51 protein-coding genes, 2 tRNA genes and 1 pseudogene (1 of these 54 only partly in view) are annotated in these 56319 nt (G+C 73.9%); 37 read left to right on the top strand and 17 right to left on the bottom strand.

The genetic code is table 11. The features are described from left to right. The 4 genes from ACL02R_RS12055 to ACL02R_RS12070 all read left to right on the top strand — a co-directional run. Positions 1-2240, top strand: partial view of an ATP-dependent DNA helicase UvrD2 gene (locus tag ACL02R_RS12055; RefSeq protein ID WP_412796864.1) — the 3' portion only. It extends 61 nt beyond the left edge of the window; only the last 2240 of its 2301 coding nucleotides appear in the window; its start codon lies off the left edge, out of view; it ends in the stop codon at positions 2238-2240. 140 nt (positions 2241-2380) lie between these two features. After that, positions 2381-2698, top strand: coding sequence for a hypothetical protein (locus tag ACL02R_RS12060; protein WP_412796865.1), 318 nt, complete (start codon positions 2381-2383; stop codon positions 2696-2698). Positions 2699-2815: 117 nt separating this feature from the next. Beyond that, positions 2816-3172, top strand: a complete 357-nt coding sequence (locus tag ACL02R_RS12065) for a WhiB family transcriptional regulator (RefSeq protein ID WP_412796984.1) — start codon at positions 2816-2818, stop codon at positions 3170-3172. Further along, entirely contained in the window at positions 3169-3504 is a 336-nt protein-coding gene (locus ACL02R_RS12070; protein WP_412796866.1) for a hypothetical protein, read from the top strand. Before ACL02R_RS12065 ends, ACL02R_RS12070 begins: the two co-directional genes overlap by 4 nt. Positions 3505-3740: 236 nt before the next feature. Here the strand turns inward: ACL02R_RS12070 and ACL02R_RS12075 are convergent, their stop codons facing one another. Then, positions 3741-5114, bottom strand: a complete 1374-nt coding sequence (locus tag ACL02R_RS12075) for an ABC1 kinase family protein (RefSeq protein ID WP_412796867.1) — start codon at positions 5112-5114, stop codon at positions 3741-3743. 87 nt (positions 5115-5201) lie between these two features. Further along, the gene (locus ACL02R_RS12080) at positions 5202-6509 is read right to left on the bottom strand and encodes a ThiF family adenylyltransferase (protein ID WP_412796868.1); all 1308 of its coding nucleotides are present in this window, start codon (positions 6507-6509) and stop codon (positions 5202-5204) included. A 201-nt stretch (positions 6510-6710) separates the two neighbouring features. Here ACL02R_RS12080 and ACL02R_RS12085 point away from each other — a divergent pair, with 201 nt between their 5' ends. The 5 genes and pseudogenes from ACL02R_RS12085 to ACL02R_RS12105 all read left to right on the top strand — a co-directional run bounded on the left by ACL02R_RS12085 (position 6711) and on the right by ACL02R_RS12105 (position 10545). Next, positions 6711-7349 carry a M48 family metallopeptidase gene (locus ACL02R_RS12085; protein WP_412796869.1) on the top strand — a complete coding sequence of 213 codons (639 nt, stop codon included), beginning with the start codon at positions 6711-6713 and terminating at the stop codon, positions 7347-7349. Positions 7350-7448: 99 nt separating this feature from the next. After that, positions 7449-7897: pseudogene (locus ACL02R_RS12090) on the top strand (TerD family protein); the annotation flags it as partial. 150 nt (positions 7898-8047) lie between these two features. Then, positions 8048-9067, top strand: coding sequence for an AIM24 family protein (locus tag ACL02R_RS12095; RefSeq protein ID WP_412796985.1), 1020 nt, complete (start codon positions 8048-8050; stop codon positions 9065-9067). A gap of 13 nt (positions 9068-9080) precedes the next feature. Continuing rightward, entirely contained in the window at positions 9081-9767 is a 687-nt protein-coding gene (locus ACL02R_RS12100) for an AIM24 family protein (protein ID WP_412796870.1), read from the top strand. A gap of 19 nt (positions 9768-9786) precedes the next feature. After that, positions 9787-10545, top strand: coding sequence for an AIM24 family protein (locus tag ACL02R_RS12105; protein ID WP_412796871.1), 759 nt, complete (start codon positions 9787-9789; stop codon positions 10543-10545). Between the two features lie 175 nt (positions 10546-10720). On the opposite strand, the gene ACL02R_RS12110 is transcribed toward ACL02R_RS12105, so the two are convergent. The 3 genes from ACL02R_RS12110 to ACL02R_RS12120 are packed head-to-tail and all read right to left on the bottom strand — an operon-like array spanning position 10721 to position 13337. Continuing rightward, complete coding sequence (locus ACL02R_RS12110) at positions 10721-11287, bottom strand: GNAT family N-acetyltransferase (protein ID WP_412796872.1); 567 nt, start codon at positions 11285-11287, stop codon at positions 10721-10723. Positions 11288-11313: 26 nt separating this feature from the next. After that, positions 11314-11880 (bottom strand): NUDIX hydrolase, encoded by a 567-nt coding sequence (locus ACL02R_RS12115; RefSeq protein WP_412796873.1) that lies wholly within the window; start codon positions 11878-11880, stop codon positions 11314-11316. Then, a complete protein-coding gene (locus ACL02R_RS12120) occupies positions 11877-13337 on the bottom strand; it encodes a zinc-dependent metalloprotease (RefSeq protein ID WP_412796874.1) in 1461 nt (486 codons plus the stop codon). The genes ACL02R_RS12115 and ACL02R_RS12120 overlap by 4 nt, the downstream gene beginning before the upstream one ends. A 135-nt stretch (positions 13338-13472) precedes the next feature. Here ACL02R_RS12120 and ACL02R_RS12125 point away from each other — a divergent pair, with 135 nt between their 5' ends. The 4 genes from ACL02R_RS12125 (at position 13473) to ACL02R_RS12140 (ending at position 16571) form a co-directional block, all read left to right on the top strand. Continuing rightward, positions 13473-14645 (top strand): SDR family oxidoreductase, encoded by a 1173-nt coding sequence (locus tag ACL02R_RS12125; protein WP_412796875.1) that lies wholly within the window; start codon positions 13473-13475, stop codon positions 14643-14645. Positions 14646-14716: 71 nt separating this feature from the next. After that, positions 14717-15184 (top strand): molybdenum cofactor biosynthesis protein MoaE, encoded by a 468-nt coding sequence (locus ACL02R_RS12130; protein ID WP_412796876.1) that lies wholly within the window; start codon positions 14717-14719, stop codon positions 15182-15184. A 93-nt stretch (positions 15185-15277) separates the two neighbouring features. After that, positions 15278-15451 carry a hypothetical protein gene (locus ACL02R_RS12135; protein WP_362966010.1) on the top strand — a complete coding sequence of 58 codons (174 nt, stop codon included), beginning with the start codon at positions 15278-15280 and terminating at the stop codon, positions 15449-15451. Positions 15452-15476: 25 nt separating this feature from the next. Then, positions 15477-16571 carry a PDZ domain-containing protein gene (locus ACL02R_RS12140; RefSeq protein ID WP_412796877.1) on the top strand — a complete coding sequence of 365 codons (1095 nt, stop codon included), beginning with the start codon at positions 15477-15479 and terminating at the stop codon, positions 16569-16571. A gap of 69 nt (positions 16572-16640) precedes the next feature. Here the strand turns inward: ACL02R_RS12140 and ACL02R_RS12145 are convergent, their stop codons facing one another. Further along, entirely contained in the window at positions 16641-17222 is a 582-nt protein-coding gene (locus ACL02R_RS12145) for a PPA1309 family protein (protein WP_412796878.1), read from the bottom strand. Positions 17223-17357: 135 nt separating this feature from the next. On the opposite strand from ACL02R_RS12145, the gene ACL02R_RS12150 reads away from it, so the two are divergent. Further along, positions 17358-20399, top strand: coding sequence for a UPF0182 family protein (locus ACL02R_RS12150; protein WP_412796986.1), 3042 nt, complete (start codon positions 17358-17360; stop codon positions 20397-20399). Positions 20400-20713: 314 nt separating this feature from the next. Continuing rightward, complete coding sequence (locus ACL02R_RS12155; RefSeq protein WP_412796879.1) at positions 20714-22339, top strand: tetratricopeptide repeat protein; 1626 nt, start codon at positions 20714-20716, stop codon at positions 22337-22339. A gap of 142 nt (positions 22340-22481) precedes the next feature. On the opposite strand, the gene ACL02R_RS12160 is transcribed toward ACL02R_RS12155, so the two are convergent. After that, entirely contained in the window at positions 22482-23084 is a 603-nt protein-coding gene (locus ACL02R_RS12160) for a TetR/AcrR family transcriptional regulator (protein ID WP_412796880.1), read from the bottom strand. Between the two features lie 46 nt (positions 23085-23130). Here ACL02R_RS12160 and ACL02R_RS12165 point away from each other — a divergent pair, with 46 nt between their 5' ends. From ACL02R_RS12165 to ACL02R_RS12180, 4 genes are read left to right on the top strand one after another with little or no spacing between them, the layout of a single operon-like run. Beyond that, positions 23131-24738: a carboxyl transferase domain-containing protein gene (locus tag ACL02R_RS12165; RefSeq protein WP_412796881.1), complete on the top strand. Its 1608-nt coding sequence runs from the start codon at positions 23131-23133 to the stop codon at positions 24736-24738. A 34-nt stretch (positions 24739-24772) separates the two neighbouring features. Beyond that, positions 24773-26755 carry a biotin carboxylase N-terminal domain-containing protein gene (locus tag ACL02R_RS12170; protein ID WP_412796987.1) on the top strand — a complete coding sequence of 661 codons (1983 nt, stop codon included), beginning with the start codon at positions 24773-24775 and terminating at the stop codon, positions 26753-26755. Further along, positions 26752-27717, top strand: coding sequence for a hydroxymethylglutaryl-CoA lyase (locus tag ACL02R_RS12175; protein ID WP_412796882.1), 966 nt, complete (start codon positions 26752-26754; stop codon positions 27715-27717). The genes ACL02R_RS12170 and ACL02R_RS12175 overlap by 4 nt, the downstream gene beginning before the upstream one ends. A gap of 2 nt (positions 27718-27719) precedes the next feature. Beyond that, complete coding sequence (locus ACL02R_RS12180; RefSeq protein WP_412796883.1) at positions 27720-28892, top strand: acyl-CoA dehydrogenase family protein; 1173 nt, start codon at positions 27720-27722, stop codon at positions 28890-28892. Between the two features lie 105 nt (positions 28893-28997). Here ACL02R_RS12180 and ACL02R_RS12185 read toward each other — a convergent pair whose 3' ends face one another. Together ACL02R_RS12185 and ACL02R_RS12190 are read right to left on the bottom strand one after the other, a co-directional pair. Beyond that, the gene (locus ACL02R_RS12185) at positions 28998-29648 is read right to left on the bottom strand and encodes a hypothetical protein (RefSeq protein ID WP_412796884.1); all 651 of its coding nucleotides are present in this window, start codon (positions 29646-29648) and stop codon (positions 28998-29000) included. Positions 29649-29655: 7 nt separating this feature from the next. Beyond that, positions 29656-30417: a LysR family transcriptional regulator gene (locus ACL02R_RS12190; RefSeq protein ID WP_412796885.1), complete on the bottom strand. Its 762-nt coding sequence runs from the start codon at positions 30415-30417 to the stop codon at positions 29656-29658. On the opposite strand from ACL02R_RS12190, the gene ACL02R_RS12195 reads away from it, so the two are divergent. From ACL02R_RS12195 to glmS, 3 genes are all read left to right on the top strand, one after another. Continuing rightward, on the top strand, positions 30395-30658 hold the full coding sequence (locus ACL02R_RS12195; protein WP_412796886.1) for a hypothetical protein: 264 nt from the start codon (positions 30395-30397) through the stop codon (positions 30656-30658). The genes ACL02R_RS12190 and ACL02R_RS12195 overlap by 23 nt on opposite strands. 70 nt (positions 30659-30728) lie before the next feature. Next, positions 30729-31007 (top strand): hypothetical protein, encoded by a 279-nt coding sequence (locus ACL02R_RS12200; RefSeq protein ID WP_362965984.1) that lies wholly within the window; start codon positions 30729-30731, stop codon positions 31005-31007. Between the two features lie 40 nt (positions 31008-31047). Beyond that, positions 31048-32868 carry a glutamine--fructose-6-phosphate transaminase (isomerizing) gene (gene glmS, locus ACL02R_RS12205; RefSeq protein ID WP_412796887.1) on the top strand — a complete coding sequence of 607 codons (1821 nt, stop codon included), beginning with the start codon at positions 31048-31050 and terminating at the stop codon, positions 32866-32868. A 441-nt stretch (positions 32869-33309) separates the two neighbouring features. Here the strand turns inward: glmS and ACL02R_RS12210 are convergent, their stop codons facing one another. Beyond that, positions 33310-33831 (bottom strand): universal stress protein, encoded by a 522-nt coding sequence (locus ACL02R_RS12210; RefSeq protein ID WP_362965980.1) that lies wholly within the window; start codon positions 33829-33831, stop codon positions 33310-33312. Between the two features lie 821 nt (positions 33832-34652). Between ACL02R_RS12210 and ACL02R_RS12215 the strand changes: the two genes are divergently transcribed. The 3 genes from ACL02R_RS12215 (at position 34653) to ACL02R_RS12225 (ending at position 36598) form a co-directional block, all read left to right on the top strand. After that, positions 34653-35762 carry a GlxA family transcriptional regulator gene (locus ACL02R_RS12215; RefSeq protein ID WP_362965978.1) on the top strand — a complete coding sequence of 370 codons (1110 nt, stop codon included), beginning with the start codon at positions 34653-34655 and terminating at the stop codon, positions 35760-35762. A 75-nt stretch (positions 35763-35837) separates the two neighbouring features. Further along, positions 35838-36434, top strand: a complete 597-nt coding sequence (gene orn, locus ACL02R_RS12220) for an oligoribonuclease (protein ID WP_412796888.1) — start codon at positions 35838-35840, stop codon at positions 36432-36434. Between the two features lie 88 nt (positions 36435-36522). Next, a tRNA-His gene (locus ACL02R_RS12225) sits at positions 36523-36598 on the top strand. Between the two features lie 165 nt (positions 36599-36763). On the opposite strand, the gene ACL02R_RS12230 is transcribed toward ACL02R_RS12225, so the two are convergent. Continuing rightward, positions 36764-37432, bottom strand: a complete 669-nt coding sequence (locus ACL02R_RS12230; RefSeq protein WP_412796889.1) for a hypothetical protein — start codon at positions 37430-37432, stop codon at positions 36764-36766. A 179-nt stretch (positions 37433-37611) separates the two neighbouring features. Between ACL02R_RS12230 and ACL02R_RS12235 the strand changes: the two genes are divergently transcribed. The 5 genes from ACL02R_RS12235 to hisN all read left to right on the top strand — a co-directional run bounded on the left by ACL02R_RS12235 (position 37612) and on the right by hisN (position 43834). After that, positions 37612-39288: a sigma-70 family RNA polymerase sigma factor gene (locus ACL02R_RS12235; RefSeq protein ID WP_412796890.1), complete on the top strand. Its 1677-nt coding sequence runs from the start codon at positions 37612-37614 to the stop codon at positions 39286-39288. Between the two features lie 523 nt (positions 39289-39811). Continuing rightward, positions 39812-40525, top strand: coding sequence for a M50 family metallopeptidase (locus ACL02R_RS12240; RefSeq protein ID WP_412796891.1), 714 nt, complete (start codon positions 39812-39814; stop codon positions 40523-40525). Positions 40526-40575: 50 nt separating this feature from the next. After that, complete coding sequence (gene aroA / locus ACL02R_RS12245; RefSeq protein ID WP_412796892.1) at positions 40576-41928, top strand: 3-phosphoshikimate 1-carboxyvinyltransferase; 1353 nt, start codon at positions 40576-40578, stop codon at positions 41926-41928. A 16-nt stretch (positions 41929-41944) separates the two neighbouring features. Continuing rightward, positions 41945-42964: a ribosome small subunit-dependent GTPase A gene (gene rsgA, locus ACL02R_RS12250; protein WP_412796893.1), complete on the top strand. Its 1020-nt coding sequence runs from the start codon at positions 41945-41947 to the stop codon at positions 42962-42964. A gap of 75 nt (positions 42965-43039) precedes the next feature. After that, complete coding sequence (hisN, locus tag ACL02R_RS12255) at positions 43040-43834, top strand: histidinol-phosphatase (RefSeq protein WP_362964769.1); 795 nt, start codon at positions 43040-43042, stop codon at positions 43832-43834. An 89-nt stretch (positions 43835-43923) separates the two neighbouring features. On the opposite strand, the gene ACL02R_RS12260 is transcribed toward hisN, so the two are convergent. Further along, entirely contained in the window at positions 43924-45375 is a 1452-nt protein-coding gene (locus ACL02R_RS12260; RefSeq protein ID WP_412796988.1) for a catalase, read from the bottom strand. Positions 45376-45545: 170 nt separating this feature from the next. On the opposite strand from ACL02R_RS12260, the gene ACL02R_RS12265 reads away from it, so the two are divergent. The 3 genes from ACL02R_RS12265 to ACL02R_RS12275 all read left to right on the top strand — a co-directional run bounded on the left by ACL02R_RS12265 (position 45546) and on the right by ACL02R_RS12275 (position 47059). Then, positions 45546-45968: a Fur family transcriptional regulator gene (locus ACL02R_RS12265; RefSeq protein ID WP_362964767.1), complete on the top strand. Its 423-nt coding sequence runs from the start codon at positions 45546-45548 to the stop codon at positions 45966-45968. 51 nt (positions 45969-46019) lie between these two features. Continuing rightward, positions 46020-46093, top strand: a tRNA-Met gene (locus ACL02R_RS12270). 75 nt (positions 46094-46168) lie between these two features. Next, the gene (locus ACL02R_RS12275) at positions 46169-47059 is read left to right on the top strand and encodes an acyl-CoA thioesterase (protein ID WP_412796894.1); all 891 of its coding nucleotides are present in this window, start codon (positions 46169-46171) and stop codon (positions 47057-47059) included. Here the strand turns inward: ACL02R_RS12275 and ACL02R_RS12280 are convergent. The 5 genes from ACL02R_RS12280 to ACL02R_RS12300 form a co-directional block, all read right to left on the bottom strand. Further along, the gene (locus ACL02R_RS12280) at positions 46986-47924 is read right to left on the bottom strand and encodes a GNAT family N-acetyltransferase (protein ID WP_412796895.1); all 939 of its coding nucleotides are present in this window, start codon (positions 47922-47924) and stop codon (positions 46986-46988) included. The genes ACL02R_RS12275 and ACL02R_RS12280 overlap by 74 nt on opposite strands. Further along, on the bottom strand, positions 47921-48709 hold the full coding sequence (locus ACL02R_RS12285) for a phosphatase (protein WP_412796896.1): 789 nt from the start codon (positions 48707-48709) through the stop codon (positions 47921-47923). Before ACL02R_RS12285 ends, ACL02R_RS12280 begins: the two co-directional genes overlap by 4 nt. Positions 48710-48733: 24 nt before the next feature. Then, positions 48734-49960 carry a low temperature requirement protein A gene (locus ACL02R_RS12290; RefSeq protein WP_412796897.1) on the bottom strand — a complete coding sequence of 409 codons (1227 nt, stop codon included), beginning with the start codon at positions 49958-49960 and terminating at the stop codon, positions 48734-48736. A 155-nt stretch (positions 49961-50115) separates the two neighbouring features. Further along, positions 50116-50310, bottom strand: coding sequence for a DUF3618 domain-containing protein (locus ACL02R_RS12295; protein ID WP_412796898.1), 195 nt, complete (start codon positions 50308-50310; stop codon positions 50116-50118). Beyond that, positions 50286-50681 (bottom strand): phage holin family protein, encoded by a 396-nt coding sequence (locus tag ACL02R_RS12300; RefSeq protein WP_412796899.1) that lies wholly within the window; start codon positions 50679-50681, stop codon positions 50286-50288. The genes ACL02R_RS12295 and ACL02R_RS12300 overlap by 25 nt, the downstream gene beginning before the upstream one ends. A gap of 228 nt (positions 50682-50909) precedes the next feature. On the opposite strand from ACL02R_RS12300, the gene ACL02R_RS12305 reads away from it, so the two are divergent. From ACL02R_RS12305 to ACL02R_RS12320, 4 genes are all read left to right on the top strand, one after another. After that, entirely contained in the window at positions 50910-52997 is a 2088-nt protein-coding gene (locus tag ACL02R_RS12305; RefSeq protein WP_412796900.1) for a lectin-like domain-containing protein, read from the top strand. Positions 52998-53212: 215 nt separating this feature from the next. Continuing rightward, a complete protein-coding gene (locus tag ACL02R_RS12310; RefSeq protein WP_412796901.1) occupies positions 53213-53746 on the top strand; it encodes a hypothetical protein in 534 nt (177 codons plus the stop codon). A 249-nt stretch (positions 53747-53995) separates the two neighbouring features. Continuing rightward, on the top strand, positions 53996-55189 hold the full coding sequence (locus ACL02R_RS12315) for a methyltransferase domain-containing protein (protein WP_412796902.1): 1194 nt from the start codon (positions 53996-53998) through the stop codon (positions 55187-55189). Between the two features lie 17 nt (positions 55190-55206). Then, the gene (locus ACL02R_RS12320) at positions 55207-56310 is read left to right on the top strand and encodes a methyltransferase domain-containing protein (RefSeq protein ID WP_412796903.1); all 1104 of its coding nucleotides are present in this window, start codon (positions 55207-55209) and stop codon (positions 56308-56310) included. Positions 56311-56319: the final 9 nt, after the last annotated feature.

Below are 56319 nucleotides of genomic sequence, written 5' to 3' on the forward strand. Positions count from 1 at the left end.
CCGCCTTCCCCCCCACCCCCGACTCCGCCGACGCCGTGCTCGAAGGACTCGACCCCGAGCAGCGCGCCGTCGCGACCACCCTGCGGGGACCCATGTGCGTCCTGGCGGGCGCCGGCACGGGCAAGACCCGCGCCATCACCCACCGCATCGCCTACGGCGTACGGTCCGGCGTCTTCCAGCCCACCACCGTCCTCGCCGTCACCTTCACCGTCCGGGCCGCGGGCGAGATGCGCGGACGGCTCCGCCAGCTCGGCGTCGGCGGCGTCCAGACCCGCACCTTCCACGCCGCCGCCCTCCGCCAGCTCCAGTACTTCTGGCCCCGGGCCGTCGGCGGCGAGATGCCCCGCCTCCTCGACCGCAAGATCTCCCTCGTCGCCGAGGCGGCCAGCCGCTGCCGCCTCCGCCTCGAACGGCTGGAGCTGAGCGACCTCACCCGCGAGATCGACTGGGCCAAGGTCACCCAGACCACCCCCGACGACTACGCAGCCGCCGTCCTCAAGACCGGCCGCGAGGTCCCCCGCGACCCCGCCCAGACCAGCCAGGTCTACGCCACCTACGAACGGCTCAAGAGCGAACGCGGTGTGATCGACTTCGAGGACGTCCTGCTGCTCACCGTCGGCATCCTCGGCGACCGCCCCGACATCGCCGAGACCGTCCGCCGCCAGTACCAGCACTTCGTCGTGGACGAGTACCAGGACGTCAGCCCCCTCCAGCAGCGGCTCCTCCAGATGTGGCTCGGCGACCGCGACAGCCTCTGCGTCGTCGGCGACGCCAGCCAGACCATCTACTCCTTCGCCGGGGCGACCCCCGAGTACCTCCTCCACTTCCGCTCACGCCACCCGGGCGCCACACTTGTCAAACTCGTCCGCGACTACCGTTCCAGCCCCCAGGTCGTGCACCTGGCCAACGGCCTGCTCGCCCAGGCGAGCGGCGCCGCCGCCGAACACCGCCTCGAACTCGTCTCCCAGCGCCCCACGGGCCCCGACCCCGTCTTCACCGAACACGCGGACGAGCCCGCCGAGGCCGAAGCCGTCGCCCGCCGCGTCCGCGAACTGACCACCCCCGCCGCCGAGGGCGGTCCGGGAGTCCCCGCCAGCGAGATCGCCATCCTCTACCGGGCCAACTCCCAGTCCGAGGTCTACGAGCAGGCCCTCGCCGACGCGGGTGTCCCCTACCAGCTCCGCGGCGCCGAGCGCTTCTTCGAGCGGCCCGAGATCCGCCAGGCGGGCACCACCCTGCGCGGCGCCGCACGCGCGGGGGACAACGACCCGGCCCTCCACGGCGCCGACAGCCTCGCCGGACAGGTCGGCGCCGTCCTCGCCGGCATGGGCTGGACCCCCGAGCCGCCCGCCGGATCAGGCGCCGTCCGCGACCGCTGGGAGTCCCTGCGCTCCCTCGTACGGCTCGCGGAGGACTTCGCCCGCTCCAGGCCGGACGCCGGCCTCACCGATTTCATGGCCGAGCTGGACGAGCGCGCCGCCGCCCAGCACGCCCCCACCGTCGAGGGCGTCACCCTCGCCTCGCTCCACGCCGCGAAGGGCCTGGAGTGGGACGCCGTGTTCCTCGTCGGCCTCACCGACGGCATGCTGCCCATCACCCACGCCAAGACGCCCGAGCAGGTCGAGGAGGAGCGCCGGCTCCTCTACGTCGGCGTGACGCGCGCCCGCCTGCACCTCGCCATGTCCTGGGCACTCGCCCGCTCACCCGGCGGCCGTGCGGGACGCCGCCCCAGCCGCTTCCTGGACGGCCTGCGCCCCGGCGCCCCGGCGGGCGGCCGCGGCAGCGGCGGGAGCGTGGAGCGGGGCACGGGTGCACGGGGGCGCAAGCCCCGCGGCCCCGTGAAGTGCCGCGTCTGCGACCGCACCCTCACCGAGGCCGCCGAGATCAAGCTCCGCCGTTGCGCCGAGTGTCCGTCCACGATGGACGAGGAGCTGTTCGAGCGGCTCCGCGCATGGCGTCTCGACCAGGCGAGGGAGCTCAAGCGGCCGCCCTACGCCGTGTTCACCGACGTCACGCTGATGGCCATCGCGGAGAACGTGCCGGGCACCGAGCGTGAGCTCGCGCGCATCTCGGGCGTCGGCCCGCACAAGCTCCGGCAGTTCGGCGCGGACGTGCTCGCCCTGTGCGCGGGGGAGGAGCCGCCGGGGGCGCGGGAGGCCGCGGACGCGCCCGCGGAGAAGGCCACCGGGCCCTCCGAGGCGATGGTTGAAGAAGTGACTTCAGAAGTCACGGAAAAATAGTTTGCGCCCGCCGGAGAAATCCGCATAGCGTGCCTCTCATGGCGAAGGGGAGGCTTCCTCTCACCCCTCGACCATGCTCTACTGAAGTGCACGCATGAGCGGGACCCCCGCTCACCGAGACGCCGAAGGAGGCGAGTCCCTTGATTAATCAGCTGATCACCAAACTGGCCGGTCGGCCGCTCGCCGCCCCCGTCGTGTCCGGTGGCGTAGTCCGTGTCACGGGCACCGGTGTGCCCGCTGCCGCACGTGCACAGCTGTCGGTTCTCGCATTCGGCGAGTCCGTCAGCGAGCGACCGACCCCGGCGCCCGCGACCGCGGTGATCACGGCCGGCAGCGACCTGCCCGCCTATGTCACCACCGTTGTCGGCGCCGGACACCAGATCTTCGGACAGCAGAAGACGCAGCTTCACACGATGTGGGCCCTCCGCGGGCTCGATCCCTGGAGTGATCCAGCCTGATCGGCGAGATCAGGTCGGCACCTTCCAGGGCCGCGGAACCCACACCGGGATCCGCGGCCCTTCTGTTTTTCCGCGCCAGATCCGGCCACAAGCCGGGACCGACAACCGACACGAGGACTGACCGTGCCACTCGCGCCGTACCCGCGCCCCGACCTGACGCCACCACCCACTCCGGAGACCGCTGTGACCCCGCTGTACTCGCTGACCGAGCTCGACGAAGCCATCGAGCGCCTCGACGCCGCCGTGCCCTGCCGGGCCTACGACCCGGAGGTCTTCTTCGCCGAGACCCCCGAGGACGTCGAATACGCCAAGTCCCTCTGCGGCACCTGCCCGCTCCGTGAGGCCTGCCTCGCCGGGGCGAAGGACCGCCGCGAGCCCTGGGGCGTCTGGGGCGGCGAGCTGTTCGTCCAGGGCGTCGTCGTCCCCCGCAAGCGCCCGCGCGGCCGCCCCCGGAAGAACCCGGTCGTCGCGTGAACGCGCCCGGCACCATCGGACGGCCCGCCCCCCACGGCCCGCGGAGAGAACCCCACATGACCCTCGTCACCACCGAGCCGGGCACCGCGCCCCGCGCGGCTGGCCCACGCACCGAAGACAAGCTGAACAGGACAAGCAAGTTGCAGCTCATCCAAGAAGCCATGGCCCGCTCTCATATGAGCGAGCGCATCAGGGAAGCGGAATCTCAACGGACCGCTCACCACATGACGGTGGCCCGCCGGCTTGAGCGCCGATCCGCACGCCTCCGGCGCAAGGCGGAGCGCGCCTCACACCGCGCCCGCCGCGCACTGGCCCGGACCGTCATGCACTGACCCGGAAAGACACCGCCCACCTCTGCTCCACCCACCGTCCGGGCGGCCCGGCACACGACCCGGGCCGCCCGGACCGGCGACCGGCCAGACCCCCTGCCCCTGACAGGCAGGCCCCGACCACGGCCCGGGACCGAGGCAACTCGGCCCCGGGCCGCTTCCTTCCCTCCCCGCCCCAACCTGGCCGGCCCTGTCCGTCCGGCGGACCGCTGCCCCGGCCCGCCGCTCCGAGAGGACCGCTACTCGCCCCCGGCCTCCACCGCGGTCCCCACCCCGTCGTCGTCCTCGGCGAAACCGGGAAGCCCCGCCACCAGCTCGTCCCTGACCCGCACCCGGGCCCCGAGCTGGCACAGCACCCCGATCGTGCTCAGCGTCACCCGGTGGATCAGCAGATACGACGGCGGCAGATTCATCCGCCGCCCCAACTGCTGCGCGGGCGACCGCGGATCGGCCAGCCGGCCCGCCTGCTCACGCAGCCACTGCCTGCTGAACGCGAACTCCGGCACCGACGCGGGCTCGATGAACGGCAGCAGCCACTCCAGCACCGCCTCCGGCTCCAGCTCCACCGACGGCTTCACGAACCCCTCGGCCGCCAGATGCCCGTACACCTCGTCCGCCCGCCCGTCCAGCGTCATCCGCAGCGTGCGCCCGATCACCGGCGGCAGACCACCCGGCAGCCGGTTCACCGCACCGAAATCCAGCACACCGAGCCGGGCGGCCCCACACTCCCCGTCCCCGGCCGGCACCAACCGGAAGTTCCCCGGATGCGCGTCCGCGTGCAGCAGCCCCGCCCTCGCCGCACCCGCGAACAGGAACCGCGTCAGCAACTGCCCCGCCCGGTCACGCTCCTCCTGACCACCCTCCGCGATCACCTCGGACAGCGGCACCCCCGGCAGCCACTCGCTGACCAGCACCTCCTTCCCCTGCCACACCACCTCGGGGACCACCACGTCCGGATCGCCCCGGAACGCCTCCGCACACGCCCGCTGCGACTCGGCCTCCAACTCGTAGTCCAGCTCCTCGGCCGCCCGCTCCCGCAACTCCTCGATCAGCGGCTTGACGTCCATCCCCGGTATCAGCGGCCCGAGTATCCGCGCGAACCTGCCCAACTGCGTCAGATCCGCGAGCAGTGCCTCACCCGCCCCCGGGTACTGGAGCTTGACGGCGACCTCCCGTCCGTCGTGCCACACCGCCCGGTGCACCTGACCGATCGACGCCGCCGCGGCCGGCCGCTCGTCGAACTCCAGGAACAGCGCCCCCCACTCCTCGCCGAGCCGCTCCTCCAGCGCCCCCCGCACCGTGGCCGCCGGCATCGGCGGAGCCGCCTCCTGAAGCTTCGTCAGCGCCGCGCGGTACGGCCCGGCGACCGCCTCGGGCAGCGCCGACTCGAAGACGGACAGCGCCTGGCCCAGCTTCATCGCCCCGCCCTTGAGCTGCCCCAGCACGCTGAACAACTGCTCGGCCGTCCGCTGCTGTAGCTCATTGCCCACCAGCTCAGCGGAACGCCCCCCGATACGCTTGCCGAGACCCCAGGTCGCACGGCCCGCGAAACCCAGCGGCAAGGCCGCCAGCTTCGCCGTCCTGGTCACCGCCTTACGGGGTAGATCAGACATGTCGTCCCCTCCAACTCCCATGGCCTGCACCGCCCCAGGAGAACTCCCGACGGCACGGGCTGCCGGGCCGGACGTACTCCGCCCCGCCTAACCGTCATTGTGGACCCGCCTCCCACCGACCGGACCGGCCGGGCCATCCCCCTGCCCGCCACGCGCCGCACCACAAGGGCACTCCTCGTGCGGCTCCACCGCATGCGACACCGGCACCAGATCCGGCAGCGCCAGTTCCAGCCGCCCACCCCCGCCCGGCGGCGGCCCCCCGTCCAGGAACGCCAGCGCCGCACACGCCGCGAGCCCCGCCACAGCCATCGCCAGCGGACCGTCACAGGCCGCCACACCACGAGCCCGCCCGTTCCGCCACTGCGCGACCAGCAGCGGCCAGGCCGGCTCCCGCCGCGCCCGCGCCCGCACGAGACAGCCCGCACACCCCGTCCTCCCCGGCAGCACCAACGGCCCGACGAACCCGGTCGCCTCCACCACCCCCGCGTACAGATGCGGCGTCCCCGCGGCCAGCACCGGCTCGGAAAGCGCCGGATCAGGGGCATAGGCGGCCAGCCCGTCACGCGGCGCGAAGACCACCAGCCGCGCACCCTCCGCACGCACCGCCCCCGCCCCCCTGCGCCAGGGCACAACCGCCCGGACCAGGCTCCGCGCCGCCATCGCGCGCCGCTGCCCCACATGCTCCCTCCGCAGCCCCCCAGGACCCGTGTCCGCCACCTCCACCTGACCGCCGTCCACCACCTCGACCTCGCCCACCCCCGCCTGTGCCAGCGCGGCGGCCACCGCCGACCCCACCCGCCCCGCACCCCGTACCTGCACACGCGCCGCCCTCCGGGCCATGAGCCGCCGCGCCCCCTCACCCGGAGCCGGATGCACCAGGGACAGCGAGGCGAGATCGGGCCGCAGACCGTCCCCCACACCGGCCGCCGCCGCACGCTCCGCCGAGGCGTCCGCCAGCACACCGGCCGCCCGCAGCCGCCCCGTGATCCGCTCGGCCGCCCGCGGCCTCAGGCCCAGCGCTCTGGCGTCCTCCCGCAGCGCCCGCAGCGACCGCGTCCCGTCCAGCAGGCTCAGAAAGGTCTCCGTCGCCCCGTCCAGCGGACCGAACAGCACCGAATGCGCGGGCGTCACCCCGTAGCGCACCGTCTGCCGGTCGCACCAGCTCCGGCGCAGCGAGGACTTGATCATCGGATGCACCCGGTCCGGATCGACCCCCGCTTCGCCCGCCTCCTCCGCGACCGTCCCGGCTTCCCTGGCAGCCCCGTCCACGGCAGCCTCGGCCGACGGCGCGTCGGCCGTACGGTCCGTGCCGACCGCCGTCCCGTACGCGCCGCCCCCGTACGCACCACCCCCGTACGCACCGTCCCGGTACGTGTCCGTCCTGTCCGTCCCCATCCCGGCCTCCCCGGTCCTCGCCGCGGTGGTCCGCGGTCGATTCATGATCGAGGAGGAGGAAGGGGGCGTGTGTGACGTTTTCCACAGGAAGGCGAGAAAATCCTATAAATAGGGCGGTGAAGGCGGGGTGTGCTCGCGGTCCGTGAGCACCCGGTGCCTCGCTCACGCACATATCCGGGTCCTACCGGGTAACGTCGAAGTGTGCCCGCCGATCCGCTGAAGAGCGCCGGCCCGCCGCAGACCACCCCTCCGGCGGGCGGGGCGACCCTGGCCGGAAACCCTTCCGGCGCCTTCCCCGCCCCTCCCGCCGGGCCACGGCCCGAGCAGGTCGAGGTCCGGCGCAGCTCCCGGCGCAGAAGAACCGTCTCCGCCTACCGCGAGGGCGACCGCACCATCGTCATGATCCCCGCCCGCATGACCGCGGACGAGGAACGGCGCTGGGTCTCGGTCATGCTCGACAAGCTCGCCGCCCAGGAAGACCGCCGGATGCTCGGTGACGACGCGCTCGCCGCGCGGGCCGCCGAGCTGTCCGAGCGCTACCTCCAGGGCCGCGCCCGCCCCGCCAGCGTCCGCTGGGTCACCAACCAGAACGCGCGCTGGGGCTCCTGCACCCCCGCCCTCGGCAGCATCCGCCTCTCCCACCGCCTCCAGGGCATGCCCGAGTACGTCATCGACTACGTGCTCCTCCACGAGCTGGCCCACCTCCTGGTGCCAGGACACGGCCCCGGCTTCTGGAAGCTCCTCGACCGCTACCCCCGCACCGAACGGGCCCGCGGCTTCCTCGAAGGCGTCGTCGGCGCCGAACGCCTGCCGTACGTCCCCTGGCCGCGCTCCGACTGAGCCGGGCGGCCGCCCCCGACCGCCCCGCCCCCCTGTCAGCGGTACGGACTAGTCTGTCGCCGCAAGGTATCCATGTCGGACGGGGGACGGTCGTAACGGATGGCGACGCACTTCCAGCGGGGACAGAAGTCCCGCCTCAGTGACCTGACGCTCGGTACGGACCTGTACGTCGGCGTGCAGATATCGGCCCCCGGGCTGGTCTTCGACATCAGCTGCTTCGGGCTCGACGCCGACGAACGGCTCTCCGACGACCGCTACTTCATCTTCTACAACCAGCCGAAGTCGCCCGAGGAATCCCTCCAGCTGCTCGGCGCCCAGGCCGGGGACACGGAATCCTTCCGCGTGACCCTCGACCGCGTGCCGAGTGGCATCCACCGGCTCGCCTTCACCGCCACCATCGACGGCGAGGGCACCATGGCCCAGGCTGCCCCGGTTACCTGCGCATCGTCGCGGGCGGCGAGGAAGTGGCGCGGTACGCCTTCGACGGCTCCGCCTTCACGACCGAACGCGCCGTCATGCTCGGCGACTTCTACCGCAAGGACGGCTGGCGCTTCGCCGCCGTCGGCCAGGGCTTCGACGGCGGACTCGCCGCACTGCTCCGCCACTTCGGCGGCGAGGTCGAGGACGAGGAACCGGAGGAAACCACCGCCCCCGCAACGGGCACGGGCCCCGCGACCGGCGGCGTGCCCGGCTTCGCCGTGCCGGGCGCCGCAGCCCCGCCCGCCGCCCCCGGCTTCGCCCCGCCCGGCGCAGCAGCGCCCGCGCCCGCCGCCCCGGCTCCAGCCCCGGCACCCCCCGCTCCCGCCCAGGCCGCGCCCCCGCCGCCCGCCATCACCCAGCCACTGCCCGCCCAGCCCCCCGCACACCTCGGGCACCAGCCCCCGCCGCCCGCCCCCACCCAGCCGCTGCCCGTCCAGCACCCGCCCTACGGCCAGCAGCCCCCGCCGTCGCCTGCCCCCTACGGCGCACCACCGCCCCAGGCCCCGTACCCGGGCGGACCCCACCAGCCGGCCCCACTCGCCCCGACACCCGGCGCACCCGGGGCTGCCGGTCCCGCCGGGCTCCAGGGCGCGTTCCTCAAATACAGCGGCAACCGCGAACACCGCCGCTGGGCCGCCCAGAACCCCCAGCTCGTCCGCGCCGACCTCGGCATCGACGGACAGCCCGTCCTCGCACGCCAGGGCAGCATGGTCGTCTACCAGGGCGACGTGGACTTCGGCTACAAGGGCGCCGGGATGCGCGGCCGCATGACACGCTGGGCCACCGGCGAAGGCATGCCGGCGCTGATGCGCTGCACCGGCACCGGCCAGGTCTTCTTCGCCGAGGACGCAGCCGAACTGCACCCCGTCGAGCTCCAGGGCGACGCCCTCGTCGTCGCCTCCCAGCACGTCCTCGCCTTCGACGAGTCGCTCGACGTCGAGGTCCGCCGCATCGACGGGCACGGCATACCCGGCGGCTCACTGTTCGCCCTCCAGTTCCAGGGCCACGGCACCCTCGTCCTCATGACGCACGGCCAGCCCCTCGTCCTGCCCGTCACCAACGCCACCTTCGCCGACGCCAACGCCATCGTGGCCTGGTCCGCCGCCGCGCAGGTCCTCGTCGCCAACCAGGTGCGGCTGCGCAGGCACGCCTACCCCGGCCACACCGGCGAGAGCACCCAGCTCCAGTTCCGCGGCGCCCCCGGCAACTTCGCCATCGTCCAGCCCTACGAGATCTGAGGGAGCCCCCGTCATGGACCAGCGCATGATCGCGGGCTACACACCCGTCGCCCCCGCCGCCCGGATGGACAACCACGGCCCGTCCATCGCCCGCGTCGCCCTGCGCACAGGACAGGACCTGTACGCCCGCACCGGCTCGATGATCGGCTACGAGGGCTTCATCCAGTACGAGGCCAACCCCTCCGGACTCGGCCGCGCCGCCGCCGGACGCCTCAGCGGCGAGAACGTGCCCCTGATGCGGTGCCACGGCGACGGCCTGCTCTACCTCGCCGACTACGGCGCCCACGTCGTCTGCCTCGAACTCGCCGACGACAACCTCTCGGTCAACGCGGCCAACGTCCTCGCGTTCGACGCCCACCTCCAGTGGGGCGTCCAGCGCGTCAAGGGCGTCGCCAAATTCGCCGGCCAGGGCCTGTTCAACCTCGGCATATCCGGCACCGGCTGGGTCGCCGTCACCAGCCGCGGCATGCCCGTCGTCGTGGACTGCGCCCAGGCCGGGGAGACCTGCGTCGACCCCGACGCGCTCGTCGCCTGGTCGACCGGCCTGCGCGTCGAGGGCAAACGCAGCTTCAAGGCGTCGTCACTCATCGGACGCGGCAGCGGCGAGGCGTTCCAGCTCGCCTTCTCCGGCCAGGGATTCGTCGTCGTGCAGCCCAGCGAGGACAGCACCGAACGGCTCACGCAGCCGCAGCAGCAGTAGCCGACGGGGGAGAGACACCGTGCAGAGCCCGATCTTCAACAACACCGTGAACCAGACCCAGGAACGGTTCGCCGCCCAGGGCGCCCAGATGCTGCGCGTCGCCCTCGGCCACGGTGAGGACGTCCTCGCCCGCACCGGCAGCATGGTCGCGTTCGAGGGCATGGCCGAATTCGACGGCGAGTACCAGACGCCCGGCCGCCAGCACCAGCAGTGGGCCGCCGGCGAGGCCCTGCCCCTGATGCGCTGCCACGGCCAGGGCGCCGTCTACCTCGCCCACCTCGCCCAGCACGTCCACGTCCTCGACGTCGACCACGAGGGCCTCACCGTGGACAGTTCCTACGTCCTCGCCCTCGACCCCCACCTGCACTGGGATGTCGTCGCCGTCGAGAGCCAGTACGGCATCGCGGGCGCCGGCGCGTACAACCTCGTGATCAGCGGACGCGGCAAGGTCGCCCTCACCACCTCGGGCCGCCCCCTCGTGATGCGCGTCAGCCCCGAGGGCTACTGCGGCGCCGACGCGGACGCCGTCGTCGCCTGGTCGTCGTCCCTCCGCGTCCAGATGCAGGCCCAGACCAGCACCTCGTCCGTCTGGCGCCGCCGCGGCAACACCGGCGAGGGCTGGGAACTCAACTTCATGGGCCAGGGCCACGTCGTCGTCCAGCCCAGCGAACTGCTGCCCCCCACCCACACGTCCTTCGGCCAGCAGATCGCCGGACAGTTCCGCCCCCAGCAGCCCGCCCCCGGCGCCCCTCACGGCGGCAGCGCCTGGGGACGCTAGGCCGTGTCGCTCGGATAGTGCCTGGCGCGCGCCGCCGGTCACCGCACTTCGCTGCGTTACCGCGTCACCCGGGTACGCCTGGTACGGGTGGCGATCCGGTGCCTTGCGAGGCACGGCGTCCGACGACGCGGACCGATCCGCCACGATCCGAACGACACGACCTGGACCCCGGCGGTCAGCCCGTCCACTCCCGCGCCAGCACCGCGTACACGTACTCGCTGCCCCAACGGTCACCGTCGCGGTCGTTGTCGACCAGATGCGCCTCACGCCGCATCCCCAGCCGCTCGCACACCCGCGCCGACGCGCTGTTGAGGACATCGAGACGGGCGAACACCCGGTGCACCCCCAACTCGGCGAACGCCAGCGAACACAGCGCACGCGCCGCCTCCGTGGCATACCCACGCCCCGCGTACCGCGGGTCGAAGATCCAGCCGATCTCCGCCTGTGCCGCGTGCGCATTGCGCAGCGTCAGCACCACCTCGCCCACCACCCCCGGCTCACCGGCCCGGCACACCGCGAGCAGCAGCGCATCGCCGTCCGCCTCCCACGCCGTCCCACCGGCCCGCGCGGCGATGGACTCGGCGCAGGACTCACGCGTGAGCGGCGCGCGGTACAGGTGACGGGCGACCTCCGGCAGGGACTGGTACGCGTAACGGTCCCCGACATCGGCCGCCGTGAACAACCGCAGGACCAGCCGCTCCGTGCCCACCCCCGCCCGCACACGCGACGCGCCGTCCCCCATCGAGCCTCCCCTGCCGTACCGTCCCGTCAGAGCGAACGGGCCTGCCCGGCGGCCGTCACCAGCCGCCGCGTGCGGCCGACCAGCGTACGCACCGATACGTCCGTGCCCTCCGGCAGCGCGTCCCACCCGAACCACCGCAGATCCAGCGACTCCGCACTGCGCACCGCCGCCGCACCCGCCGGAGCCATCGCCGCGTACTGCACGTCCATGTGCACCGCGCAGGGCGTCACATGCCGGTCCAGCACCACCGGGCCGGGCAGCAGCCGCAACTCCCCGATGCCCGACTCCTCCCGCGCCTCACGCATCGCGGCATCCGCGAGCGTCGCGTCCCCCCGCTCGCAGTGCCCGCCCGTCTGAAGCCACCGGCCGATCTTCGGATGCAGCGTCAGCAGCACCCGGCCGCCCACCGGATCGACGACCAGCGCGCTCGCCGTCACATGCCCGGCCCCGCAGGACCGCCACATGCCGTCAGGACGCGCCGCCAGATGCTCCGCGTACGCCCGCCGCAGCGCGTCCTGCGCCGCGTCCGGCGCGGCCCACTCCCGCAGGACGCGTACGGCGTCCTCCCGCAGCTCCGGAGACCCCGCGGTCACCGGCCGCCCTCGCCCTGCCCGTCACCCTCCGCCGAACCGTCCCCGTCCCCGTCACTGCTGCCGCTGCCGCTGCCGCTGCCGCCGTCACCGTCCTTGTCCAGCCGCGGACCGTCCTCACCGGCCGCGTCGCCCAGCATCCGGTCCAGCTCCGAGAAGTCCAGCTGCTCCCGGTGCACGAAGCCGTCCGGGTCGTCCAGGTCCTGCGCCGTCGGCAGCATGTCCGGGTGCGCCCACAGCGCGTCCCGGCCCTGCGCGCCCCGCGCGTCCGTCAGCGACGCCCACAGCCGCGCCGCGTCCCGCAGCCGCCGCGGCCGCAGCTCAAGCCCGATCAGCGTCGCGAACGTCTGCTCCGCCGGACCACCCGACGCCCGGCGCCGCCGCAGCGTCTCCCGCAGCGCGGACGCCGACGGCAGGTGCGGCTCCGCCGCCGCGTGCACCACCGCGTCCACCCAGCCCTCCACGAGCGCCAGCGCCGTCTCCAGACGCGCCAGCGCCGCCTTCTGCTGCGGCGTGTCCTCCGGCTGGAACAGCCCCTGCTGCAACTTCTCCTGCAACTCCTCAGGGCGCGTCGGGTCGAGCTGCCCGACCAGGTCCTCCAGCTTCCCCGTGTCCACCTGGATGCCCCGCGCGTACCCGTCCACCGTGCCGAACAGGTGCGACCGCAGCCACGGCACATGCGTGAACAACCGCTGGTGCGCCGCCTCACGCAGCGCCAGGTACAACCGCACCTCGCGCTCCTCCACGCCAAGACCCGCCCCCAGCGCCGCGATGTTCTGCGGCAGCAGTGCCGCCTTCCCCGCCGGCCCCAGCGGCAGGCCCACGTCCGTCGAGCCGACGACCTCACCGGCCAGCGCGCCCACGGCCTGCCCGATCTGCGTGCCGAACATGGCACCGCCCATCGAACGCATCATGCCGAGCAGCGGCCCGGCCATGGCCTGCATCTCCTCCGGCAGCACCTGCCCCATGGCGGCACCCACCCGCTCGGCCACCGGGTCCACCAGCTCACGCCACACCGGCAGCGTCGCCTCGACCCACTCCGCCCTGCTCCACGCCACCGCCGTGCCCGCCCCCGACGGCAGCGACGTCACCCCGTCCAGCCACAGGTCCGCCAGCCGCAGCGCCTCGTCCACCTGCGCCCGCTCGCTCGCCGCGACACTGCGGTCCTTCGACCCGTCCGGCGCGCCCTGCGCGACCGTCTGCCGCGCCACACTGCGCGCGAGGTCCCAGTTCACGGGCCCGCCCTCGTACGACAGCATCTGCCCGAGCTGCTGGAACGCGGCGCCGAGGTCCTGCGGACCCAGTTGCCCGCCCATGGAGCCGAACAGGGCCGCCAGCGGATTGTCGGCGGGGTTCTGCCCCCCACCGCCCTGTCCGCCCGGCCCGCCGCCCCGCTTCTTGTCGGGGTCGCCGTCCTCCGGATCGTTCGGCAGCCCGAATCCGAATGGGAAGTCACTCACGGGAATCCTCGGCTCTATGGGGTCGGACGGAACCGACGTGCCTGTGAATCGCTGGTGCGCGCCCCCAGCCTAGACACCTCTCAGGCAGGATGGGCGTGCGCACGTCGTACCAGAATCAACCGCTGGAGAGGTCCTGTGAGTTCCCCGGAACCAGCCGTTCGCGCAGCGCGAAACGGTCCCGCCGCCCCGCTGACCGTCGCGGTCACCGGTGCCGCAGGCGGGGTCGGCGCCCTGCTCATCGAGCGGCTGCTCGCCGCACCGGACATCCGGCGGGTCCTCGCGCTCGACGAGCGCATCGGCGACGCGAAGGGCGCCGAATGGCACACCATCGACGTCCGCGACCCCGCCATTGCCGACCTCCTGCGCACCTCGGGCGCCGCCCGCAGCCCCGCCCAGGCCACGGCCGCCCGCGACCGCGACCCCCAGGCGCCCACCGGCCCCGTGGACGCCGTCGTCCACCTCGCGCTCGACCTCGACCTGGAGGCCGACCCCGCCGCCCGCACCGCCTACAACGTGCGCGGCGCCCAGACCGTCCTCACCGCCGCGGCCGCGGCCGGGGTCAAGCGCGTCGTCCTGTGCACCTCCGCCATGGTGTACGGCGCGCTGCCCGACAACGACGTGCCCCTCGCCGAGGACGCCGAACTGCGCGCCACCGCCGACGCCACCTGCGTCGGCGACCTCCTGGAGATCGAACGCCTGGCCGAACGCGCCCCCCGCGCCCACCCCGGCCTCAACGTCACCGTCCTGCGCCCCGCCGTCCTCGTCGGCGGCACCGACACCGCCCTCACCCGCTACTTCGAGTCGCCCCGCCTCCTCGTCGTCGCCGGCTCCCGGCCCCGCTGGCAGTTCTGCCACGTCGAGGACCTCGTCAGCGCCCTGGAGTACGCCGTGCTCGACAAGGTCGAAGGGGAACTCGCCGTCGGCTGCGACGGCTGGCTGGAGCAGGAGGAGATCGAGGAACTGTCCGGCATCCGCCGCATGGAACTGCCGCCCACCGTCGCCCTCGGCGCAGCCGCCCGCCTCCACCGGCTCGGCCTCACCCCCTCGCCCGCGGGAGACCTCGCCTACACCATGCACCCCTGGGTCGTCAGCGGCAGCAAGCTGTACGAAGCCGGCTGGCGCCCCGCCTGGACCAACGAGCGCGTACTCGCCGAGCTGCTCGCCGAGGTCTCCGGCCGCCACACCGTCGCCGGACGCCGCCTCGGCCGCAAGGACGCAGCCACCACCCTCGGCGCCGCCGGGGCCACCGTCGCCCTCGTCGGCACCGCAGCTCTCGTCCGCCGCGCCCGCCGGGCACGCCGCCGCTGACCTCGGCCCGCTGCCCGCTGCCCGCCGCCGTCCACGCCCCGCACGCAGACCCCGCCGAAGGAGCCCCGTCCATGACCGCCGCCCCCGGCCCCGGCCCCATCCGCCTGCTCGCCCTCCGCGACACGCCCCTGTCGGCGGACGAGGTACTGGCCGCCGTCGGGGACGACACGGCGGGCGGCACCGTCCTGTTCTCCGGCACCGTCCGCGACCACGACGGCCCGCCAGGCGGCGCCCCCGTCACCTCATTGGCCTACTCGGCGCACCCCACCGCCGACGTCGCCCTCCGGCGTGTCGCCGAACAGGTCGCCGCCGCCTTCCCGGTGACCGCGCTCGCCGCCGTCCACCGCGTCGGCGACCTGCGGGTCGGCGACACCGCCGTGCTCGTCGCCGTCGCCTGCGCCCACCGCGCCGAGGCGTTCGACGCCTGCCGCCGCCTCATCGACGACCTCAAGCGCGAGGTGCCCATCTGGAAGCGGCAGCGCTTCGCCGACGGCCGCGAGGAGTGGGTGGGGGCGGGCGCCTGCGCGGCGGCCGGGTGAGCGGGCGTAGCGTACACGGGTCCGGTTGCGTAACCCGCCCTCACCGCCGAGCGTTGGGAGTATGTCGCCGATCGCCGAGGTGGGAGGTAGGTCATGGCGGTTCTCGTATGGCTGCTGATCCCCGTCGCCGGGGCTGTCCTGGCCGGTCTGTGGAGCGCGTGGGCCACACGGCGCAGTACCAACGCGCGCGGTGTGCGCGACCACGCGGGCGTGCGCGGCTACGAGGCGTTCCGCGCCGCCATGGAACGGGCCCCGGCCGACGGCTGACAGTGCCGTCACGTACTGTCAAGACATGCCACGCCGCACCGCGACGCTGCTGACGTCCACCCTGCTGCTCATAGGGCTGCTCTGCGCCGGACTGCTCATCCACGTGCCGTACGCGGAGATGTCCCCGGGACCCACGGTCAACACGCTGGGCCAGCACGACGGCGAGCCGGTCCTCAACATCGACGGCCACGAGACGTACGACGCGTCGGGGCACCTCAACATGACCACGGTGCGCGTCACCGGCATCGACTACCGGATGAACCTCCTGGAGGCCGTCGCCGGCTGGCTCTCCGACGACCGGGCCGTCGTCCCGTACCGCACGCTCTACCCGGACGACGTCTCCGCCGACCAGGTCGAGCAGCAGAACGCCGAGGAGTTCACCGCCTCGCAGGAGAGCGCCAAGGTCGCGGCCCTGGAGGAACTCGGCTACGACATACCCGCCCAGACGATCGTCGGCGCGGTCGTCAAGGACAGCCCCTCGGAGGGCCGCCTCCACGCGGGCGACGCGATCCTCGCCGTGGACGGCACGCCCGTCGCCGAGCCCGGCGAGGTCGCCGGACTGGTCACGGAGCACGAGCCGGGCGAACCCGTCGTCTTCACCGTCGTGCCCGCCGCCGAGGCGGAGGAGGCGCTGGACGCGGGGGAGCGCGTCTCGCCGGACGACGCCGAGGAGGTCACCATCACGACCGAGGCCGCCGAGGACGACGGGCGGGCCCTCGTCGGCATCCAGGCCGGGACGGCGCACATCTTCCCGTTCGACATCGACATCGAGCTCGCCGACGTCGGCGGTCCCAGCGCCGGGCTGATGTTCGCGCTCGGCATCGTGGACCGGCTCGACCCCGGCGACCTGACCGGCGGCGAGTTCGTCGCGGGCACCGGCACGATCGACGACGAGGGGCAGGTCGGGCCGATCGGCGGCGTCTCGATGAAGATCATCGCCGCACGCGAAGCCGGCGCCGAGTACTTCCTCACCCCCGCCGACAACTGCGCCACGGCCGCCGCCGACACCCCGGACGGGCTCACCCTGGTCGAGGTCCACACGCTGGACGACGCCCTCGACGCCCTCACCGCCATCCGCGACGGACACACCGACGACCTCACCCGCTGCACCCGCGACTGAGACCGCCGGGCACCCGCCTCCGTGCCCGACAGCCCCGCCGCCGGTCCCGTCAGTCCGCGTCAGTCCCCGTCAGTCTGCGAATGTCGCCCGCAGCGCCTCCGCGAGCCCCGGCACGAGCCCCGCGCCGGTGAGCACCTCCGTCGTACTGTCCTTCTCCCGCAGCCGGATCGCCGATTCCCGGCGCCCGTCCCGCAGCACACCCACCGTCATCCGCACCTCGCGGCGCTCGGGATGCCGCGCGACCCAGTCCGACAGGTCGCGCTCGGAGAGCCCCTCGGGGATCGCCTTCTCGGCGGACGGCGGCAGCATCAGCCGCTCCACGGTCAGGGCGCAGCCGGTCACCGCGTCCGGCCAGGCGATGGTCGCGAGGAACTCGTCGAGCGGCACACCGGCCGGCAACTCGTCCTGCTCCACGGGCGTCAGATCACCCGTCTCCGGCGCCTCGCCGTCGCCGTCCTCGCCGGCGTCCAGCCGCTCGGCGAGCCCCGGCTCCTCCTCCCGCAGCCTGGCCGTGTCCACCAGCGCGAACAGCAGGGCGGGCCGGTCCCAGCCGAGTCCGGCCACGTACTCGTCGATTTCCAGAACCGCCCTGGTCAGCGCACCGGAAGCGGACGGCGGCGTGGCGGTTCCCTCAGGGGATGTGTTGTCCATGGGCATATCGTGCCGTCTCACACCCCGGAAACGGGAACCGAGTAAAGCTTGAGTAAGTTAGTCGAGTGGGCCGTCTCACGGCCGGCCCGGCTTCAACCACTGCGAATCTTTGAGGTGCGCACCTTGGCTTTCCAGATGCCGGACCGGGGGTCGGGCCGCGGCTCCAACGGTCCCAACGGGCCCAGAGGTCCCGGCGGTCCCGGCGGCCCAGGCGGTCCCCGGTTCAGCGTCGGGCGTCCGTCCAGAGGCGCGAAGACCCTGCTGATCACCGCGGCGATCCTGGCCGCGCTGGCCATCGGCTTCGCCATGTTCGCACAGTTCTGGACGGACTGGCTCTGGTACCGCTCGGTGGACTACACCAGCGTCTACCGCACGCAACTGCTCACCCGCTCCGTCATGTTCGCCGTCTTCGGCGTGGTGATGGCGCTGGCCGTCGGGTTCAACATCTGGCTGGCGCACCGGCTGCGGCCGCCGCTGAGCGCGATGTCCATGGAACAGCAGAACCTCGACCGCTACCGCATGAGCATCGCGCCCTACAAGCGCTGGGTCGTCATCGGCATCGCCCTCGTCATCGGGCTGATCGCCGGCGGTTCCGCGTCCGGCCAGTGGCGCACCTGGCTCCAGTGGGTGAACGGCACCTCGTTCGGCGTGGAGGACCCGCAGTTCCACCGGGACGTCTCCTTCTACGCGTTCGACTACCCGTTCTACCGGTTCCTGATCGGCTTCGGCTTCGCGGTCGTCGTGCTCTCCACGATCGCCGCCGCGCTGACGCACTACCTGTACGGCGGCGTGCGGGTCACCACGCCCGGCAGCCGCATCACCCCTGCCGCGACCAAACACCTGTCCGTGCTCGTCGGCCTCTTCGTCGCGCTGAAGTCGGTGGCGTACTGGTTCGACCGCTACGGGCTCGCGCTCAAGGGCGGCGACTTCCGCAACGCGGAGGGCTGGACCGGCCTGCGCTACGTCGACGCCAACGCCTACCTGCCCGCCAAGACGATCCTCACGATCATCGCGGCGATCTGCGCGGTGCTGTTCTTCGCCGCCCTGTGGCGGCGCGGCTGGCAGCTGCCCGTCATCGGTCTCGGCCTGATGGTCCTGTCCGCCGTGCTGATCGGCGGCGTCTACCCGGCGCTCGTGCAGCAGTTCCAGGTGCGGCCGAACGAGCAGGCCAAGGAGACGCCGTACATCCAGAAGCACATGGACTCCACGATGGCGGCCTACGGTATCGAGGACGCGGAGATCCAGGACTACTCGGGCGTCAGCGACGCGCAGCCCGACACCCTGCGCGACGCGGTGGGCGACACGGTCAGCATCCGGCAGCTCGACCCCAGCGTCGTGTCCCCGGCGTTCCAGCAGATCCAGCAGGTCCGCGGCTACTACAAGTTCCCCGACACGCTGGACGTGGACCGCTACACGATCGACGGCGGCGAGCAGGACACCGTCATCGGCCTGCGCGAGATGGACGTCAACGAGATCCCCGAGCGCAACTGGATCAACGAGCACTTCCGCTACACCCACGGCTTCGGCGTCGTCGCGGCCAGCGGCACGACGGTGCAGGACAACGGGCAGCCGGACTTCACCGAGTTCGACCTGCCGTCCGAGGGCGAGCTGGGCGAGTACCAGCAGCGCGTCTACTTCGGTGAGTACACCACGCAGTACTCCATCGTCGGCGGCCCGCAGCGGGAGATCGACTACGCGGGCGAGGACGGCGAGGTCGAGTACAGCTACACCGGCGACTCCGGCATCAACCTCGACAACTACCTCAACCGCGCCGCGTACGCCCTCACCATGGGCGAGCCGCAGATCCTCTACTCCGGAGCCATCGGCGAGGGATCGCGCATCCTCTACAACCGCACGCCGAAGGAGCGCGTCGAGGCGGTCGCCCCCTGGCTGACCATCGACGGCGACCCGTACCCGGCGGTGGTGGACGGCCAGATCCAGTGGATCGTGGACGCCTACACCACCACCAACGGCTATCCGTACGCGTCGCGCACCACGCTCGGCGACGTCACCGAGACCTCCCTGACCGAGACCCAGGGCGACGTCATCGCCCAGGAGAACCAGGTCAACTACATCAGGAACTCGGTCAAGGCCACCGTCGACGCCTACTCGGGCGACGTGGTGCTCTACCAGTGGGACGAGCAGGACCCGGTCCTCAAGACCTGGATGAACGCCTTCCCCGGCACGGTCGAGCCGCGCGACCAGATCAGCGACGAGCTGCTCGACCACCTGCGCTACCCGCAGGACCTGTTCAAGGTGCAGCGCGACCTGCTCCAGCGCTACCACGTGGACGACGCCGACCAGTTCTACAGCGGCTCGGAGCGCTGGGAGGTGCCGGACGACCCGACGCACCAGGGCCAGTCCGTCCCGCCGTACTACCTGAGCATGCGGATGCCGGGCCAGGACCAGCGGGTCTTCTCGCTGACGACGACGTTCACCCCGCTCAACCGCGACACCCTGGCCGCCTACATGGCGGTCGAGGCGGACGCGAGATCCGACGACTACGGCACGATGCGCGTCCTCACCCTCCCGTCGAACACGACGGTCTGGGGTCCGCAGCAGGTGCAGAGCCGGTTCAACTCCGATCCGGACATCGCGACCGAGATCAACCTGCTCCAACGGGGTGATTCCGAGGTCGAGTACGGCAACCTGCTGACCGTGCCACTGGAAGGCGGCCTGCTCTACGTCGAGCCGGTCTACGTGCGTGGAGCGAGCACCAACTACCCGCTGCTGCGCAAGGTCTTGGTCACCTACGGTGAGGAGACCGCCTTCGAGGACAGCCTGTCGGAGGCCCTGGACGTGGTCTTCGGGGTCACTGAATCGGGTGAGGAACCGCCACCTGAGGAACCGGGCGGGGGCGAGGAGCCGCCGGAGGGCGGCGACGAACTCCAGGACGCCATCCAGGAGGCCCAGGAAGCCCTGGAGGACGCCCAGCAGTCGTGGGACGAGGCGCAGGAACGGCTCTCCGACGCCCTCGACCGCCTCGCCGAGGCCCAGGGCGGCGACGCCGGGGACAGCGGTGACGGCGGCGCCGACACCGGTGGCGACACGGGTGACACCGGCGCCGACGGTGGCGGCGGCGAAGGCGACCAGGGCAACGACGGGAACGGCGACACCGCCGGCACCGGCGAGCCCGGCCAGGAGGAACAGGACGCCGGCGGAGGCGGCAGCGCCTGACGCCTGACACCGGCACCTGACACCGGTGCCTGACACACAGTGAAGGACCCGGGGCCCCGCCGGCCCCGGGTCCTTCGTCATGTCACCTGCATGGAGACGTCAACTTTGGGCATCTGTTCGGCGGTTGCCCCGCGCCCGCGCTGACCTGCGTTGTCAGTGGCGGGCGGCATACTGCGTGACGACTCCGGGAAACCCCCGCCGGAAACGGCGTTTGGGTGTTTCCATATCGGGAAGTCGATAAACCGCTGAAGTGACTTCACTGGCTGCGGTATACCAGGTGTACGCAGGTTTCAGGTGGTGCGACTATGGACCTTATGGGGGACAAGGTTAGGTTCGAGAGCAGCCGCATGGCCGCGCTCGAGGGTGCACGGTTGTTGCGCCTGGGCGACCTCGACCACGCGGAGGCGCCCTTGCGCGCCGCCGCGGTGGACGGTGAGCGGTCCGCGGCCAACAACCTGGGGGTCCTGCTGCACGGCTGCGGCCGGGTGGACGAGGCGGCCGAGTGGTGGCGTATCGCCGCCGTCGCCGGCTCCGCCCCGGCCGCCTACGCCCTGGGCCGCCACCACCGCGAGCGCGGCGACGAGGCCGCGGCCGAGTACTGGCTGCGGCAGGCCGCCGAGTCCGGCCACGCCTCCGGCGCCTACGCCCTCGCCGACCTGCTGGAGCACCGCGGCGCCCCCGACGCCCGCGACTGGTTCCGCGCCGCGGCCGAGGGCGGCCACCGCGAGGCGGCGTACCGGTACGGGACGCTCCTCGCGCGCCGTGACGCCGCCGCGGCCGAGCCGTGGTTCCGGCAGGCCGCGGCGCGCGGCCACCGCCGCGCCGCGCTGCGCCTCGGCGGGCTGCTGGAGGAGCGCGGCGAGGCCACCGAGGCCGGCCGCTGGTACCTGGAGGCCGCCGAGGCGGGCGAGGTCCGCGCGGCCAGCGCCCTGGGCTTCCTGCTGCGCGACGCGGGCGACGAGGTGTCCGCCGAACGCTGGTGGTGGCGCGCCGCCCGCGACGGCGACGGCCCCGCGGCCAACGCCCTGGGCGCCCTGCACGCCGAGCGCGGCGAGCGCCAGGAGGCGCACCGCTGGTACCGGGCCGCGCTCGACGCGGGCGACATGAACGGCGCGTTCAACCTGGCGCTGCTCTGCGCCGGGCAGGGCCGCACGGCCCAGGCCGAGCAGTGGTACCGGCGCGCGGCCTACGCCGGGCACCGCGAGGCGGCCAACGCCCTCGCCGTCCTGCTGCTCCAGCGGGGCGACGCGGACGGCGCCGAGCCGTGGTTCTCGAAGGCGGCCGAGGCGGGCAGCGTGGACGCCGCCTTCAACCTCGGCATCCTGCACGCGGGCCGGGGCGAGACCGAGCGCGCGCGGCACTGGTACGAGCAGGCCGCCACCGCCGGGCACGCCGAGGCGGCGCTCCAGGTCGCCGTCGGGCTGCTGCGCGACGGCGGCGACGCGGACTCCGGGCGCGCCGAGACGCACCTGCGGCAGGCGGCCGAGGGCGACAGCGTGGAGGGCGCCTTCCGGCTGGCCGTGCTGCTGGAGCGGCGCGGCGAGCCGGAGTCGGGCCGCTGGTACGAACGGGCCGCCGAGCAGGGGCACCGCCGCGCGCAGGTCAAGGTCGGCATGCGGGCCGCGGCGCGGGACGACATCGTCGAGGCCGCGCGGTGGTACCGCTCGGCCGCCGAGGCGGGCAGCCCCAACGGCGCCTTCAACCTCGGGCTGCTCCTCGCCCGCGAGGGCAGCGAGCCGGAGGCCGCGCTGTGGTGGCGCCGGGCGGCGGAGGCCGGGCACGGCCGCGCCGCGCTGCGCCTGGCGCTGCTCGCCTCCCACCGGGGCGACCTGGCGGAGGGCGGCACGTGGTGCACGCGCGCCATGGAGCTGGGCCCCGCCGAGGTCACCGAGCGCGCGGCCCGGCTGCGCGACGCGCTGCGCCAGGAACTGACGGCCTGACGCGCTGACGCCCTGGCGCCCGGCGGCACGTGAGGGCCCCGGCGGATCGTCCGCCGGGGCCCTCACGTGTCGCGCTCGTGCCGGGGAGCCCGCCGCCCACGCCCGACGAGTTCGCCCGGCGCCGGCGCGACGCCCCAGGCGCTCAGTCCCCCTCGGCCGCCGCCCGCAGTGCCCCGTGCGCCATCCGTCGCAGCAGCGCCGCCGTCTCCTCGCGGGACGGCAGCGCGCTCGGCCGCGACAGGCGCGGCGTCGAGTTGAGCAGCCCGAAGACCGCGTGCACCGCCGCCCGCGCCACCGGCTCGGCCAGCCCCCCGTACGCCCGCTGCACCACGCCCACCCACAGCTCCACGTACTGCCGCTGGAGCTGCCGCACCCGCCTGCGCTCCGCCTCCGGCAGCCGGTCCAGCTCCCGGTCGTGCAGCGTGATCAGCGCCCGGTCGTCGAGCGCGAAGTCGATGTGCCCCCCGATCAGCGCGTCCAGCGCCTCCGCCGCCGGGCGGCCCGCCTCCTCCGCCTCCCGTACGCGCTGCTCGCCGCCGTCCCGCAGGCGGCTGCTGATCCCGACGAGCAGCTCGGTCAGCATCGCGTCCTTGCCGGGGAAGTGCCGGTAGAGCGCGGGCCCGCTGATGCCGACGGCGGCCCCTATCTCGTCCACGCCGACACCGTGGAAGCCCCGCTCGGCGAAGAGGCGGGAGGCCTCGCGCAGGATCTGGCGGCGGCGGGGGCTGGGGGCGTGGGTGGTCATGTCCCGCATTGTAGACAGGCCGGTTAGCGAGCGTTAACCTGGCGGCATGCGGCAGGCAGCACCGGTGCTGAGCAGTACCGCCGACCCGGCGGCCGACACGTACGCGGCGAACGCCGCGGCCCATCGCGAACTGGCCGCGCGGCTGCGGGAGAGACTGGCGGCCGCCCGCCTCGGCGGCGGCGAACGCGCCCGCGCCCGCCACCTCGCGCGCGGCAAGCTCCTCCCGCGCGACCGGGTGGACGCCCTCCTCGACCCCGGCTCCCCGTTCCTGGAGATCGCCCCCCTGGCCGCCGACGGCCTCTACGAGGGCCAGGCGCCCGCCGCCGGGGTGATCGCGGGCATCGGGCGGGTCAGCGGCCGGGAGACCGTCGTCATCGCCAACGACGCGACGGTCAAGGGCGGAACGTACTTCCCGATGACCGTCAAGAAGCACCTGCGCGCCCAGGAGATCGCCCTCGACAACCGCCTGCCCTGCGTCTACCTCGTCGACTCGGGCGGCGCCTACCTGCCGCTCCAGGACGAGGTGTTCCCCGACCGCGACCACTTCGGCCGCATCTTCTACCACCAGGCCCGCATGTCCGCCGCCGGCATCCCGCAGATCGCCGCCGTCCTCGGCTCCTGCACGGCGGGCGGCGCGTACGTCCCCGCGATGAGCGACGAGGCCGTCATCGTGCGCGGCCAGGGCACGATCTTCCTCGGCGGCCCGCCGCTGGTGAAGGCCGCCACCGGCGAGGTCGTCACCGCCGAGGAACTGGGCGGCGGCGAGGTCCACGCGAAGGTCTCCGGCGTCACCGACCACCTCGCCGAGGACGACGCGCACGCGCTGCGCACCGTACGCGGCATCGTCGCGACCCTGCCCGCGCGCGGCCCGCTGCCGTGGTCCGTCGAGCCGGTGGAGGAGCCCGCCGCCGACCCGGCCGGGTTGTACGGGGTGGTGCCCGCCGACCCGCGTACGCCGTACGACGTCCGCGAGGTGATCGCGCGGCTGGTGGACGGCTCGCGCTTCGCCGAGTTCAAGGCCGAGTACGGCGGGACGCTCGTCACCGGCTTCGCCCGCCTGCACGGCCACCCGGTCGGCGTCGTCGCCAACAACGGCATCCTCTTCTCCGAGTCCGCCCAGAAGGGCGCCCACTTCATCGAGCTGTGCGACCAGCGCGGCATCCCGCTGCTCTTCCTCCAGAACATCTCCGGCTTCATGGTCGGCCGCGCCTACGAGGCGGGCGGCATCGCCAAGCACGGCGCGAAGATGGTGACGGCCGTCGCCTGCGCCCGCGTCCCCAAGCTGACCGTCGTCATCGGCGGCTCCTACGGCGCGGGCAACTACTCGATGTGCGGCCGGGCCTACTCGCCCCGCTTCCTGTGGATGTGGCCGAACGCGCGGATCTCCGTCATGGGCGGCGAGCAGGCCGCGTCCGTCCTCGCCACCGTCCGCCGCGACCAGGACCCGGACTGGAGCGCCGAGGCGGAGGAGGAGTTCAAGGAACCGATCCGCGCCCGCTACGAGGCCACGGGCAACGCCTACTACGCCACCGCGCGCCTGTGGGACGACGGGATCATCGACCCGCTGGAGACCCGCACCGTCCTCGGCCTCGCCCTGACCGCCTGTGCCAACGCGCCGCTGCCCGACAGCCGCTTCGGCGTCTTCCGGATGTGAGGAGGCGCGCGTGACGAGAGGGGAACGACCGCCGATGTTCGACACCGTGCTCGTCGCCAACAGGGGCGAGATCGCCGTCCGCGTCATCAGGACGCTGCGCCGCCTCGGCATCACCGCCGTCGCCGTCCACAGCGACGCCGACGCCGACGCGCGGCACGTCCGCGAGGCCGACACCGCCGTCCGCATCGGCCCGGCACGCGCCGCCGACAGCTACCTGTCCGCCGAACGCCTCCTGGAGGCCGCCGCCCGCAGCGGCGCCCAGGCGATCCACCCCGGCTACGGCTTCCTGGCGGAGAACGCCGCGTTCGCCCGCGCCGTCGAGGCGGCGGGGCTCACGTTCGTCGGCCCGCCCGCCGGGGCCATCGAGGCCATGGGCGACAAGATCCGCGCCAAGCGCCTCGCGGCGGACGGCGGCGTGCCCGTCGTCCCCGGCACGCCGGACGGCGACCTGTCGGACGCCGCGCGCGACCCCGGCTTCCCGCTGCTCCTCAAGCCGTCCGCCGGGGGCGGCGGCAAGGGCATGCGGCTGGTCCGCGACCCGGAGCGGCTGGCCGACGAGATCGCCGCCGCGCGCCGCGAGGCGCGCGCCGCGTTCGGCGACGGCACGCTGCTGGCCGAGCGGTGGATCGACCGGCCCCGGCACATCGAGATCCAGGTCCTCGCCGACGCGCACGGCGGCGCCGTCCACCTCGGCGAGCGCGAGTGCTCGCTCCAGCGGCGCCACCAGAAGATCGTGGAGGAGGCGCCGAGCCCGCTGCTCGACCCGGCGACGCGCGCCGCGATGGGCGAGGCGGCCGTACGCGCCGCGCGCCGCTGCGGCTACCGGGGCGCGGGCACGGTCGAGTTCATCGTGCCGGGCGACGACCCCGGCACGTTCTTCTTCATGGAGATGAACACCCGCCTCCAGGTCGAGCACCCCGTCACCGAGCTGACCACCGGGCTCGACCTCGTGGAGTGGCAGCTGCGGATCGCCGCCGGGGAGCGGCTGCCGTTCACGCAGGACGACGCGCCCACCGCCCGGGGCCACGCCGTGGAGGCCAGGATCTACGCGGAGAGCCCCCGGCTGGACTTCCTGCCGTCGTCCGGGCCCGTCCTGCTGCTGCGCGAACCGGCGGGGGAGGGCGTACGCGTCGACTCCGGGCTGCTCGCCGGCACCGAGGTCGGCACGGACTACGACCCCATGCTCGCCAAGGTCGTCGCCCACGGCCCCGACCGGCCCACCGCGCTGCGCCGCCTGCGGACCGCGCTCGCCGGGACGGCCGTGCTCGGCCTGGAGACCAACACCGGCTTCCTCCGCCGCCTCCTGGCCCACCCCGACGTGGCGGCCGGTACGTTCGACACCGGCCTCGTGGACCGCGAACGCGCCGCCCTCGCCCCGGCCGACCCGCCCGGCGCGGCGTACGCGGCCGCCGCCCTCCTCGCCCACGACGCGCTCGCCCCGGCGCCCGGCGGCTGGACCGACCCGTTCGCCGTCCCGTCCGGCTGGCGCCTCGGCGGCGAGGCGGCCTGGACCGCCCGTACGTGGCGCGTGCCCGGCGGCGAGCCCGTGACCGTACGGGTGCGGCCGGGCGAGGCGCGCGTCGGCGACGCCCCCGCCGAGCCCGCCCGGCTGCTGCCCGGCGACCCGGGCGACCCCGGCACGGTCCGCGTGCGGTACGGCGGCGTCACCCACACGTTCTCCCACGCGCCCGGCCCCGGCGGCCCCTGGCTCGGCCGCGACGGCGACGCCTGGCACCTGCGGGAGCACGACCCCGTGACGGCCGCCGGGGGCGCGCGCCCCGGGACCGCCGACGCCCTGCGCGCGCCCATGCCCGGCACGGTCACCGTCGTCAAGGCGGCCCTCGGCGACCCGGTGCGCGCGGGGCAGAGCCTGCTCGTCGTGGAGGCCATGAAGATGGAACACGTCGTCACCGCCCCGTACGACGGCACGCTCACCGCGCTGCACGTCACGGCCGGCGCCACCGTCGCCATGGACCAGCCGCTCGCCGTCGTCACCGCGCCGCAGGAGGCACCGTGAGCACCCCCGCGCCGTCCCCCGTACCCGCCCCGGGGCTGCCCGCCCGCGTCCGCGTCCACGAGGTGGGGCCGCGCGACGGCCTCCAGAACGAGGCGGCCGTCGTCCCGGTCGCGGTGAAGGCCGAGTTCGTCCACCGCCTCGCCGCCGCCGGGCTCACCACCATCGAGGCGACCAGCTTCGTCCACCCGGGGCGCGTCCCCCAACTCGCCGACGCCGACGAGCTGTACGGCATGCTCGGCGACCTCACCGGCACCGGCACCGGCACCGGCACCGGCGTCCGCCTGCCCGTCCTCGTGCCGAACGCGCGCGGCCTCGACCGGGCCCTCGCGTGCGGCGTCCGCGAGATCGCCGTCTTCGCCAGCGTCACCGAGTCCTTCGCGCGGGCCAACCTCGGCCGGGGCGTGGACGAGTCGCTCGCCATGTTCGCGCCTGTCGTGGCCCGCGCCACCGGCGCCGGGGTGCCTGTGCGCGGCTACCTGTCGATGTGCTTCGGCGACCCGTGGGAGGGCGACGTGCGCCCCGCCCAGGTCACCGCCGTCGCCCGCCGCCTGCTCGACATGGGCTGCGCCGAACTCAGCCTCGGCGACACCATCGGCGTCGCGACCCCGGGACAGGTCACCGCGCTGCTCGCCGCCCTCGACGCGGCGGGCGTCCCGGCCGGCCGCCTCGCCGTCCACTTCCACGACACGTACGGCCAGGCCCTCGCCAACACCCTGACCGCCCTGCGGCACGGCGTCACCACCGTCGATGCCGCCGCCGGGGGGCTCGGCGGCTGCCCGTTCGCGAAGTCCGCCACCGGCAACCTCGCCACCGAGGACCTGCTGTGGATGCTGCGCGGCCTCGGCATCGAGACCGGCGTGGACCTCGCCCGGCTCGCCGCCACCAGCCGCTGGATGGCCGCACACCTCGGCCGCCCCAGCCCCTCCCGCACCGTACGCGCTCTCGCACCCGAGGAGTCCTGACGATGCCCCTTGACCACCGCCTCAGCCCGGAGCACGAGGAACTGCGCCGGACGGTCGAGGCGTTCGCCCACGACGTCGTCGCCCCCCGGATCGCCGCGCACTACGAGAACCACACGTTCCCCTACGACATCGTGCGCGAGATGGGCTGCATGGGGCTGTTCGGCCTGCCGTTCCCGGAGGAGTACGGCGGCATGGGCGGCGACTACCTCGCGCTGTGCCTCGCCCTGGAGGAACTGGCCCGCGTCGACTCGTCCGTGGCCATCACCCTGGAGGCGGGCGTCTCGCTCGGCGCGATGCCGATCCACCGGTTCGGCACCGAGGAGCAGAAACGCGCCTGGCTGCCGCGCCTGTGCGCGGGCGAGCTGCTCGGCGCGTTCGGCCTGACCGAGCCGGGCTGCGGCTCCGACGCGGGCGGCACGCGCACCACCGCCGTCCTCGACGGGGACAGCTGGGTCGTCAACGGCACCAAGAGCTTCATCACCAACTCGGGCACCGACATCACCGGCCTGATCACCGTCACCGCCGTGACCGCGCTGCCGGACGGCGGGCGGGGCATCTCCGCGATCATCGTCCCGGCGGGCACGCCGGGGCTCACCGTCGCGCCGCCCTACTCCAAGGTCGGCTGGAACGCCTCGGACACCCACGAGCTGTCCCTCGCCGACGTCCGCGTCCCCGCCGCCAACCTGCTCGGCGAACCGGGCAGGGGCTATGCGCAGTTCCTCCGCATCCTGGACGAGGGCCGCATCGCGATCTCCGCCCTGGCGACCGGGCTCGCCCAGGGCTGCGTGGACGAGTCGGTGCGGTACGCGGGGGAGCGCGAGGCGTTCGGCCGGCCCATCGGCGACAACCAGGCGATCCAGTTCAAGCTGGCCGACATGGAGACGCGCGCCCACACCGCCCGCGCCGCCTGGCGCGACGCCGCCTCCCGCCTGCTGGCCGGCGAACCGTTCAAGAAGGCCGCCGCCATCGCCAAGCTGCACTCCTCGGACGTCGCCGTCGTCAACGCCCGCGAGGCCACCCAGATCCACGGCGGCTACGGCTTCATGAACGAGTACCCCGTCGCCCGCATGTGGCGCGATGCGAAGATCCTGGAGATCGGCGAGGGCACCAGCGAGGTGCAGCGGATGCTGATTGCACGGGAATTGGGAGTCCCGTACGCCGCGTCACGCGGCTGACACAGCGGCGCGCGGAGGCCATCCGCGCGTTCGCCGGGGACTTCGTCGCCGGGCTCAAGGAGGCCAAGGGCTGCGAGGTCTGACGGCCGTCCCCGCCGGGTGGTGTCAGCCGCTCGCGTTCTCGGGGTCCACCGGGTCCACGGGGGCGCCGTCGCCGTTCGCGGGGAGGTCGCCGCGTTCGACCGGGGTGCCGTCGTCGTCGGGGGCGTCGGGGAGTGTCGCGGCCAGTTCGGCCGGGTCGGCCTGGTGCGCCGCCTCCAGCGCCGCGTCCAGCGTCTCGGCGGGTACGGACGTGTCGCCCGCGACCGTGACCAGGCGGCCGTCCTCGACGCGCGCCCGCAGCCCGCCCGACGCGTCCGACGACGCGGTCCACACGCCGCCGTCCGTGGCGCAGAACCAGCCCTCGCCGCCGGTGAGGACGGGGCACAGGTCCTCGGTGTCCTGCGGCGCGTGGTCCACCATGAGGTGCAGCACCGCCCCGCTCGCGTCCGTGTAACTGCTCTGGAAGCCGCTCGCGTTGAGCGGTCCCACCGACTGGACGGCCAGGGTGAAGCCGGGCGCCTCCGTCACGTAGACCATGTCCACCGTCGTGTCCAGCGCCGCCGCGCGCGCCACCAGCGCCTCGTCCACGGGCTCGTCCGCGGCGCCTGTCCCGGCCGGCCTGTCCGTGCCGTCCTCCTCGCCGCAGGCCGCCAGGCCGAGCAGCGGCAGTGCGAGCAGCGGTATGACAGCGATGCTGCGCGCCGTACGTCTCATACGGACATCATGCGATACGCGGCGCCGTGACCCGGCGGCGGGCCTCGGCGTAGCGGCGTACGAGGGGCCGGGTGTCGTCCGCCCGCCAGGCCGGCGCCGGCCTGCTGGGGGAGAGGCCGTCCACGGGCCGCACGGCGACGCCGTCCCGCGCGAGCAGCGGCGCGTTGCCCTCCGCGAGCAGCACGACGCCCCGGCCGTCCACCAGCGCCTCGTACGTCTCGTCGGGGCCCGACACGACGGCGCCGATCCTCGCGGGCCGTCCGCCGCGCGCCTCGGGCGCCAGCCAGTGCTCCCGCAGCGCGCCCGCGTCCCCCGGCAGCGCGAGGAACGGCTCGTCCGGCAGGGCCACGAACCGCTGTTCCTCGGCCACCACCAGCCAGCCGTACCTGGCCGGTTCCGGCAGGGGCAGCCAGACGTACGCGAGGTCGCTCGACCCGTCCGCGAGCCCGGCCGTGGGGTCATCCCAGCCGACCTGCCGCAGCCGCAGCCCGCCCCGGCCCGGACCGGTGGACATGCCGATCACCAGCGTGGCCCGCTGCTCGGCCAGGGCCGCCGCGACGGCCGACCGCCCGGCGTCCCAGCCGGCCAGGACGCGGCGGGCGTGCGGCGGCAGCGCGGTGCCGACGGGCGTGAGGCGTACGTCGCCCCCGCCGCGCGTGAAGAGGGGCGCGCCGAGCTGCCGCTCCAGGGCGCGGATCTGCTGGCTGAGCGCGGGCTGCGAGACGTACAGCCGTTCGGCCGCACGGGTGAAGTGCAGCTCTTCGGCCACTGTCACGGAATACCGCAGGTCTTGGACGGGCAAGGGGCGGCGGAGCGAGGGTGGTGGTCAGCCGGGTGACCCCGCGAAGGCCGCCGCCGCGATCCTGGCGGCCCTGCGCGCGGCGGACACGCCGCTGCGCCTGCCGCTGGGCGTGGACGCCGTGGACGCCGTCCGCGGGCACCTCGGCCAGGTGGGCGCGGAGCTGGACACCTGGGAGGCGACGGCGCGCGCGACCGCGTTCGACGCCTGATCCCGACACTTCCTGCCCGATATCGGGCAGGAATGTTGCGAAAGTACGCCGGCCTCCCCAGTATCGAGAGGTGCCAGAACGCCGTACGCCGCCGCATGACGACCTCGTGGACCACCTGGTGCGCAGCACACCGCTCTCCCGCGGTGAGGCTGCCCGGGTGGTTCTCGACGTTCTGGCGTACTTCGACGAGACGGCCGAGGAATTCGTTCGAAGGCGCCACCGCGAACTGCGCTCCGGCGGGCTGACCAACGAGATGATCTTCGAACGGATCGCGGACGAGCTGCCGCGCCGCGCCGTGGCGCCGCCCGCGCTGTCGCTGCGGCAGCTGCGGCGCATCGTGTACGGATAGGAACGGACCAGCAGGCCTGCGGGCCGCGGGAGGAACGCCCATGTGTGGAATCGTCGGGTACATCGGCAAGCGGGACGTCGCGCCCCTCCTTCTCGAAGGACTCCAGCGCCTGGAGTACCGCGGCTATGACTCGGCCGGCGTCGCGATCCAGAACAGCGGCAGGGGCGGCGGGCTCAAGGTCGTGAAGAACGCGGGCCGCGTCCGCGACCTGGAGGCCAAGGTCCCCGCGCGCTTCGCCGGGACCAGCGGCATCGCCCACACCCGCTGGGCCACGCACGGCGCGCCCAACGACGTCAACGCCCACCCCCACCTGGACGCGCTCGGCGAGATCGCCGTCGTCCACAACGGCATCATCGACAACTCCGCCGAGCTGCGCGCCAAGCTCGCCGCCGACGGCGTCGAGCTGGCCTCCGACACCGACACCGAGGTCCTCGCCCACCTCGTCGCCCGCGCCCAGTCCGACACGCTGGAGGGCAAGGTCCGCGAGGCGCTGCGGCACATCGAGGGCACCTACGGCATCGCCGTCCTGCACGCCGCCTTCCCCGACCGCATCGTCGTGGCGCGCAACGGCTCGCCGGTCGTCCTCGGCATCGGCGAGAAGGAGATGTTCGTCGCCTCCGACGTCGCCGCGCTGGTCAGCCACACCCGGCAGGTCATCACGCTGGACGACGGCGAGATGGCCACCCTCAAGGCCGACGACTACCGCACCTACACCACCGACGGCAGCCGCACCGCCACCTCCCCGACCACCGTCGAGTGGGAGGCCGAGAGCTGGGACATGGGCGGCCACGACACGTACATGCACAAGGAGATCGCCGAGCAGCCCGAGGCCGTGGACCGGGTGCTGCGCGGCCGGATCGACGACCGGTTCGCGACCGTGCGCCTCGGCGGCCTGAACCTCGACCCGCGCGCGGCCCGCGCCGTGCGGCGCGTGAAGATCCTCGGCTGCGGCTCGGCGTACCACGCGGGCCTCATCGGCGCCCAGCTGATCGAGGAACTGGCCCGCATTCCCGCCGACGCCGAGCCCGCCAGCGAGTTCCGCTACCGCAACGCGGTCGTGGACCCGGACACCCTCTACATCGCCACCAGCCAGTCGGGCGAGACGTACGACACCCTCGCGGCCGTCCAGGAGCTGAAGCGCAAGGGCGCGATGGTCCTCGGCGTCGTGAACGTGGTCGGCAGCGCCATCGCCCGCGAGACGGACGGCGGGGTCTACGTGCACGCGGGGCCCGAGGTGTGCGTCGTCTCCACCAAGTGCTTCACCAACACGGCGGTCGCCTTCGCGCTGCTCGCGCTGCACCTGGGCCGCATCAGGGACCTGTCCGTCGCGGACGGCCGCCGCATCATCGAGGGCCTGCGGAAGCTGCCGGAGCAGATCCAGCAGATCCTGCGCGACGAGGAGCGCATCGCGAAGCTCGCCGCCGAGCTGGCGGAGGCGAAGAGCATGCTGTTCGTCGGCCGTGTGCGGGGCTTCCCGGTGGCCAAGGAGGCGTCCCTCAAGCTGAAGGAGGTCTCCTACATCCACGCCGAGGCGTACCCGGCCTCCGAGCTGAAGCACGGCCCGCTGGCGCTGATCGAGCCCGCCGTGCCGACGGTCGCGATCATGCCGAACGACGAGCTGGCCGACAAGAACCGCGCCACGCTGGAGGAGATCAAGGCCCGCAGCGGCCGGATCGTCGCCGTCGCGCACGAGGAGCAGGCGAAGGCGGACGACACCCTCGTGGTGCCGTGCAACGAGCCGGAGCTCGACCCGATCCTGATGGGCATCCCGCTCCAGCTGCTCGCGTACCACACGGCGCTGGCGCTCGGCCGGGACATCGACAAGCCGCGGAACCTCGCGAAGTCCGTCACCGTCGAGTGAGGCGCTGAGGCCGCCGGACGTGCGGCGGCCCCCGGGGAGTGCGTGCCACCATACGCACCCCCGGGGGCCGCCCGGTGCGCCGGCGTCGCCCATTACGCCGGCTGGGATAAGCCGCGGCCGGGTCCGTCACCTCCCGACCGGCGGCCCAAAGCGGTACCGGGACCGGTTCTGTCGAGCCGGTGACCCTGTTATGCCCATCACAAACGCACAATCCACCCGTCACGGCCGACAAATTTGGTGAATGCTCCGTGCGCACCCAGGGGAACACCCCCCGTTCCGGCGAACGGGCAGGCCGAAGCCCCGCGTGGGCTCCGGAACGGGCTGTCCAGGACCCCGGCGGGGCGGTGGTGTGCGTGCGGGATGGCGTCCGTGGTGCTCCCGGGGGAGCTGGGGACTTCCGGTGGTTTCCGTGCGTTCCCGCGACGGGCGGGGCGCGCCGGGCTACGGGATGACGATCACCGGGCGCTGGGCCCGGCGCGCCAGCCGTCCCGACACCGAGCCGAAGAGCCGCCCGAGCAGGCCGTGGGTCGTGCCCACGACGATGGCGTCGGCGACGAACTCCCGGCCGACCTCCTCCAGTTCGTGGCAGATGTCCCCGCCGCGTTCGAGGAGCACCCACGGCACGTCCGACAGGTGTTCGGCGCAGGCGAGTTCGAGACCGAGGACCTCGGTCCTGTGGTCCGGCACATCGACCAGCGCGGGCGGCTCGCAGCCCGCCCAGACGGTCGTCGGCAGCCGGTTGGCGACGTGGACGATGATCAGCCCGCAGTGCGAGCGCTGCGCCATGCCCACCGCGTAGGCCAGCGCGCGCTCACTGGACGTCGAGCCGTCGAAGCCCACGACCACGCCGTGCTGGAACGCGGGATCTCGGGGCGTGCACGCGTCCCCGGCCAGGTCGGGCGTGGACGAGGGATCGGCGACGCGCCTGCGATCCGCTGGTTCGGGGAACTCGTATCCAGCCATCGGTGCCTCAGCGGTGAGTCAGTGAGGAAGCTCGGGGGTGCCGGCGTAGGGACAGGGACATGGCGGAGGGGCGACGGGACCGGGACGACCCGGAACGCCGGTCACTCGGGGAACTCCGGGAGAATCCTCGGAATTCTCAGAATCCACGGCCGTTCCGAAAATCCGGTACATACGTCTCACTTCCACCGGTTCCACTCCCAGGGTACGGCGTTGGTCATCCAGTGCCCAGGGTTGCCGCGTACAACCCCTGAAACCAAAGCCGCGACCGTGACCGAGCAGCATGCCCTACCCGGCCCCGGCGACGCAATCCTTTCGGACACCTGGTGATACGGGCGCTGGCTGTGCGTGACCGCGCGCCGGGCGCCCGCGCCCCCCGCTGTTGACATGTCCGCCCTGCCTGCATCGATGCGCCCGCCGCGCGCCCCCGGGGTGGAGCAGCGCGGGGGAGGCGCGCGCCGGGAGCAGTGCGACTGTCGGGCCGGTGCCCGCCATTTTCGGCCAACTTCCCCTGGTCCGCAGCACCCTGCCCACCGGCCACGCCGACCCCTCCGGTATACCGGGGGAAGTCCCGCGGCCGGGCGTCCGGGCCATCGCGGGCCCAGGACAGGGGGGATGGCGGGGGGAGGCGTACTTCCCCCAACCGCTCGCGCGTGCAACGCTTCCAGATCGACTGCTTCGCGCCACGTTGTCATGTCGATATAGCGCCGAGTGATGAACTTGTCCCGCCGACCTCACCTGACACAGTAGATTCGATCTTGGCAATCACGTCGGGGGAAACGTGCAGGACCGAGAGGATGCGACGACCGAGGGAACTGAGGAGCATGAGCCAGGACCCAACGCACGGCCCCGAGCCAGCCGTCAAGCTCGCTGCCCGACGCCGCCGCGAAGTCGTCGCGGTGCTGCTGTTCAGCGGCAGTCCAATGTTCGAAAGCTCCATTCCGCTGTCCGTCTTCGGCATCGACCGCCAGGACGCCGGGGTCCCGCGCTACCGGCTGCTCGCCTGCGCCGGTGAGGAGGGGCCGCTGCGCACCACCGGAGGGCTGGAGCTGCGCGCGCCGTACGGTCTCGGGGCCGTCGCGCGGGCGGGCACGGTGATCGTCCCCGCGTGGCGGTCGATCACGGGCCCGCCGCCCGCCGCCGCGCTGGCCGCGCTGCGGCGCGCCCACAGCGAGGGCGCGCGGATCGTCGGCCTGTGCACGGGCGCGTTCGCCCTGGGGGCCGCCGGGCTCCTGGACGGCCGCCCCGCGACGACGCACTGGATGTACGCGCCGACGCTCGCCAAGCGCTACCCCTCGGTCCACGTGGACCCCAGGGAACTGTTCGTGGACGACGGGGACATCCTGACCTCGGCGGGCACCGCCGCCGGGATCGACCTGTGCCTCCACATCGTCCGCCAGGACCACGGCCCCGAGGCCGCCGCCGCCCTGGCACGCCGCCTGGTGCTGCCCCCCCGCCGGGGCAACGGCACGGCGGAGCCCGCCCAGCACCGGCACCTCGACCGGTCTTTACCCGAAGACATCGGGGCCGACCCGCTGGCGGAGGTGGTGGCCTGGGCGCTGGAGCACCTCCACGAGCAGTTCGACGTGGAGACGCTCGCCGCCCGCGCGTACATGAGCCGGCGGACGTTCGACCGGCGGTTCCGCTCGCTCACCGGCAGCGCGCCGCTCCAGTGGCTCATCACGCAGCGTGTGCTCCAGGCACAGCGGCTGCTGGAGGTGTCCGACTACTCGGTGGACGAGGTGGCGGGACGCTGCGGCTTCCGCTCGCCGGTGGCCCTGCGCGGCCACTTCAGGCGGCAGCTCGGCGCCTCGCCCGCCGCGTACCGGGCGGCGTACCGGGCCAGGCAGCAGGACACCGGCGCGCGCGTCAAGCCGGTCGCGGACGGGTTCACGGCCCGGGTGCCGGGCCAGCGCAGCCGCCCGCCCGCCTGACCGGGGGCGGGCGCGGCGCAGGGCGACGGGCCGGGGCGACCGGCCCGTCGCCCTGCGCGACGTAAGGTTGTTCGCATGAACGATCGCATGGTGTGGATCGACTGCGAGATGACCGGTCTGTCCCTGGCCGACGACGCCCTGATCGAGGTGGCCGCGCTGGTCACCGACTCGGAGCTGAACGTGCTCGGCGCGGGGGTGGACGTCGTGATCCGGCCCCCGGCCGCCGCGCTGGAGTCCATGCCGGAGGTCGTGCGCGCCATGCACACCGCCTCCGGGCTCCTGGACGAGCTGGAGGGCGGCACGTCCCTGGAGGAGGCGGAGGAACGCGTCCTCGCCTACATCAGGGAGCACGCGCCCGAGGCGGGCAAGAGCCCCCTGTGCGGCAACTCCATCGGCACCGACCGGGGGTTCCTGAGCCGCGACATGCCCCGGCTCGTGTCGCACCTCCACTACCGCGTGATCGACGTCTCGTCCGTCAAGGAGCTGGCGCGCCGCTGGTACCCCCGCGCGTACTTCAACAGCCCGGAGAAGGGCGGCAACCACCGGGCGCTCGCCGACATCCGCGAGTCCATCGCCGAGCTGCGCTACTACCGCGAGACGGTCTTCGTGCCCCAGCCGGGCCCCGACTCGGACACCGCCCGGCGGATCGCCGCGGAGCACGTCGTCCGCTGAACGGGCTCCCGCAGGGCCGCGCGGAAGCGCGGTGCGCCGGGCCCCGGCGACCCTGTACACTCGTGTCCGGCCGCTGCGGCGGCGGATGGTGGGTGTAGCTCAGTTGGTAGAGCACCTGGTTGTGGTCCAGGTGGCCGCGGGTTCAAGTCCCGTCACTCACCCCATACGACGGAGGCCCCGTCCACATCTGCGGATGCGGACGGGGCCTCCGTCGTGTCGCCACCGGCCGCCCGCCTCCCGTACCACCGGAGGTCCGGCGGTACGGGAGGGCGGGGCGTACGGCGCGGTCCCGGGCGCTCGGGGGCGTCTGCCCGGAGCCGGGCCGGGGCTCAGGCCTGATCGGGGCGGGGCCGCTGCCGCGGCACCGCGTGGCGCGGCGGGCTGATGAGGGTGATCTGCCGGACGACCTGGTGGAACGCCAGCAGCGCGGAGATCGGCGGCAGGCCGGCGACGGCGAGGCTCATGACGCTCGGCGGCGCCTGCGCGACGCACAGCGCCACCGCGATGCCGGAGAACAGCACGACGACCAGCCAGGAGTGCAGCGAACGCCGCTGGTGCAGCGCCGCCCGCACGATGGACAGCGACGCGACGAGCCACGGCCCGAAGATCAGCAGCGGCCACCAGTCGGTCAGCGCGTCGGACGCGCCGGGGGCGGCGGCGTCGCGCAGCGGGCCGTAGGAGATGAGGCCGCCGAGGACGCTGAGCATCGCCATCAGCGCGGTCGCGGCGGCGGCGATCAGCAGGCTCGTCCAGCGCAGCCACTTCACCTGGGCCGACGGGCCGAGCCACTGGACGCGCTGCCTGCGCTTGCGGTGGCGGGCCGGCACGGTCTCGGCCAGGTGCGCGCGCGGCTCGTCGGCCGCCTCCGCGCCCGGCACGACGTCCAGGGGGAGCAGCAGTTCCTCCAGCCGGGAGGTGTCGCCGAAGATATCCCAGCCGCCCGGTCCTGTCCTGAGTTCCGGAGGGATCAGGAGATTCGTTTCCTCGTCATGCATCATCAGTGCGTGTTCTCCGTGTCGTCGGTCTCACATGTCGCCAACGACGCGTCGGCTGCCGGGGTGTGAGGCATTGGGGTGACACGGCGCCCAGGAGTGGTGTCGTGGCGCCGACTTGACCCGGCGGGCCGGTAGTAGGGATCGCCCGCGCCCGCGGGGTGCGCCGGTGGAGAGGGGTCGGTATGGCGGAGCCCGACGAGATGCTGCTGGCGCGGGTGCGCGCGGGCGACGGTGTGGCCTACGGGGCGTTCTACCGGCGGCACGCGGGCGCGGTCCGCCGCTACGCCCGGGTCTGCTGCGCGGACTCCCACCTCGCCGAGGACCTGACGGCCGAGGTCTTCGCCAGGACGCTGCGCGCGCTGCGTTCCGGCGCCGGGCCGAACGAGTCGGCGCGCGCGTACCTCCTCACGACGGTCCGCCGTGTCGCGGCGCAGTGGGGCGCGGGCGGGCGGCGCGAGCAGCCGGTGGCCGACCTCGGCGACCTCGCCGCGCAGCACCCGGCCGAGTCGGTGGCGCTGATCCGCGCGGCCGACCGTTCGATGGCCGCGCGCGCGTTCCACAGCCTGCCGGAGCGGTGGCAGGAGGTGCTGTGGCACACGGCGGTCGAGCAGCAGCCGCTGAGCCGCGTCGGCCCGCTGCTCGGTCTGACGCCCAACGCGACCGCCGTCCTCGCCTTCCGCGCCCGGGAGGGGCTGCGGGAGGCGTATCTCCAGGCGCACGTGAACTCGGCGCTCACCGGGCAGGCCGGCTGCCGCCAGCACGCGACGCGGCTCGGCGCGTTCGCCCGCAAGCCGATGCGGCGGCGCGGCTACCGGCAGCTGAGGCACCATCTGCGGGGCTGCGAGCGCTGCCGGTCGGCGTACCTGGAGCTGGTGGACATCAACGCGACGCTGCGGGGGCTCGTGCCCGCCGCGCTGGTGGGGTGGCTGGCCGCCGCCCGGCTGATGGGCGGGACGGCCCAGGCGGCGGGGGCCGTCCACGCGACGCAAGTGGCGGCGCCGCTCGGCGCCGGGCTCGCCGCCGAGCTGATACCGGCCGGTCCTGGCATCGCGCATGCGGGCGGGGCGCTGGCGAAGCTGGTGGTGGGCGCGGCGATGGCGGTCGCGACGGGCGCCGCGGCGGCGGGGCCGGCGCCGCACGCGCCCGCCCAGCCGCCCCCGGCGGCGGCGCCGGAGTACGGGGCGCGGCAGTACGGCGGTGACGCGGGGACGGGCGGTGGGGGCACGGTGCGCGGCGGGGAGCCGTTCTCACCGGTCGTCAGGCGTGAGCCGCCGGGGGAGCGGACGGGGGAGGAGCGGATGGGTCCGCGCGCGCGGCCGGCCGTGCCCGCCCCGGTCGCCACCGCCGCGCCACCGCCCGTGACCCTGGCCGCCACCCTGCCGGTGGCCGAGCCCGTGCCGGTGCCGGTGCCTGAGTCCTCGGGGGGAACAACGGTCCCGGCCGTGCCGCCGGAGACCCCGGCGACCCCCCTCGGGCCCGTGACGCCGGAGACCCCCGGATCGCCGGTGTCACCCGTGCCCGGGACACAGGCGGAGGCGCCGCCGGAGCCTGGGCCTGTCGCCGGGCCGGACGCGGGCGTTCAGCCGCAGCCGGTTCCCGGGCCGCCCGGCACCGACGCGGGTCCCGGTGCTCCTGCCGGGCCACCGGGTGCGGGGACGCAGCCGGAGCCTGAGCTGGAGGGCGTGCCGTGGGCGGGGCCGGACGCGGGCGTTCAGCCGCAGCCGGTTCCCGGGCCGCCCGGCACCGGCGCGGGTCCCGGTGTCCCTGCCGGGCCACCGGGCGCGGGGACGCAGCCGGAGCACGAACTCCCCGCCTTCGACGCCGGATTCGGTGTGCCCGCCGGGGCGCCGGAGGAGTGACGGCGGCGCTTCCGCCCCTACGCGTGCCCCGGGTACGGACCGGAGTCCTGTGGGTCTTGGCGCGCTGAGGGTTCCGGGGACGGCGTGCTGTCGGTGGGGTGCGAGGCGGGGGTTCAGCCGGGGCCGGTTTCCGGGCCTCTGCCGTCGTCGCCGGACCGTGCCGCCGGGACTCCGGCGGCTCCGGACATGTCCGGGACGCCCCTCCCACGGGGCCTGTGGAGCCGGACTGGCGGGTGGTCATGGCCTCCGCCATGGAATGTCAGGCGGCCGCCGGGCCCTGGGAGAAGAAAGCGACGATGTCCTCAAGACCCTGGTCGCCGAACATGCTCTCCAGGCTGGCGGCGGACCCGGCGGCCGAGGCCCTCGGCGCGGCGGAACGTCCCCGCCTCGTACGCCGCCGGCCCCGCCTCGGTGTCGCCGGGGTTCGCGCCGCGGCGGCGCGGGGCACCGGCACCGGGAGGGCCCGGCCCGCCCGGCGCCTCGTAGGATCGGGCGCCCGACGACCGTCCACCCAGGGGGGACCATGGACACCGCCGACATCACCGAGGTCTGGGACCGCGTCACGGGTACGCAGCCCGCGCCCGGCATGTGGCTCATAGCCCTGACGGCGGCCGTCGCCTTCGCGGCCGTCGCGCCGCGCGGCGTCTGGCGCTGGACCCGCAACACGATCACCATCGCCCACGAGGGCGGCCACGGCCTCGCCGCCCTGCTCACCGGCCGCAAGCTCGACGGCATCAGGCTCCACTCGGACACCTCGGGCCTCACCGTCTCGCGCGGACGCCCCACCGGCCCCGGCATGATCGTCACCGCCGCCGCCGGGTACACCGCCCCCTCCCTCCTCGGCCTCGGCGGCGCCGTCCTCCTGTCCGCCGGGCGCACGACCGCGCTCCTGTGGGGCGCGACGGCGCTCCTGCTGGCGCTCCTGGTGATGGTGCGCAACGCTTACGGAGCGCTCACGGTCGTCGTCACCGCCGCCGTCTTCCTCTCCGTCTCCTGGCTGACCGAGCCGGACGTCCAGGCCGCGTTCGCCTACGTCGTCGTGTGGCTGCTGCTCATGGGCGGGGTGCGGCCCGTGTTCGAACTCCAGGTCAAGCGGCGCAGGGGTGCCGCGCGGGACTCGGACGCGGACCAGCTGTCGCGGCTCACGCACGTACCCGCGTTCGCGTGGTTGCTGTTCTTCCACGCCGTCGCGCTGGTGTCACTCTTCGGAGGCGGGACGCGGCTGCTGATGCTCTGAGCCGGGCGGGACAAGGGGATCGCGGCGCGTCGCGCACTAGAGTGAGGGGCATGACCGACCAGCACAGCGAAACCCTCGCGCTCTGGCCCGCGCCGTCCGCCGCGGGCACGATCGATGCGACCGTCACCGTGCCGGGATCGAAGTCGGTCACCAACCGCGCGCTCGTCCTCGCCGCCCTGGCCGCCGACTCCTCCTGGCTGCGCCGCCCGCTGCGCTCCCGCGACACCCTGCTGATGGCCGACGCGCTGCGCTCCCTCGGTATCGGCATCGAGGAGACCCTGTCCTCCAGCTCCGCCGTCTCCGGCCTGCCCAGCGGGCGCGGCGAGTCATGGCGGGTCATCCCGGCCGCGCCGCAGGCGCCCGCCGCCGTGGACGTCGGCAACGCGGGTACGGTCATGCGCTTCCTGCCGCCGCTGGCCGCCCTCGCCGAGGGCCCGGTCCGCTTCGACGGCGACCCGCGCTCGCACGTACGGCCACTCCACTCCCTCATCGACGCGCTGCGCGCCCTCGGCGCCAGGATCGACGACGAGGGGCGCGGCGGCCTGCCGATGACGGTCCACGGCGCCGGTTCGCTCGACGGCGGGTACGTGGAGGTGGACGCGTCGTCGTCGTCGCAGTTCATCAGCGCGCTGCTGCTGTCCGCGCCCCGCTTCAACCAGGGCGTCGAACTGCGCCACACCGGCCGCACCCTCCCGTCGCTGCCCCACATCCGCATGACGGTGGACATGCTGCGCGCCGCCGGCGTCCAGGTGGACTCGCCCGATTCGGGCGGCGAGCCGGACGTCTGGCGCGTCACCCCGGGCGCCCTCCTCGGCCGCGACCTGGTGGTCGAGCCCGACCTGTCGAACGCGCAGCCGTTCCTCGCCGCCGCGCTGATCACCGGCGGCCGCGTCACCATCCCCGACTGGCCCGTGCGGACCACGCAGCCGGGCGACGCGCTGCGCGACCTCCTCACCGCCATGGGCGGCTCCTGCACGCTCGACGAGCGCGGGCTGACGCTCACCGGCACCGGGCGCGTCCTCGGCATCGACGCCGACCTGAGCGAGGTCGGCGAGCTGACGCCGGGCATCGCGGCCGTCGCGGCGCTGGCCGAGGGCGAGTCGGTGCTGCGCGGCGTCTCCCACCTGCGGCTGCACGAGACGGACCGCCTCGCCGCGCTCACCAAGGAGATCAACTCCCTGGGCGGCGACGTCACCGAGACCGAGGACGGCCTGCGCATCCGCCCGCGTCCGCTGCACGGCGGCGTGTTCCACACGTACGAGGACCACCGTCTCGCCACCGCCGCCGCCGTCATCGGGCTGGCGGTGGAGGGCATCGAGGTGGAGGACATCGCGACCACGGGCAAGACCATGCCGGACTTCCCCGACATGTGGCGGGCCATGCTCGCCGGGGACGCGGCGTAGGGACCGGGCCGCCGCGATGCGCCGGTACGGCAAGAACCCCGACGAGGACGACATCCCCGTCCGCCCCGGGCGCCGGGGCAGCAGGCCCCGCACGCAGCGCCGCCCCGCGCACGAGGACGCGCGGGAGGGCCTCGTCCTCACCGTGGACCGCGGCCGGGTGACATGCCTGGTGGAGGACCGGACGGTCACCGCGATGAAGGCCCGCGAGCTGGGCCGCAAGAGCGTGGTCGTCGGCGACCGTGTGGCCGTCGTCGGCGACCTGTCGGGCCGCAAGGACACCCTGGCCCGGGTCGTCCGCGTCGAGGAGCGCACGTCCACGCTGCGGCGCACGGCGGACGACGACGACCCGTTCGAGCGCGTGGTGGTGGCCAACGCGGACCAGCTCGCCATCGTCACGGCGCTCGCCGACCCCGAGCCGAGGCCGCGCCTGATCGACCGCTGCCTCGTCGCGGCGTACGACGCCGGGCTCGCACCGCTGCTGATCCTCACCAAGGCCGACCTGGCGTCGCCGGCGCCGCTGCTGGACGCGTACGCGCCGCTGGGTATCCGTCATGTGGTGACCAGCGCCGAGGAGTTCGACGAGGGCGGGGACGCGACGGCGGCCGTCGCCGAGGTGCGGGGGCTGCTGACCGGCCGCACCACGGCGTTCGTCGGGCACAGCGGTGTCGGGAAGACGACGCTGGTGAACGCGCTGGTGCCCGAGCGGCAGCGCGCCACGGGCGTGGTGAACGCGGTGACGGGCCGGGGCCGCCACACGACGGTCTCCGCGCTCGCGCTGCCGCTGCCTGACATGCCGGGCTGGGTGATCGACACGCCGGGCGTGCGGTCGTTCGGCCTGCACCACATCGACCCCTCCCGGGTGATCCACGCGTTCCCCGACCTGGAGCCGGGGACCGCCGAGTGCCCGCGGGCGTGCAGCCACGACGAGCCGGACTGCGCGCTGGACGCGTGGGTGGCGGCGGGGCACGCGGACCCGGCGCGGCTCTTCTCGCTGCGGCGGCTGCTGGCCACGCGCGAGCGGCACGACGGTGACTGACGACTGACCGGATCATCATTCGTATGCCCGGCGGGTGGTGTCCGACCGGTCACGCCTGACCGGAATACTGGGGGCATGCCCGATTACCACGATGATCTGCGCCTTGCCCATGTCCTGGCCGACGCCGCGGACGCCACCACCATGGACCGGTTCAAGGCGCTCGACCTCAAGGTCGAGACCAAGCCGGACATGACGCCGGTCACCGAGGCCGACCGGGCCGCCGAGGAACTGCTCCGCTCCTCCCTCCAGCGGGCCAGGCCCAGGGACGCGGTGCTGGGCGAGGAGTACGGCAGCGCGGGCGGCGGGCCGCGCCGCTGGGTGATCGACCCCATCGACGGGACCAAGAACTACGTGCGGGGCGTCCCCGTCTGGGCGACGCTGATCTCGCTCGTGGAGCGCGGCGAGGGCGGCGACCGGCCCGTCGTCGGCGTCGTCTCCGCGCCCGCGCTCGGCCGCCGCTGGTGGGCCCAGCTCGGCGGGGGCGCGTACACCGGGCGCAGCCTGTCGTCCGCGACCCGCCTCCACGTCTCGCGGGTGGCGCGCCTCCAGGACGCCTCGTTCTCCTACTCGTCGCTGTCCGGCTGGCAGGAGCGCAACCGCCTCGGCGCGTTCCTCGACCTGACGCGCGCCTGCTGGCGTACGCGGGCGTACGGCGACTTCTGGTCGTACATGATGGTCGCCGAGGGCTCGGTGGACATCTGCGCCGAGCCCGAGCTGTCCCTGTGGGACATGGCGGCGCCCGCGATCGTCGTGCAGGAGGCGGGCGGGCGCTTCACCGGGCTCGACGGCGTGGACGGCCCGTTCGGCGCGGACGCCGCGGCCTCCAACGGGCTGCTGCACGACGAGCTGCTGCGCGGCCTCGGCGGCTGACCCCTCGTACGACATGCGCCGGGGCGGCCGGTGGGATGCACCGGCCGCCCCGGGGGTTACGGCAAACGGTCCGCCGGAGCGGAGCTCGCTCAGGCGCGGAGGGCCTGGACCGCGGCCTGGAGCCGCTTGCCGTAGTCCTCGTCCGCCTTGCGGAAGTTCTCGATGGCCCGCTCGGCGATGTCCTCACGGGAGACACCGGCGATGCTGCCCGCCAGGTTCTCGATCAGACGGTCCTTCTCCTCGTCCGTCATCAGGCGGTAGAGGTTCCCGGCCTGGACGAAGTCGTCGTCCTCGGCGTGCAGCGGCGTCACGTGGTCGCCGGTGAGGCCCTGGACGGGGACGGGCTCCCACAGCGGGCGGTCGGTCTGCGCCGGGCCGCCGAAGCTGTTGGGCTCGTAGTTCTTCGCGCCGCCGTGCCGGCCGTCGTACGCCGCGCCGTCACGGCCGTGGCTGTTGGCCTCGGTGGCGTGCGGGCGGTTGACGGGCAGCTGGTCGGCGTTGATGCCGACGCGGTAGCGGTGCGCGTCGCCGTACGCGAACAGGCGGCCCTGGAGCATCTTGTCCGGCGAGGGGCCGATGCCCGGCACGAAGTGGTGCGGGGAGAAGATCGACTGCTCGACCTCGGCGAAGACGTTCTGCGGGTTGCGGTTCAGCTCCAGCTTGCCGATCTCGACCAGCGGGTAGTCCGCGTGCGGCCACACCTTGGTGAGGTCGAACGGGTTGAAGCGGTACGCCGCGGCCTCGGCGGCCGGCATGATCTGCACCGACACGGTCCAGGTCGGGTACTCGCCGCGCTCGATGGCCTCGCGCAGGTCGCGCTGGTGGCTGTCCGGGTCGGCGCCGGCCAGGGCGGCGGCGTCGGCGGCGGTCAGGTTCCTGATGCCCTGGTCCGTCTTGAAGTGGTACTTGACCCAGAACGCCTCGCCCGCCTCGTTCGACCACTGGAACGTGTGCGAGCCGAAGCCGTCCATGTGGCGGTAGGAGGCCGGGATGCCGCGGTCGCCGAACAGCCAGGTCACCTGGTGGGTGGACTCGGGCGACAGACCCCAGAAGTCCCAGACGTTGTCCGCCTCCTGCGAGCCGGTGTACGGGTCGCGCTTCTGGGTGTGGATGAAGTCGGGGAACTTGATGGCGTCCCGGATGAAGAAGACCGGGGTGTTGTTCCCGACGAGGTCGTAGTTGCCTTCCTCGGTGTAGAACTTCAGCGAGAAGCCGCGCGGGTCGCGCACCGCGTCCGCCGCGCCGAGGTTGCCCGCGACGGTGGAGAAGCGCAGGAAGACCTCGGTCTGCTTGCCGATCTCGGACAGGAACTTCGCCCGGGTGTACGGGGTCGCGTCGGCGGTGACGGTGAAGGTGCCGTACGCGCCGGCGCCGCGGGCGTGCACCACGCGCTCCGGAATCCGCTCACGGTTGAAGTGGGCCAGCTTCTCGATGAGCAGCTGGTCCTGGATCAGGACGGGACCGCCGGGGCCCGCGCTCTGGCTCTGCTGGTTGTCCGCGACGGGGGCGCCCGTCTCGGTGGTGAGCGGTCCCGCTGCGATCTGGTCGGTCATTTACCTGTCACGCCCTTCAGCTCTCAGGTCTCGTGCGGCGCGGGCCCTTGGCCTTCGCGTTCATCCGATCCTATATTGGACATAGTCTAAGTCAAGACGACTCCTGAAAGCGTACCGAGTCGTTGGCCGGACCGGGACCCACAGTTAGGGTGGACGACATGAGTGACCTGCTGGAGCGCCTGCGCGGCCGCGGCTGGCGGCTGACCGCCCAGCGGCGGGTCATCGCCGAAGTGCTGGACGGCGAACACGTGCACTACACGGCGGACGAGGTGCACGCGCGCGCCGTCGAACGCCTGCCGGAGATCTCGCGCGCCTCCGTCTACAACACGCTGGGCGAACTGGTCGCGCTGGGCGAGGTGATGGAGGTCACCACCGAGGGCGGCCGCGCCAAGCGGTACGACCCGAACGCCCACCGCCCGCACCAGCACCTCGTCTGCTCGGGCTGCGGCACGATGCGGGACGTCCACCTCGTCTCCGACCCGATGGGCGCCCTGCCCGAGGCGGAACGGTTCGGCTTCACCGTCTCCGACGTCACGGTGACCTACTACGGGCGCTGTCCCGAGTGCGGAGCCCGCGCCTGACCGCCGATTTGCACGCCGGACGCGGCCAGGGCTAAGGTGGAGACACAACGACGCGGGGTGGAGCAGCTCGGTAGCTCGCTGGGCTCATAACCCAGAGGTCGCAGGTTCAAATCCTGTCCCCGCTACGGAAAGACGAAGGCCCCGGTCCCCTGGACCGGGGCCTTCGCGCTGCTCCGGCGCCGACCGGGCAGAATCGGCGCATGGACCCTACTCTCCAGTACCTGATCGACCTGCTGGACCTCGAACGCATCGAGCAGGACATCTTCCGGGGCGCGAGCCACGCGTCCGTGATCCCCCGGGTCTTCGGCGGCCAGGTCGCCGCGCAGGCGCTCGTGGCGGCCTGCCGGACCGTTCCCGGGGAGCGGCTGCCGCACTCGCTGCACTCGTACTTCCTGCGTCCCGGGGACCCCGGCGCGCCGATCGTCTACACCGTGGACCGGATCAGGGACGGCCGGTCGTTCACGACGCGGCGGGTGGCGGCCGTGCAGCACGGGCAGGCGATCTTCCACCTGTCGGCCTCGTTCCAGGAGCCGGAGGAGGGGCTCGACCACCAGGTGGCCATGCCGGACGCGCCCGACCCGGAGACGCTGCCGCCCGCCGAGGAGCTGCTGCCGCGCTACGCGGACCGCTTCTGGGACCCGGGCGTGGTGGATCTGCTGCTGGAGGCGCGGCGGGCCATCGACCTGCGGTACGTGGCGGACCCGCCGTTCGCCACGCCGGGCCAGGCGCGGGAGCCGCGTTCCCAGGTGTGGTTCCGGATCGACGGGAAGCTCGCCGGGGAGCACGACACGCCGGTGACGCACGTGGTGCTGGGGACGTATGTCTCGGACATGAACCTGCTGGACTCCGTGCTGCTCGCGCACGGGCGGGGCGGCTGGATGACGGGCGACATCGTGGGCGCCAGCCTGGACCACGCGATGTGGTTCCACCGGCCGTTCCGCGCGGACGAGTGGCTGCTGTACGACACGGACTCGCCGACGTCGCAGGGCGGGCGCGGGCTGGCGCAGGGGCGGATCTTCACGCGGGACGGGCGGCTGGCGGTGTCGGTGGTGCAGGAGGGGCTGATGCGGGTGCCGAGGACCCTGGGGTAGCGGGGCCGAGGGGCCCCCGGCGTACCCAGGTGGTCCACAGCGGGCGGTAGCCGTGGCGGTGCCAGAACGGCCCCGAGACGGGGCTCAGCGCCGCGTAGTGCAGCAGCGTCACGGAGCAGCCCGCCTCGTCCAGCGCCGCGTGGGCGGTGCGGACCAGTGCCGAGCCGATGCCGTCGCCGCGGTGGGGGGCCGCGACGAGGAGCGAGCTGATGTAGCCGGTGCGCCCGGCGCGCGCCCCCCGCGGGTCCTCGGCGGCGAGCAGCCCGACCACGCGCCGTTGCCGTTCCGCCACCCAGACGAGTGAGCGGGCGAGGCGCAGCCGGATGTGGGCGGCCGTCGAGGGCCGGATGACGCAGGAGCCGAACTGGGCGTCCCAGCGCATGCCGTCCAGCCACAGCGCGGCGGCCTCCGCCGCCCACGCGGGGTCGAAAGGGCGGATCAGCGTGCGCGGCCCGGTGCGGGGCGCGGGCAGGGGGCGGCGTGCCGGGCGTACGGCGGCGATGCGCTTGGGCACCATGCCGTGGGCGAGCAGCAGCGGGGTGAGGGCGGCGTCGCGGCTGGGCCAGGTGAAGACGGCCTCGCTGTCGTGGCCGAGCGGCGGCAGCGCGTGGTGCCAGGCGGCGAGGAGTGCGCCGAGGGCGGCCGTACGGGCGGGCTCGGGGAGGCGCGGGTCGGGGCAGGCGTGCAGCTGGTACTGCTCGGCGGCGTGCCAGCTCGCGTCGAACGACTCGGGTGCGGGGCGGTGGCGGCGCAGCAGCCCTTCGGCACCGGGGACGCGCAGGGGGATGTCGCCGGGGGCGGGCGCGGGCAGCGGCCGGTGGCGGGGGAGGAGCGGGTCCAGGGCGCCGGCCCGCCGGTGCCTCACCCCAGCCCGGCCGCGTCGAGGAGGTAGGCGGTCATGGGCTCGTAGAAGCGGGGGTTCTCGACGTGGTCGTCGAGGGGCACGCAGACGGACAGGGTGCCCTCCGCCTCGCCGAGGAACAGCGCGGGGTCGTTGCAGTCGGCGTAGCCGATGGTGTCGATGCCGTACTGCGCGGCGCAGCCCGCCCAGCCGTGGTCGGCGACGACCAGCTCCGGCGGGGCCTCGCCCGCCCGTTCCAGCGCGTCGAGGATCTCGGCCATGGGGCGCGGGGAGTGGGTGTGCCACAGGGACGCGCCGCGCTCGTACATCGCGACGCCCGCGAGCTGGGCGACGACGCCCTCGTCCGCCGTCAGGCCGAGGGGGACGGCGACCATGTCGCAGCCCGCGGCGGCGAGGGCGGCGGCCGTGCGGGCGTGGACGTCGAGGAGGCCGCCGGGGTGGCCGGTGGCGACGAGGACGCGGCGGCGTCCGGCGGCGGCCTTGCGCAGGAGCGTGGCGGCGCGGTCGAGGCCGTCCGCGGTGAGGTCGGCGTCGATGGTGTCCTGGCCGTGGCGGTGGCCGGGGTCCTCGTCCACGCCGCAGCGCTCGGCCATGACGGCGAGGACGTCCTGCTCGTCGGTCCAGCGGTCGCCGAGTTCGAGGCCGAGCCAGTAGTAGGGGTTGCCGTTCGCCAGTTCGCGGTAGTGCGCGAGGTTGTTCTCGCGCGGGGTCGCGACGTCCCCGGCGATCCGGGTGCGGATCAGGTGCTCGATCAGTTCCGGGCGGGTGGGGACGGGCGCGGTCGGCATACGGTCAGTATCGCCCGGAGGGGGTCATTCCCGTACGGGTGTCTCCGAGCTGTGATCTGGGCTGTGATCTGTGCGGTGATCTGCGTGCTCGCGCAGGGCCGCGCGGTGCGAGGCGATGACGCCGAACGCGGTGAGCGCCGTCGTCACCAGGCCCGTCACCAGGCCGGGGGCGCGGGTGAACGTTCCGGCGAGGACGAGCAGCGCGGCGGCGGGGAAGCGCACCGAATCGAGGGTCCGCGCGTGGTGCGGGCGGAACTGGAGGGCCCACAGCGTCAGCAGGTAGACGGCGACGGGGACGGTGAGGGTGGCCGCCGCAGCGGTGGGGCCGAGGTGGCCGTGGTGGGTGACGTGGTCGACGTTCACGGCGAGGCCCGCGCCCACGGCCGTCGCCGATGCGAAGACCAGGTAGTGCCCGTAGCCCCAGACGAAACCGGCGCGGGGGGAGGTCAGGATGCGCTCGGCGGAGCGGGCGAAGTACAGCCACCACATGCAGAAGACGGTGAGCAGTCCGCCGCCCGCCAGCACGTACAGCCGCACGTTCGCCTGGTCCGCGTCCAGTGAGCTCTGCACAGCGCGGGACGCGGCGGCCACCGACTCACCGAGGACGATCATGGTGAACAAGCCGTAGCGCTCGGCGATGTGTCCGGGGTGCCACGGAGTGCGGTGGGCGCGTTCACCGATCAGCGGTACGGACACGTCCAGCAGTGCCAGGACGGGGAAGAGCGGCATCTGCGCGCCGGGTGGGAGGAGCAGCCACAGCAGCCACAGTGTCTGGACGACGGCGAGTCCGGTGGCGAAACGGTAGGACGAGCCGCGTCCCTGCGGGTCGCCGAGCGCGGCGCGCAGCCACAGGGAGATCAGCGCGACGCGGCCGACCGTGTAGCCGGCCGTCACGAGCGCGTAGTCGCCGTCGTCGAACGCGCCGCGCACGCCCGAGGCCAGGATCAGCGCGCCGGTGATCGTCACCAGGGCGGCGATGCGGTAGGCGACGTCGTCCGTGTCGTAGGCGGACGCGAACCAGGTGAAGCCCATCCAGGCCCACCAGAGCGCGAAGAAGGCGGCGAGGTAGCCGGGGACGGCGTGGCCGATGCGGTCCTCGGTGAGGAAGTGGTGCAGGACCGACGAGATCTGGGCGACGGCGACGACGAAGCAGAGGTCGAAGAAGAGTTCCAGGGGGGTGGCGGTGCGGTGTTCCTCGTCGCGGTCGCGGGCGGTCATCCGCCGGTGCCAGAGGTGGTGGTGCGTGCCCATCGTTCCGCCCGTTCCGCTGCCCGTCGTGCCGGTGTCCGTCGTGCCGGTGGGGAATGCCCCGGTTTGCCCCGGTGTCGTCGTACGGGCATTGTGCACGGGCGGACGGCCGGCCGGTGGGTACCGGCCGGCCGTGCGTCACGCGGTCCCTGGGCGGTTCAGCCGTGGCGCCGGGACACGCGGCGCAGGGCGCGTTCCGCCGTGTCGCGGACCCGTGCGCCCCGGCGGCGGGCGATCCCGGCCGGGTGGACCTTGCGGACCAGCGCGTCCAGGTCGGCGCCGAGGCGGGCGCGGGTGCGCGCGATGTCGTTCTTCAGCTGATCGGATGTCACCGAGTGGGATGACGGGCCCATTCCGCGTCCTCCTTCAGGCTTGCGACGGTCTTCGGCGCGGCGCCGAGGCCCCGCAGGCGCGACCGTCCGGCAACGGCGAGCACGAGCCCGATGACGGCCCAGGCGCCCGCCACGATCAGCGCCGCCCACACCTCGTCGAGCACGTGGGCCAGCGCGAACACACCGGCCAGCGATCCGAAGAGGACGGCCAGCAGACCGGCGAATCCCGCGACGCCGAACATCCCGGCGGAGCCGCCCGCCCGGACGGCCTCCTCGCGGATCTCCGTCTTCGCCAGCGCGGTCTCCTGGCGGAACAGCGTCTCCACGTCGGACGTCACATCGGACACCAGCTCGCCGACGGACGGGTCGCGCGTGGGCGTTGACCGCGACATTCCACACCTCCAGGGGTTCGGGTGTCGGTCCGGCAGTGCCCCGTGTCACACCGGCCGGGTCCCGCGACGGGTAACCAGCGGTTCCCCGTCCGAAACGGCGCGCGCCCGAGGCCGTGCGCCCCCTGTGCGGCGGCATCCCCGCGCGGCGGCCGGGCGTCGGCGGGTGAGCCGTTACGGTAAGCGACCATGAGAGTCCGAATTGTTGGCCAAGGTGCCGTTTCGCGAAGTTTGCTGGAGGCGCGGCGGCTGGCCGGAGCGGGCCTCGGGGCACTGGGCCTGACGGCCGCCGCGCTGGTCGCGCCGTCCGTGGCCCAGGCGCAGCCGGTGGGCCCGCCGCTGGTGGACGAGACGTTCACCGGCGCGACGGCGGACGCCGACTTCCTGGCGTACGGTTCCGCCTGCCTGACCGGCGCCCCCGCCGACGGCGCGCTCCCGCCGGGCGGACACCCCCTCGGCGGCTGCCCGGCCGCCTCGGAGGGGCCCGTGCCCCCGCCGGACGGCGCCCCGTACGGCTACCTGCGGCTGACGGACGCCTCGCGCGACCAGGCGGGCGCCGTGCTCCACGAGCAGGCGATCCCGGCGACGCGGGGCCTGGTGACGACGTTCGAGCAGTGGCAGTACGGCGGGGCGACCGAGGTTCCCGCGGACGGCATCTCGTTCTTCCTGATCGACGGCTCGGCGTCGCTGACGGCGCCGGGCGCGTTCGGCGGCAGCCTCGGCTACGCGCAGAAGCTGCCGGACGACGACCCGGCCAACCCGTTCCTGCCGGGCGTCGACCACGGCTACCTGGGGGTCGGGCTCGATGTCCTCGGCAACTACTTCGGCGACTGGGAGCAGCGCGGCAACGGCTGTGCCGAGCGCTCCCCGGCCGGGACGGTCTTCCGCGTCCCCGCCCCCGGGCCCGACATGGTCACGCTGCGCGGTCCGGGCAACGGCACCGAGGGGTACTGCTTCCTCACCGCGACGACCGGCAACTTCACGACTGAGGGCCCCTGGCCCTCCACCCTGCCCGGCGAACTCCACGGCCCGACGACGACGCTGCCGCCCGACGCGACGCCGGAGGAGGCCGAGGCGCTGCTCGAACCGTCGCGCCGCACCGTCACCGTCGAGATCAGCCCGGCGCCCGACCCGGTGGTCACCGTCTCCATCGACTTCCACGACGGGAACGGGACGCGGGAGGTCCTGTCCACGCCCGCGCCGCAGCCGGTGCCCGAGACCTACAAGTTCGGCTTCGCCGCCTCGACGGGCGCGTTCACCGACGTGCACCTGATCAGGAACGTCGTCGTCCACCCGGCCGCCGAGCTGCCGGACATCAGCCTCGTCAAGCAGATCCCGGCCGACGCCGGTCTGCCGCAACCGGTCGAGGTCGGGACGCGCGTGCCGTACGAGTACGTCGTCACGAACGCGGGGGGCACGGTGCTCACCGGCGTGACGGTCACCGACGACCACGTCACGGACGTGGCGTGCCCCGAGACGACGCTGGCGCCCGGACAGAGCGTGACCTGCACCGGGAGCTACGTCGTGACGGCTGCGGACGGCACGGCCGGGTCGGTCACCAACACGGCCGTCGCGGACGGGACATCGGGCGGCGCGACGATCACCTCACCGCCGGACTCGGTGACCGTCGGGGTCGCGCCCGCGCCCAGCGCGTCGATCGCCCTCGACAAGTCGGCGCCGCCCGGCCCCTACGCCGTCGGTGACACCGTCATGTACGACTACCTCGTCACCAACACCGGCGGGACGGCGATCGAAGGACTGGTGGTCGAGGACGACCTGCTCGCTTCGGTGGACTGCCCGGTCACCGCGCTCGCGCCGGGCGAGAGCACGACGTGCACGGGCGCGTACGTGGTCACGGAGGCCGACGCCGGGGCCGGGTTCGTCACCAACATCGCGACGGCGAGCGGCGATTCCGGGGGCGTCCCGGTGGTCTCGCCGCCGGACGAGGTGACGGTGCCGGTCGAGCCGGAGGACGGCGGACTGAGCCTGGTGAAGACGGCGAAGCACGAGGGCCCGTACAAGTTCGGCGACAAGGTGCACTACAGGTACACGGTCACCAACGAGACGGGCCGCACGCTGGACGGCCTGACCGTGGACGACGACCTCGTCGCCGACGTGGCCTGCCCCGACACCACACTGGAGCCGGGCGAGTCGGTCACCTGCACGGGCACGTACCGGATCGAGAAGGCGCCGGGCGTCTGCGGCTGGCTGACGAACACGGCCGTCGCGACGGCGGGCGGCGTCCGTTCCCACGAGGCGAAGGCGACCGTCCTGCTGAAGAAACCCTGCGACAAGCACCCCAAGCCGCACGCGGCCTGATCCCCTGACGGTCCCGGCCACGGATGACACCGTGGCCGGGACCGCGCGTCTTCCCGGTGGGTGCCGCGGCGCAGGACGCGGGACGGCCTCTTGCCGGTCCCGGCGCGGAGAGGCCAGGCTCGGGGATGCGGGAGCTGATCTACCTGTCCGAGCGCAAGCTCGCCCAGTTCCATGAGGAAGGCAGCCGTCGTCGTCGCCGCCTGTGAAGGCGGCGCGTGGACGAACTCGGGGCCACCGCGCCCCTCGGCCTTGGCGAGGTGCAGGTCACGCTGGGCGACGCCCCGCGGGAGGGGCCGGGCCTGGACCGGGTGCTCAGGCACCTGGACGGCATGACCCCGAGGCCCGGCGCGTACACCGAGGTCCCGCCGGACGCCGGCCGGTGGGTGACGTTCACGACGCGCGTGAACTACGAGGTGGTCCGCCCGACCGAGGACGGATGGGACGAAGACGGCCGACCCGTCGAACGCGCGGTCGGACCACCGGCCGTCATGTTCTGGGAACCCCATGTGCCGTGGACGCCTTGGGACCGCGCCACGCCCCGCCTGGTGTTCCACGGGTCCCCCGGCCATCTGCTGGGCCTCGGCGCCCAGGCTCCGGAGCCCACAGGCCTGTCCGTGTCCCGCAGCATGCCTCCCGGCTTCATGGACCTGCTGTACGGCAGCAGCCCCCGCAACGGGGAGCACCCCGGCGGGGCACTCGGGAACCTGCTGCACCAGCTCGACAAGCGCGAGGGTCACGTTCGGCCTTGAGGTCCCGTTCTCCGTGGGCGGGCACTCGGCGCGGGTGCGGGCCGTGGTGGCGAGCCCGCTGTACGTCGAGCGCGCGGCTGCCTGACGTGCGGCGTGGGGCATGGGGGCGGCGGGGAACGCCGACGACGCACGGGTGCTTTACCGTTGCTCCTCGTGAGCGATCAGCGCGCAAGCGGACAGCCCGGCCGAGCCGGCCGTCCCCGTCCTCCGGCCGAACCGGGCGGCGAGGGCAACGGGTGGGCGAGCGCGGTGACTTCATGTTCCACGGCGGTCCCGGCCCCGGGTGACATCGGTGCCGGGACCGCGTATCTCCTCGACCGGATCGCCGCCTACCTCGGCCATGCGGTGCCCGCCGAGTGGGCCGACGCGTTCCGGGCCGTGCCACGGCACCGGTTCCTGCCCGGCCGGGTGTGGCTGCCCGACCAGGCCGCCGGTTACGTGCCGTGCGACCGCGCGCGCGATCCTGAACGCTGGTGGGCCGCCGCGTACGGCGACGCCAGCGTGGTCACCCTGGTCGCCGAGGAGGACGACGGCTACCGGCGCCCCCTGTCCTCCGCCTCGGCCCCCGGCGCCGTGCTGCGTATGCTCGAACTGGTCGATCCCGTCCCGGGGTTCCGCGTGCTGGAGATCGGCGCGGGGACCGGGTTCCACGCCGGGCTGCTGGCGCACCGGCTCGGCGAGGACGCGGTGACGAGTGTCGATCTCGACGCCGCACTCGTGGAACGGGCGCGCCGCAACCTGGCGGGCGTCGGCCTGCGCCCCCGGGTCGAGTGCGCGGACGGCGCCGGGGGATGGCCGCAGGAGGCGCCGTACGACGCGGTCGTGGCGACGTGTTCGGTACGGGCCGTCCCGCCCGCCTGGGTGGCGCAGACGCGGCCCGGGGGGCGGATCGTCACCCCGTGGGACTCGGCCTGGGGGGCTTACGGGACGCTCGCGTTGACGGTTCGGCCCGGCGGCGTTGCGGAGGGCCGTTTCCATCCCTTCGGGGCCTACATGCCGCTGCGCGATCCGGCCGCGTCCGGCGGTGGCCTGGCGGGCGACACGTCCGGCACGGTTGGGGCCGATGACGGGGTGACGGCCCTGTCGCCGTGGGCGGTGGCGGGGGAGGACCTGGACGCGCAGTTCGCCGTGGGGCTGCTCGTGCCGGGGGTGTGGCACGCGTGGGACGCCGAGCCCGGGGAGCCGGGCGTGGCGGTGCGGCTCGTGCTGGCCGACGAGGCCGGGGAGTCGTGGGCGTGCATCGACTACGACGGCGAGCGCCACGACCGTTACCGCGTCCGCCAGTCCGGCCCACGCCGCCTCGCGGACGAGGTGACGGCGGCGCATGTGTGGTGGACGGCCCTCGGCCGCCCGCCGGTGTCCCGCTTCGGCGCGACGGCCACCCCCACCGGCCACACACTGTGGCTGGACCACCCGGAGCAGCCGCTCCCGGCGCCGAAGTGACCAAGGAAAGAAACCATATGTCCGCGTTCGAAGAACGGTGGGGCGGGCTGGACTCCGCCATGGCGGAGGCGGGTTGCTGGCCCGAGCGGTCCCCATGGATCAGGGGTGCCATGGCGAGCCTGCCGCGCCACCACTTCGCCGCCGACTGCCTCTGGCGCTGGGGCGGGCGCGCGTACCTGCCGGTGGACCGGGGCGCCGACCCTGACGGGTGGGTGGCCCAGGTCTACGCGGGACCCCATGAGTCGGCGATCACCCAACTCACCAACGGCTGCCCGTCGTCCAGCCTGTCCGCCCCGTCGATCGTGGCGGACATGCTCGACTCGCTGCGCGTGGAACCCGGACACCGGGTGCTCGAACTCGGTGCGGGTACGGGGTGGAACGCGGCGCTGCTCGCCCAACGGGCCGGTTCCGGGCAGGTGGTCTCGGTGGAGGTGGACGGCGGCCTCGCCGCCGCCGCGCGGGAACGGCTGGAGCGCGCGGGGGTCAAGGCCGCGATCGAGGTCGGTGACGGCGCGGCCGGCTGGCCTGCCGGGGCGCCGTTCGATCGGATGATCGCGACGTACGCGGTGGAGGAAGTCCCGTGGGCGTGGGTGGAGCAGACGGTTCCCGGCGGCCGGATCGTCGTGCCCTGGGGGCAGTTGGGGAACGTGGCGCTGACCGTCGCCGCCGATGGCCGCTCGGCGTCCGGGCGGGTCCAAGGGCTGGCCACGTTCATGCCCGACCGGGCCACCACCGGCACTCTGGCCTGGCAGCAGGTCCGTGGCGAGGGGCCCGCGGAACGGGAACGTCTCCTGGCGCGTGACCTCGCGCCTCTGCACGACAACTGGCACCTACGGTTCGCCCTGCGGGTGGCGCTGCCCACTGTGCGGGTGATCACCAAGAACGAGGGTGGCGCGGTGACGGCCTGGGTGCACGACGGCGCCTCGTCCTGGGCGACACTCGACGGCTCGGCGAGCATGACGTGGGGCGGCGGCCCGCGTGATCTCGTGGCGGAGTTGGACCACGCCTGGACCCACTGGACCGAGGCGGGAACACCGGACTACCGCGACTTCGGCCTGACCGTGGAACGCGACACGGGCCAGACCGTCTGGTGCAGGAACCCATCGGCGGGCCCGTACTGACCCACCACA

Origin of the sequence: Streptomyces sp. MS19, assembly GCF_047200595.1 — a bacterium.
Classification (GTDB): Bacteria; Actinomycetota; Actinomycetes; order Streptomycetales; family Streptomycetaceae; genus Streptomyces.

Excerpts from the sequence above, each read along its gene's own strand:
- ACL02R_RS12180 (WP_412796883.1), top strand. The coding sequence starts at position 27,720 with ATGCCCCTTGACCACCGCCTCAGCCCGGAGCACGAGGAACTGCGCCGG.
- hisN (WP_362964769.1), top strand. The coding sequence starts at position 43,040 with ATGCCCGATTACCACGATGATCTGCGCCTTGCCCATGTCCTGGCCGAC.
- ACL02R_RS12300 (WP_412796899.1), bottom strand. The coding sequence starts at position 50,681 with ATGTCGCGGTCAACGCCCACGCGCGACCCGTCCGTCGGCGAGCTGGTG.
- ACL02R_RS12230 (WP_412796889.1), bottom strand. The coding sequence starts at position 37,432 with ATGATGCATGACGAGGAAACGAATCTCCTGATCCCTCCGGAACTCAGG.
- ACL02R_RS12075 (WP_412796867.1), bottom strand. The coding sequence starts at position 5,114 with ATGTCTGATCTACCCCGTAAGGCGGTGACCAGGACGGCGAAGCTGGCG.
- ACL02R_RS12100 (WP_412796870.1), top strand. The coding sequence starts at position 9,081 with ATGGACCAGCGCATGATCGCGGGCTACACACCCGTCGCCCCCGCCGCC.
- ACL02R_RS12130 (WP_412796876.1), top strand. The coding sequence starts at position 14,717 with ATGACCGCCGCCCCCGGCCCCGGCCCCATCCGCCTGCTCGCCCTCCGC.
- orn (WP_412796888.1), top strand. The coding sequence starts at position 35,838 with ATGAACGATCGCATGGTGTGGATCGACTGCGAGATGACCGGTCTGTCC.
- ACL02R_RS12185 (WP_412796884.1), bottom strand. The coding sequence starts at position 29,648 with ATGAGACGTACGGCGCGCAGCATCGCTGTCATACCGCTGCTCGCACTG.
- ACL02R_RS12210 (WP_362965980.1), bottom strand. The coding sequence starts at position 33,831 with ATGGCTGGATACGAGTTCCCCGAACCAGCGGATCGCAGGCGCGTCGCC.
- ACL02R_RS12285 (WP_412796896.1), bottom strand. The coding sequence starts at position 48,709 with ATGCCGACCGCGCCCGTCCCCACCCGCCCGGAACTGATCGAGCACCTG.
- aroA (WP_412796892.1), top strand. The coding sequence starts at position 40,576 with ATGACCGACCAGCACAGCGAAACCCTCGCGCTCTGGCCCGCGCCGTCC.
- ACL02R_RS12135 (WP_362966010.1), top strand. The coding sequence starts at position 15,278 with ATGGCGGTTCTCGTATGGCTGCTGATCCCCGTCGCCGGGGCTGTCCTG.
- ACL02R_RS12215 (WP_362965978.1), top strand. The coding sequence starts at position 34,653 with ATGAGCCAGGACCCAACGCACGGCCCCGAGCCAGCCGTCAAGCTCGCT.
- ACL02R_RS12150 (WP_412796986.1), top strand. The coding sequence starts at position 17,358 with ATGCCGGACCGGGGGTCGGGCCGCGGCTCCAACGGTCCCAACGGGCCC.
- ACL02R_RS12140 (WP_412796877.1), top strand. The coding sequence starts at position 15,477 with ATGCCACGCCGCACCGCGACGCTGCTGACGTCCACCCTGCTGCTCATA.
- rsgA (WP_412796893.1), top strand. The coding sequence starts at position 41,945 with ATGCGCCGGTACGGCAAGAACCCCGACGAGGACGACATCCCCGTCCGC.
- glmS (WP_412796887.1), top strand. The coding sequence starts at position 31,048 with ATGTGTGGAATCGTCGGGTACATCGGCAAGCGGGACGTCGCGCCCCTC.
- ACL02R_RS12165 (WP_412796881.1), top strand. The coding sequence starts at position 23,131 with ATGCGGCAGGCAGCACCGGTGCTGAGCAGTACCGCCGACCCGGCGGCC.
- ACL02R_RS12235 (WP_412796890.1), top strand. The coding sequence starts at position 37,612 with ATGGCGGAGCCCGACGAGATGCTGCTGGCGCGGGTGCGCGCGGGCGAC.
- ACL02R_RS12170 (WP_412796987.1), top strand. The coding sequence starts at position 24,773 with ATGTTCGACACCGTGCTCGTCGCCAACAGGGGCGAGATCGCCGTCCGC.
- ACL02R_RS12240 (WP_412796891.1), top strand. The coding sequence starts at position 39,812 with ATGGACACCGCCGACATCACCGAGGTCTGGGACCGCGTCACGGGTACG.
- ACL02R_RS12295 (WP_412796898.1), bottom strand. The coding sequence starts at position 50,310 with ATGGGCCCGTCATCCCACTCGGTGACATCCGATCAGCTGAAGAACGAC.
- ACL02R_RS12160 (WP_412796880.1), bottom strand. The coding sequence starts at position 23,084 with ATGACCACCCACGCCCCCAGCCCCCGCCGCCGCCAGATCCTGCGCGAG.
- ACL02R_RS12110 (WP_412796872.1), bottom strand. The coding sequence starts at position 11,287 with ATGGGGGACGGCGCGTCGCGTGTGCGGGCGGGGGTGGGCACGGAGCGG.
- ACL02R_RS12155 (WP_412796879.1), top strand. The coding sequence starts at position 20,714 with ATGGGGGACAAGGTTAGGTTCGAGAGCAGCCGCATGGCCGCGCTCGAG.
- ACL02R_RS12275 (WP_412796894.1), top strand. The coding sequence starts at position 46,169 with ATGGACCCTACTCTCCAGTACCTGATCGACCTGCTGGACCTCGAACGC.
- ACL02R_RS12320 (WP_412796903.1), top strand. The coding sequence starts at position 55,207 with ATGTCCGCGTTCGAAGAACGGTGGGGCGGGCTGGACTCCGCCATGGCG.
- ACL02R_RS12080 (WP_412796868.1), bottom strand. The coding sequence starts at position 6,509 with ATGGGGACGGACAGGACGGACACGTACCGGGACGGTGCGTACGGGGGT.
- ACL02R_RS12145 (WP_412796878.1), bottom strand. The coding sequence starts at position 17,222 with ATGGACAACACATCCCCTGAGGGAACCGCCACGCCGCCGTCCGCTTCC.
- ACL02R_RS12265 (WP_362964767.1), top strand. The coding sequence starts at position 45,546 with ATGAGTGACCTGCTGGAGCGCCTGCGCGGCCGCGGCTGGCGGCTGACC.
- ACL02R_RS12290 (WP_412796897.1), bottom strand. The coding sequence starts at position 49,960 with ATGGGCACGCACCACCACCTCTGGCACCGGCGGATGACCGCCCGCGAC.